The organism is Stieleria varia (genome assembly GCF_038443385.1).
Taxonomy (GTDB): Bacteria; Planctomycetota; Planctomycetia; order Pirellulales; family Pirellulaceae; genus Stieleria; species Stieleria varia.
The window spans coordinates 9630826-9688496 of sequence record NZ_CP151726.1; the positions used below are offsets into that span (position 1 = coordinate 9630826).

Sequence of the window (57671 nt, forward strand, 5' to 3'; positions counted from 1 at the left end):
ACCAGAAAAGGGGCCACCGCCCATCGACTCGGCATAGGAACCTGAGACGTCGACCATGTGGACCGTCCAGTCGCCGATCTTCATCTCTTTGACTTTTTGAGCCTCTGGATCACCACCGCTGAACTGGCCCTTCCAACGTTTGATGTTCGCTTCGACACCGCCGCTGGCGCCCATCATGGTCAGACGTGCCGGGCGGTCGACTTTCTTGCTCGTCGCTTGGAATTCGTGATCGATGATTCGGCTTTGGCGTTCGGCGCGTTTGAATTCCGCGGGAACGGTCAGACTGCCGATGCCAAAAACATCCACCGTTTCGGTCTTCGCCTCGGCTTCGACCGCCGCGTCCTCGGCGGCCACCGGTACGCATGCAATCAAGGCCAACGTGGCAACGGAAACACCGTGGATCAACAGACTGCGAACAGCAGTTCGGCGCGATATGGTACTGATCAGACGCATGGAAAGCTCCTGGATAGTGGCTGGGATGCTTGCAAGGAAACGGACACCGAAGGGCTGAGGAGAGTCGCGAATCGTCTCTCCGTGCCGATCGGGAACGTTCTACTGTAGTACCATTACTCTACTGGATCGATCAGTGGTTCCGAATAGGCCCACAACTGGTGGGAATTTCACCAGATTCGCATGGTCTGGCTGGTCGATCAGCGGCCAATGTCCTTTCCGCATCGCCGCGCCGCTCGTAAGCTGACAGTGGGAAAACGCGACACCATTTTGCGGGAACGCCAGCGATGGAGCTGAACGAAGGTCAACGAAAAGCAGCCGAATTCGCCGGCGGCCACGCCCTGGTGCTTGCCGGAGCGGGGACAGGCAAGACCAGTACGATCGTCGCCCGGGTCGCTCATCTGGTTCAATCCGGGGCCGATGCGCGGCGTTTGTTGCTGCTGACGTTCACCCGTCGCGCCGCCCGCGAAATGAAGTATCGCTTGAAAAGCCAAATCGGCGCGGCCGCCGATGCCATCGCTGCAGGCACCTTTCACAACTTCTGCCTCAGCTATCTGCGTCGCTGGCCCGATCTGTTTCAGTGTCCCGAGCTGACGATCATCGATCGCGACGACCAACTGCAATTGATGAAGCTGGCGAGAGCGACCACGATCGGCACGGATGCAGCATTCCCCAAGCCGGCCGACTTGGTCAACTACTCCTCCTACGCTCGCAACACCAATCGTGGCATCAAAACCTATCTGGTCGAGTTCACCGATCTGGATCCCGATACCGTCGCTCAAGTCCAAGCGGTCTTGAACAACTACACCGATCGCAAACGCGAATGCCGCTATCTGGACTACGACGACATCCTGCATTTCTTTGCTCGTCGACTGCACGGCGATGCGGTGGTCCGACAAAAACTGCAATCCCGCTACGATCACTTGCTGGTCGATGAAATGCAGGACACCAATCCGTTGCAGTGGTTGATCCTGGACGGCCTTCGTGATCCAGCCAAACTTTTCTGCGTCGGCGATGACGCACAAAGCATCTACGCGTTTCGCGGTGCGGACTTTCAGAATGTTCACTCCTTTGCCGAGCGTGTGCCGGATTCAACGACGCTGAAACTGAATGAAAACTACCGCTCCACTCAAGAGATTTTGGATCTGTCCAACTGGCTGTTGAATCAATCACCGTTGAAATACGACAAAGAGCTACGGTCGGCACGGGGACCTGGAATCAAGCCGGTCTTGCTGGAGGTTGATGATGATTTGGAGGAAGCCGATTGGGTTGCGACCGATCTGATGGATCGCCACAACGGCAATACACCTTGGCGTGACCACATGATCTTGACTCGCACCGCCTACGCGTCGCGCAGTGTCGAGGCCGCCTTGATCGAGAACGACATTCCGTATCGCTTCGTCGGTGGAACGACGCTGTTGGCATCGGCGCACGTCAAGGATTTGCTGAGCATGCTGCGTGTGATCGACAACGTCACCGACCAATTGGCCTGGATGCGGTTTCTGATGCTGTGGCCGCGGATCGGCGAAAAGACGGCTGCCAAAGCCATCGACGGTATTCTGCAACTGACCAACATCGCCGATGCGGTCAAGCTGCTGCGGAAACGCTTGGCCGATAAACAAGAAATGATTGCAGCGATCGAATCCGTGATCGAGACTTGGCAGAAACCTCGTGAGGCCATCGAAACGGCGTCCAAGGTACTCGGCAAGATTTTGGAAAAAAGATACGACGACTGGGACCGCAGACTGAAGGACTTTGCGCTGCTGCAACGTTTGGCAAGTAAGCACGAGTCGGTGCGGTCGTTCATCGAAACCTACACGCTGGACCCGATCACGGAATCCGAAGCCCAGCGACAGGATGCCGATGACTTGGTCACACTGATCACGGTCCACAGCGCCAAAGGAACCGAAGCGCCGGTTTGCTACTTGATCGGTGTCGCGCCGGGCAACTATCCCCACGCCCGCAGCATCGGAGACGACGCCCAGGAAGAGGAAGAGCGTCGCGTTTTGTATGTCGCGATGACGCGGGCAAAAGACGAGTTGATCATGACCGGCACCATGCGTTCGCACGGTGCTTTTGTGCCGCACCAAAACCGTCGATGGACGTCCAGTGGCTCCAGTCAGCCCTACTTCCTCAGCAATTTGCCCGATCATCTGGTCACAACCGATACGCAAATGCTGTCCGACGATTTCGACGACGAGATCATCAGCTTTCGCGACCGATAAGCTGCCGGAAGCGGCTTTGGCAATGGCCACCGTGCCTCTCTGGACCTTTGTTTTCCGGCAAAACACAAAAAAAACCGAGGGTTCACCCCATCAACCATTCTTGGGACGCTTTCTGTATTGGTACGGCAGAGACCTTTTGCTAATCTCCCGATCCAGGGCCAACGGAAGGCCTGAATGACCCGTCACTGATACACCTGATCTTCGGTTTCATACCCTGTCGTGTTTGCTGACAATCGGGTGCGGGAACTGTGTCGATTTGCTGGAAAGGAGTCCAGAAGTGGAACAAGCCAAACAAACCTCGGTCGGCGTGCATATCCGTTGGATGATTCGACGAGACATGCCAGCCGTGCTCGGGATTGAACAAAATTGCTTTGAATTTGCGTGGACGGAAAAGGACTTCATCCGCTGCTTGCGTCAACGCAACTGCATCGGCATGGTGGCCGAAAAGGACGATGAGATCGTGGGGTTCATGATCTATGAACTTCACAAGAATCGTCTGCATATCCTGAACTTCGCCGTTCACGAGAAATGCCGTCGTCAAGGTGTCGGCAACGCCATGTGCAGCAAGCTCTTTGGCAAGCTGTCCCATGAGCGACGCAATCGAATCATGTTGGAAGTCCGTGAGACGAACTTGGACGCCCAACTGTTCTTCAAGTCACTCGGATTTCGAGCGATCTCGGTCCTGCGAGACTTCTACGACGACACCGTCGAAGACGCCTACCTGATGCAGTTCCGCTATCAACCCAGCGCCGAAGAACTCACCGCCCCGCAAAACCGCATCTCGCGGCTCGCCGGCTGAGACACCCTCCGGCTTCATTTCGCCACGCGGCGTCTACCACCGCCGCGTCGGCTGACCGCCTGACGTGCCACTTAAACGTGTCATTTCAGGTCGAGTCGATGCTATAATGGTTCGAACCTGTCACAGGCGAATCAAACCATGAGCACTTCTCTAAGACTGACGGTTAGCGAATACGACGAAATGGTCGCCAAGGGCGCTTTCGATGGTCTGAGCCAAAAGATCGAATTGATCGAAGGAGAGATTCAGGCGATGAACCCCGCCGGTCCGAGGCACGATCACGTCATCGAGTTTTTGAATCACTGGTCCGTCAACAACACGGATTTCAATCAGATCCGCGTGCGGGTTCAAAGTGGCTTGAGTCTGCCAGATCAAGTCAGCCGCCCTGAGCCAGACGTCCTCTGGGTCAAAGCCGATCATCCGTCGGATCGTCATCCTATCGCGGCCGAGGTTCTGTTGCTAATCGAAGTAGCCGACAGCAGCATCAACTTCGATCGTCAGCGGAAAGCAGACCTGTATGCCAAGGCCGGCATCATTGAATACTGGGTCGTCAATGTGGGTGACGAGACGATGCACGTTTTTCGCGATCCCGCCGCGTCGGGCTACCAATCGATGACAACTCTCCGCTCCGGCGAAATGACATCGCCATTGGCCGCGCCGGATGCGAGATTAAAAATCGACAGTCTTTTTCAATAGCGAAACCTAGGATCTCCAATGAATCGCTCCGCACTAAGGTTCGCTTGGATCATCACTGTCTTATTGGCCGTCATGCTCGGCATTGCGTCCTACGGGATCACCGATGACGCCAAAACAGAATCCAGCCGACAAGTCCCCTTGGTTTATACGGTCGAGAACACCGGCGCAAACTTCCCCGCACCCGTGTTGCCCGCCCTTGACGATTTGCCGATCGTCGAGCCGCTCACGGATCCTTTCCTGTGGTCCGATGGCAGTGGTCGTGTCTCCTCGTTCGATCAATGGAGCCGTCGCAGAGCCGAAATCAAAGCGGAAATCGAACACTATGAAATCGGTGAAAAGCCTTCCCGACCAGAAAAGATCACAGCCAGCTACGAGGACGGAAAGCTGACCGTGAACGTGATGGTCGACAAAAACACGCTCACTCTGACCTCGCAAATCTCGCTGCCCGATGGCGAGGGCCCCTTTCCAGCTGTGATCGGAATCGGACGAGGATCAGGCAGCCTGCCAGCGGATATCTTTCAAAGCCGCAAGATCGCGATGATCGCCTATAACTTCAATCAAGTCATGTCGCACACTCAGCGACGTGGCAACGAACCGATCAACCAACTCTATCCGGAGTTGACCCAAATGGGAGCCTACAGTGCTTGGTCGTGGGGAATCAGTCGCTTGATCGATGGTCTGGAACTGGTGCAAGATGATCTGCCGATTGACTTGCAGCATCTCGCAGTGACCGGCTGCTCTTTCGCTGGCAAAATGGCTTTGTTCGCCGGAGCGTTTGATGAACGGATTGCGTTGACCATCGCGCAAGAACCCGGCGGCGGTGGCGCAGCGGCGTGGCGGGTTTCGGAAACACTTGGAAAGGTCGAAACACTCGGCGCGACAAGCCACGCTTGGTTCATGGAAGTCATGTTTCAGTTTTCAGGCAGCAAGGTCGCCAAGCTGCCGATGGATCATCATGAATTGATGACGATGGTGGCGCCTCGCGCTCTGTTGGTTCTTGGCAATCCGGATTTTGTTTGGCTGGCAGACGAGTCGGGCTACGTCTCTTGCCGCGCAGCGCATCAGGTTTGGAAAAAATTCGGCATCGGAGATCGATTCGGTTTTTCCATCGTCGCTGGCCATGGTCACTGCCAACTCCCCAACGAGCAACGTCCTGAGGTGGAAGCCTTTGTCGACAAGTTCTTGCTCGACAAGCAAACGGCCAATACCGACGTCACCATCAGCCCGTTTGAGGCGGTGGATTATCAACGCTGGATCCAATGGTGGGGCAAAAAGGAGCCCGTGTTTCCGCCGCGCGACATGACAGGATTCGAAACCATCAACATCGAAGCCGAAAATGCGACCGTCGGTTCGAATTGGGCGTTCGCGGTGGATGATCAGGCATCCAACGGTAAATATATTTCTGCCGAACCTGGCACCCAGAGCATTGAGTCGGCACCCTCCGATAGCGAAAGTTCGGTTTCGTTTGATTTCCAAGTGAACACGACTGGGAGCTATTCCATTTTCGCGCGATTGAACTGCCCCTCAGCGGACGACGATTCGTTGTGGCTCAAGGTCGACAACGGCGGCTTTACGATGCTCAACGGATTGGGAACACGTGGCTGGGACTGGGTCAAACTAGATGCACTCCCACTGGCGGAGGGCCAGCACACTCTCGCTATTGCCTTACGTGAAGACGGCGCCCAGCTCGACAAGATCATCATCACCAACGATCGCTACGCTCCTCGCGGAATGGGCCAACCGGCGACCACTGTTGGGGATACCAAATGAAGGGGCCGCCATCTCCTGGTCCGCCACAGGGGTTCAAATGTTCACATTTGGCGGTAGGATTTTATCGTGAATGCGACTAAAACAGGGTTCTGATGACCATCACGAGCTGCCCAGCGTGTCGGCAGCCACTTGGCTTGGATGAAAATGGATGAGGGAAACTCAATCGCCGTTTGGATCGACGCCGTGCGGCGCGGCGATGAGTCGGCCGCTGGAGAACTCTGGCGACGCTATTTTCATCAGTTGATGCATCTGGCAAGGTCCAGAATGCGGACACTTCCTCGCGCGACCTACGACGAAGAAGACGCTGCGATCAGCACGTTTCGCGTCCTCTGTCAAAAGCTGCAGGACGGCGACTATCCCGCAGTTCAGCGTCATGATGAGCTTTGGCGGCTGATGCTGACCATCTTGATTCGCAAAATCAATCGACGCGCCGAATACGAATCCGCCGACAAACGTGGTGCTCCCGCGACGGGCACCGATTTACCGGACCCCATTTCGGTGGAATGGATCCAGGCGGGCGTCTCCGATGAGTGCGAACACCTGCTGCGAAAGCTCGACGACCCCCACTTGGAACGGGTCGCTCTTTGGAAATTGGACGGATACACAGACGACGAGATCGCCAAGAAACTCAATCGAACTCGTCGGACCGTGCAACGCATGCTCCGTCTGATACGCGACATCTGGGAACACGAATTGGATGAGCATGACAGCTGACAGATTGACGATCGCGCAGCGCCGCAAACTACATCAGCTTTGTTGGGAATTCGAAGACGCATGGCGAGCCGGTTCGGCACGTCTGGAGGATTGGCTGGAAAAATCGTCGGTCGATCACGACGCCACACTCCAAGAATTGTTGGCCACCGAGATCGAGCTACGTCAGTCTTGCTTGACCCTCGCTGACACGCTGACCAAGTCGAGTGACCCAACGATTTCGACGTCAACAGATGACGTATCCATTGATGAGTATTTGACGCGTTTTCCCCAGCATGCTGCGGTTGTCAGGGCGGCCTTTGCCAGTGCCTCACAAACGAGCCAGAGTGATGCGTCGCCGTTTGCAAAGTTGGACGATGACGGTCGTTACGAGTTCATACACGAGATCGCCCGTGGAGGAGCGGGGGCCGTTTGGCGTGTCTTCGATCGCCACTTGCAGAGAGAGTCCGCGATCAAGGTTCTGCTGACTCAACAGAACTCGAACGAGATGCGACGACGGCTAGAGAACGAGGCCCGGCTCTGTGGCCGCTTGCAGCACCCGGGCATCGTTCCGGTTCATGAATTGGAATGGTTTGATAATGGGCAGCCATTCGTCAGCATGCGACTGATCGAAGGACACACGCTGGCCGAGCTACTCTCGGCAAAGACCATCGATCGGCAAGCTGCACTGCGATACTTTCAGTTGGTCTGTGAGGCCGTTGCTTACGCACACCAGAAAGGCATCATCCACCGCGATCTGAAGCCGAGCAATGTCATGGTCGGCGCGTTCGGCGAAGTCCAAGTCATGGACTGGGGATTGGCCAAAGAGATAGGCTCTGGTGAACAAGACGAAATCCGTTTTGCCAACGAGCATGCGGTCAAGCAGCTTGCTCGCAATACGATTGACCCAAATACAACGGCGACTGGCACCGTCCTTGGAACACCAGCCTACATGTCACCGGAACAAGCTCGCGGCCAGACCGAGAAACTTGATTATCGCTGCGACGTATTCTCGCTCGGTGCCATCCTTTGCAAAATCCTGACGGGATCATCGCCGTATGCACCAGACTCGGATGACACTCCGTTGCTACAGAGTGCGGGTACCGCGAAGCTGGACTCCGCTTACACTCGACTGCGTGCGGTGGACGCCGATCCGCGTCTCATTCAGATTGCATTGGAATGTTTGGCGTTGGAACCTGGCGATCGTCCTGCCAATGCCGGTCAGATCGTCGCTCGGCTCAGAACACTGGAGCAGGGCCGTGGATTTTCTAAACGCATTGTATTCGCAACGACCGCACTGTGCCTGCTGATCGGCCTGCCCCTACTGATCGCTGGTGCAGCTGCGATCGGCAAGCGTGATCCCGATCCGCTGATCCAGCCGACGACGCCCGTGCCCGCAGCCTCCACTGACTTGCGCTCGATGTGGCAAACCGCTGATAGCCTGTTGATCGATAACAAATTTGATGATGCATTACCCATTTATCAACAAATCCTCGTCGCTGAACCAGATTCTGCGCGGGCGAATTACTTTCTGTCGCACTGCATGTTTGAAACGGCGAGGTTCGTCGAAGCGGCTGACCTTCTTTCGCGGGCGGAACACTTGACTGAAGGCGATCCCCCCTTGGATGTCGTCCATCGCCATAAAGACAAGTACAAACAGCTTGCGGAGATTCAACGAAACTTTCCCGGCAGCATCGTCGTTCGTGAGGAGTGCCCTGCGGCGGAGTCCTTGGTACTAGCTGATTTCTGCAATCGGGTCGGACTGATTGAACCGGCGATCGCTCACTATCGGCACGCGTTTTCGCGACGAGGCGAACTACCTGAAGAAACACTCTATGAATCTCGATATCAATCCGTGATCTTCTTCGCCTGTCGGCATCTTTCGCGTCCCGAAGTCAGCGAGGAACAACGCCAACTCCTCTGCGAATTTTCGCTCGAAATGCTAGATCGCCATATGGATGATGCATTACGCTTGAAACGTGAGGGGATCTCTAAGCCGGTCGCGTGGAAATACCTGGTCGGCTTGCTCGTCGATGATTCCACCCTGGAGCCTCTGCGAAAGGCTTTGCAGGACCCCTCCATTGATGCGTCAATTCGTCAATCACTCGAAGCGATTTTTCATGAAGCGACGATCGCGTTCAAAGACGAAAACTGACTCAGTCCGTGTCGGCAAAGCCCCTATGTCACCCCTTCGATTTCACTGTGAGTCATGCTTGTTTCGAGTCATGCACGCTGCGTGCCGCCTTGCCTGAGCCGGAAATGACGAGGACTGATTCCCTGGCAATTCTTGAAGAAACTCGAAAAGCTTGAGATGGAGTCAAACCCACACGCTTGCCCAACCTCCGATATGGAGTCGGACGTCGTGAGCAACAGACGCATGGCGTGACGAAGTCGTACCTCGCGAATCATCTCTCCCGGCGAACAACCCAGGACCTCTCGGAAGTGTCGCTCAAAGGTCACGCGTGATGCCTTTTGGGTCGACAGCACGTCTGACACGGTGATGCCACGAATCGCGTTTTTCTCGATGTACCGCATTGCCATCGCAACAGCAGGGTCGGGATTTCGCGCAGCAGTTGTGTCTCTTGGCACAACGCCATCTGCGGGCAACAGGATGGCGGTCGTCGGTTCTGACTGCCCTCGCAAGATTCGATGCAACAGCCGCGCCGCTCGGAAACCCAACTCCTTTGTCGGTTCAACGACGGCCGAAATACGATGCGTCGGTAGTCCACAATCAAGCGAGTCTCGCGCCGAAACAAGCGAAACCTGATTAGGAATGTTGATTCCGAGTCGGTCGGCGATTCGCTTCACCAAGATCGCCACGCGCTCACACGAGGCGACGATTCCCAGCGACTCAGAGACGCCCATCCAATCAGCCAACGCATCAATCGAGCCCTGTGAGATGCCATAGACATGATCTGGGACGAGCTCAATCGGAACGACGTCAAACGGCATCCCCAAACCAACAGCCTTTCTCGCTAGTGTTCGTGAAAGGGCATCCTCAGGATGGCTTGTGACCAACGCGAGTCGTTTGATCGAGGAGGCGTGCAGTTGGCCCAGGGCCAGGTCTGCGACGCTCTCTGGATCTACCCCCAAGCTCGGGTACTGAGGGTGAAGTGATCCCAGATTGACGACCGGCCGAAAACAACCTGGTAGCGATGCGGCTGAAGCGAATCCCGCACATTCCAGACATGTCAAAATGCCGTCCACTGCGGTCTCGCGGAGGCCGTGCAGCCATTGCTCCGGCGCACCGGTCAGCACATGAACGTCCCAGTCGGGCGCCAATTGGGCGTAGTCAAAAATCCCCTCGATCGCCGAAAAACGACGGGTCGTCGAGTCGTTCAATGCAACTGCGATCACAGACATCTTGAATCGGGAATCGGCCTCATCGGAATGCATTTGACGCAAAAAGCCCGCGTTTTACGTCAAACGCGTCATCAGGCGTCGGTCTCTGCCATCTTTGGCAAAGACGGGTACATCAGATAAAAGGGATTTCGATTCGAAAGTGTGTCATGGCTCAGCGGATTTTTCCCAAAAAAACTTGCTCCTTCGCGTCGCCAAATCCGGCTTATCGATCGTCGGCGATGCCGTTCTTGTCTTCGTCGACGACGCCCGACATGGGATCGCTGGTGACGGCTTCCCATGCGATTTTGCGAAACGCTCGATCCAGATCTTCGCTCGGATAGCCGTTTTTGCGAGGCAATGGAATCTCATTCTCGATCAGTTCAGGCGAACGACCGTACAGCGTCGCATAAAACACATAGCCCTCCAGCGACTCTAACCCAGGCCCCAAGTGCCCGAGTCGGTCTCGCCACAGCGAGCGATCTTTGCCACCGATCGCCTTGTGCAATCCTTGGACACCGGGCAGCTCACCACGATGGTAATACTCGACCGCGATCACCATGGCGCGTGACGTCGGCAACACGAACACACAGTCTCCGTACTTGGCATTGAGTTCACGGATGATCGGCCCGTACGTTGCACGCTTCTCATCATGCATTCGAGCGATAACTTCATCGGTCAATTCGTCTTCGCTCTTGGGAACAGGATTCAATTGATCCAGTTGAGGCCACGCGTCCGAGAGATAGAACTTCATGTCCTGCTGGTGTTTGCGACAGAAGTCGATCCAGCATGCGTAGTATTCGGTTCGGTCGTTGTAGTAAGGTCCCCACATCATCGCATCCCATTTCGCGCACGCGATGGAACACAACAGCTTGGGAACCGGTTTTTTGTCAAACCCAAAGATCCCGTTTTCCTCTTCCCATTTGTAGCGCGAGCTGCCAGTGATTCCACCTCCAACGTGCAAAACAGGTGCCGGTTGCTGCAGTCCAGCGGCTCGCGTAATCAGTGGCAAGGTCGAGTAGCCCGGCATCATGAAACTGTGGCCGGTACCCACGATCCTCAGAGAACCATCCGTCGGCTCTTCATACGAAGTGATGACATCGCCTTTTCGCTTGCTGGATTTCTCATAGATTTCCACCATTTCGTCTGCCGAGCAGTAACACACAGCGTGCTGGGGAAATGCCTCTGACTGCCATCCTGGATCCACAAAGAAATTGGTTTTGACAGCACCCCGCAAACGGGAGCCCGCTCGGGTCGACTCCGCTTCCAACGTTGCCGACTGAGCAAATACAATTACGGACGTGAGCGACAGACAGATGCAGCAAAGACTCCTGCACAGGACGGAAAAGAGGGTCGGAAGTGACCGTTTGGCAAACTGCGGGGAACTCATCATTTCAATCCCTCAAGTTGGATTCTGAATCAGCGGCACTGATTGTAGCAACAGAACGCGTGCACCGTTGTCAACATCTAGGAGAGTGTGACCGGCAACCCGCGAGGCTTCTGCGGAGCATTGCGGAATCTGGGTAAACAAAAAGCGGCCAACCTGCCATGATTTGGGTTCTAACTTCCAGGTATCAAAGGCAGGAGGCCGCTGAAATGAGCGTCGAACATTCAAGCGATATTGACAACCCCACTTCGTCTTCTTTTCCGCAGTCGCCCGAGCAAATCGCCGAGAAACTGCAGCAGTGCGGCGACACCATCCGAGAACACGTCGTCAATGCTTCTAAATGCGGCCAGTCTTTCGATGAAACAGAGCGTGCCGTGTGGAATCTTGTCTTGAAAACCGGCTTTCTGGCGATGGAGCTCTTCACCAAACTCCAAGGCAAGGGGGACCTTGGTGATCAAGCGGTCAGCGAATCAGGCAAAACACTGCGACGCAGCGAGAAACCGACCGACACGGTGGTTCGGTCGATTTTCGGTGAACACGCCTTTCAACAGTACACCTACAGCCCGGGAAAGAACAAGAGAATCGAACTGCATCCGATCAGCGCCCGCATGCAACTGCCGGAGCACCGCTGGTCGTACCTGCTCCAAGAGTTCTCCCAAATGTTCTGCGTCGAATCCGCATTCAACCAGGCCGCTGATAATCTCGAACTCGTTTTCGGAGCGAAATTCTCGATCGACACGCTCGAACAGACCAGCCAGAGAATGGGGGTCCAGGCCGATGCCTTTCTGGACGACTTGCCCACGCCCAAAAAGAAGGATGAAGCCGAGCTTCTCGTCGCTTCGGCCGACTGCAAGGGCGTTCCCTTGATCAAAGACGATGCCGCCAAAGTTGCTGCTTTTGAGACAGCAAAGAAACGGCCCGGAAACCGTCGCATGGCAACGGTCACGAGTGCTTACACCGTCGATCCCTATGTTCGCACAGCCGAGCAAATTGTCGCTGCCTTGTTCCGTGATGACAAAGAACCCGGCACGCAATCACGCAAGAGCAAAAAGAAACGACCGCGGCCAAAGCACAAGCACACATCGGCTCACTTTCCCGCGACCTTCGTGGACGACGATACGGAGGTTCCCATCAGCGGTATCCACGAGGGGATCGCATGGCTCGCAGATCAAGTCAGTGTCCGCCGAAAGAAACTCCAAGTGATCATTCTGTTAATGGACGGTCAGCAGAGCCTCTGGGAAGTCGCGCAGTTACACTTAGGCGACGATCCATTAGTGGTGCCAATCTTGGACATCATTCACGTAGCGACTTACGTGTGGGAGGCTTCGTCATTGTTCGAGAAATCCAGCGAAAAGCGAGCAGCGTTTACGCGGGAGCGATTGCTGAAAATCCTGCGTGGTGAGGTCAACGGGGTGATCCGAGGGCTACGTCGAATGGGTTCGCTTGGGAAACTCAAGGGCGATAAACTCAAAGACCTTCGACGCATCTGTGGTTACTTCGAGAAACACAAGGATCGGATGCGTTACGACGAATATCTTGCTGCAGGCTACCCGATTGCCTCGGGTGTGATCGAAGGCGCGTGCGGGCACTTGGTAAAGGACCGCATGGAACGAAGCGGGATGCGTTGGACGCTGGAAGCTGCACGGAGCATGCTCAACGTGCGGGCGGTATTTCAGAGTGACTACTGGGATAAATTCTGCAAACAGCGAGTCACGGAGTTGAGCGAGAGCACCCATCCAAACCGTAACATGGTCTGCCACTACACTCCGCTTACCATGGCATGTTAACCGGCGGGTTGCCGGTCACACTCCATCTAGGATGGCTAGAACGGTTTATACGGAAGCCTCTGATCCCAAAGAACGTTCTGTCCTAGGTCCTGCAAGTCGATCGACTTCAGTGAATCACTCGCGGTCGGCAAGCACGGGCTCAAGGACTCCACCGTCCCAGACGATCTGACACTGCGGAATCTCTCGATGAAGCTGTTGCACGCGTTCCTCGGTCACGTTTGTTCGTGCCAAATCGAGCTGGATCAGTTGGCGATGCTCCTTGATAAGATCGAGTGTTTGATCACCGATCGACGTGTCGGCCAAGAGCAACACATTGAGTTCAGGCATGTCCTTAACAAATCCCATGTCCTCGTCGCTGAGCATGTTCCCTCGCAGATTGAGACGTGTGATCCCCGCACCGACGAGTTGGCTAAGTCCGTCGCCTGTGATTTTGTTTTTCGGAATGCCCAAAGAGAACCAATTGTGATGCTCCAGCAACATTCCAAGTTGAACGTCATCCAATCCGACCTCGTACAAAACAAGCGACTCCTCTGGATTGGTTGACTGCACGATCCGCAAGCCATCGGCATTCAAATTCGTTTGGTCAATCTCAAAGTTTTTGAATTTAATCCCTTCTAAGACAGCTATGCCTCCGGATGTAATCGCGGTTGAGGTCAGGCGAAGATTACAAAGGGGCCATTCACTCCGGCGTTGTCGTAAAAGTCCGGCGAGTGACGCGAGTTTTTCGTCTGTGAACTCATTTCCATTGAATGAGAGGAATACCAGCGGCCATGTCACAAGGTGTGAGCGTTTCGCCAATGCGTCTGGAGCCTTCAAAACGAAATAACCTCCTGAATGCATCTCCGATGCCGCCGCGACGTCCGGTGATACGATATCGCCTTCGGCATAGAACCCAACTTCGCCGCCGAGTTGCAGGATCTTCGTAAAGTATTCTTGGTCTGTGATCGGAATTTCTTGGGTCTTTGCGGGATCTTCCTTCGACGTTCCTTCCGCTTCAACTTCGCCGCCGTCCCACAGAATATGACATTGCGGCAAACTTTTATGCAAACGTTCGATGCCTTTTTGCGTGACGTCGGTTTCGTTCAGTACGAGGTAGGTCAGTTTCGGGCAGGAACCGAGGACTTCACAGATTGCATCGGTTATCGGATTCTTGTTCAGATACAATGCCTCAAGCGACTCCATTGTGGGCAGGAAACCCAGATCGGTATCGATCAGATTGTTGTCACCAAGATTGAGGACGGTGAATGAAGTCGCCCTCAAACACTGCAGTCCTTGACGAGTGAACTTGTTGCCCTGCACATGAAACCAAGGACATTTTGCATTTTTAACAAGAAGCGACAAATCTTGGTCATCGATGCTTGCTGAACTCACGACCAGTGCACTGGTTGGTTCAAACGACGAGATGATTTCGACACTTGTTTTGTCGAGCGCGGTTTCGTGGATCTCAAAACTCCACAACTTCAGTCCGCGCAGGGCAGCGATTCCCTTGTTCGTCACGCCAGTGGAGTAGAACCTGACCAAGCAGCGTTGATAGTCGATCGGTCGCTGAAGCAATATTTCGCTCAGTCGCGCCGCTTCGTTGTCAGAAAAGGATGGACCTCGAAACGTCAGAAAAATGCTCGGATGTTTCATGAGGACGGGAGCAGTACCAAGTTTCTCTGGCTGATCAATGACATAGTCCAAAGAGCCCAACTGCGTGGATGCAGAGAGAACCTGTGGCGTAAGAATGGGGTCATCATCAATGGCTTGCAACAGGATATGCGCACCGATCTCACGGAGCGCAGTAAAGTAGTCACGATCCCCGCGAATCTGTCCAACCGCTTCGTCATCATTCGCGGACGTAGTACTTGGATTCTTTGGCTCCCACCAAACCTCGACTTCCTTTCTCTCACCAGTGACAATTTCGAATCGCTTCATCTCTGCACGAAATCCCTCATCGTTTGTGACCACAAACTCGTAGTCGCCCGGGCGTAGAGGCTCCGTCTTTGGCTCCGCGTCCAATGTGATCGTGTAGTTGGCTCCCGTTTCAACATGACGGAGCTTGACGGTCTTTCCCTGGGATATTGTTTCAAAGTCTTCGTTGCTGACCTTCACCACCAGCGTTCCGTTCTTGGTCTCTACTTTAAAAATCCCGAGTGCACCCATTGCCCAAAGTGCGCCCAACAGGACCACCAACGAACTGATCAACACCAGCACGGGAGTGAGCAATCCAGAGGAGCTCTGCTTTGCTAACGCGGGTGACGTCATCGAGACTGGGCGAGGTATCTCCTTGGTCTCCGCATGCTGAAACTGTCGCTTCAGTTGCTCACGTTTCTCTTGGAGTCTCGTTGCGATACCAGCTAGTTCGTGGTCGACGTCTGAGGCAGACAAGTAACGATCGTCAGGATTCTTTTTAAGTAGTCGACCGATCACACCCGATAGCGCAGGATCGAGATCGGGACAGACTTCGTCAATCGGTCGGAACTTGGCTTCCGAAACCGCGATCAGCGTCGCGGTCAGATTGCCGCCTTCGAATGGCGGCTTGCCACTTGCAAGTTGATAGAGAACCGCCCCCAAAGAGAACAAATCGCAACGTTGGTCGACTGGCTCCCCTTTGGCCTGTTCTGGCGACATGAACTTCGGCGTTCCCACGACCATACCGCTTTGGGTCAGCCCCGCGTTTTCTTCGTGAGTTCTCGCCAAACCAAAGTCAAGGATTTTGATTCGGTTGGTCGAATCTTCGATCCAGATATTGTCAGGTTTAATGTCGCGATGAATCAAGCCTTGCTGATGAGCTGCCGAAAGTCCCGCTGCGATCTGGCTGCCGATCCTTGCGATCTCGGAATCGTCTGCTCGCTCGCTCTTTTGCAGCATTTGCTGCAGCGAGCAACCTCGCAAGTAGCGCATTGCAATGAATGGCAAACCGTTGTCTTCGCCCACTTGGTAAATGGAAACAATGTTGTCATGTTCGATGGCTGCGGTTGCTTTGGCTTCTCGCAAGAATCGTTCTTTGGCCACACGACTGGCGGCAATGGAGGGCTTCATCACCTTGACTGCAACCATTCGTTCAAGCCTCGTGTCTTCGGCACGAAAGACGATGCCCATGCCACCAGCACCTAGGATTTCCAAAATACGATAATTGCCCAGTCGACCCAGCTCGTCTGGCAACTCGGCTGGGCGTAGAAAGTCCAGGTCGCAGTCTGGCCACTGCTTGCCGTCTGACGTTTCAACTCGCTCGTGGTTTGCCGATGCAAGGGTCTCATCCGTTTCGACCGTGTCGATTTCGCATTGAGACTTCACTTCGCGTTCAGAACCAATATGCGTCTTTTGCACCTCAGCTCGTGCGTTCGCCAATCTGCTTCGATATTCTTCGTCGACCTCGAGCAAGGCGTTCTGCAATTCGACGCGGTGCGCAGGGTCAATTTGCGCGACAAACTCGCCGATCACTGGTTCGTCACCCTGCTGCCATACCGCTTCAAAGCGATCGCAGATTTCATCGATTTGTTGTCGGACGGACATAGAAACAGACTTTTGATGTCAGAACTCTTGATGTCAGAAATCGGAGTAACCAAATATCACATGACCAACCCGGAAGGTTTGGGTCCAGGTTGCTCGAACTTATTCGTCAGATTCTAGCCATCTTTCCTTGATAAGCCCGATTTTCCGTTTCACTGTGCTGCGAGCGAGTCTTAGTCGGTCAGCAATCTCGTTGATCGTGTAACCTTCAAGCTTGAGCACGGCGATTCTCTGTAGGGTTGGATCGTCCAATTGGTGGAGTCTTTCGGTTCCTTCGAGGAGCAGGCTTGCCAAGCCCGCGTCGCCGGCAACTCCTGAAAGCCCTGCGCCCGCCTTTCCCGCAATATTGTTGAAGACCGATTCACCTCGCACAGCGTCGTGTCCGCGTTTCTGGGCGTTTGCGCGACGACGCTGAGCTTGAGCTTTTCGAATGACGATGGTCAGCAACAGACTCCAAAGCTCGTTTCGATTGCTGAGCTCTTCAAATCCTCCGCCTTCGGCTCGACGAAAAAAACTATGCATGGCGCTGAGCGCCACGTCTTCCTCGTCCGAGGAACGGGTCGATACGCCACCGAGATTGCGTTTTGCGACCGCCTTGAGTCGCTCAAAGTAGTTCTCCCACAGCGCCGCACTGGCTTCATCATCACGTCCCGATTTGATCCTCTCGATCAGCATGCTGATTTCTTCGTCGGAATTCAAAAGTCCGCTCGCATTTGCAGGTCAAGTTTGGTTGTGTCGGTTGCCAAAAGTCCGACAGAAAAAATCTCGATCCGGTGGCCCCCGATTGTCGCAGATCTGCATGGACACGGTAGATGGCACATTTGCCATGCGTAACGCCGTTCTCCAGGAGACACTCCCTGCGATCCAGACTCTCGCTCGCACACCGACGCCAACTTCGAAAAAAGAGGCTCACGAGACTCAACGGATTTCGCCAAATCACCGGCATGGCAACGCAATCAACACCCTGAATGTCTCACGAGTCATACCCAAACGCCTCCTGTTTGGGCGATAGATGCCTGTGATGGAGGCATCTTAGGTGACCTGAGCTCGATCCCAGGAGGAGCGAACCGACTTAGTGGACCAGAATCAACCTTTGCAAGGCGGTTAGAGAGCGACCTGCCTCATTGGGGCAGAGTCGGCGAGAATCACGGTGCGTGGTACAAGCATTGCTTTCTGAAGAATGCTTTTCTCGATGCTGCTGTGGCATCGGTGACGAAAGCAACTCATCTAGTCGCTGATTCCGTTGTGATCTCCATGGCAATCCAAGCAATTCCGTTGCTCGACGAACCCCAAGGACCTCCGTCCTGGTTTCGAGTCGATGCAGGTCAACCGTGTGAGCTGACCCTCGAACTCACGGATAACGCCGATGGCAGACGAATCGACTGGGCAGGTCATATCCCCCGGTTTCGGGTATACAGTCAATACATTGATCGGCAAGTGGTGGTGGAAGTGACAGATCCCGAGCGTTGCCGATTTGAGCCCGACGGTATCTGGAAACTGGAGTTGACCGCCGAAGAGACCGCTGCGTTACCACGTGGAGGCATGGTCTACACCTTGGAACACCGCAACTCATCGGGTGACTGGCAGATGGGCATCCAAGCGGGCATCAGCTGCCGCGACGCTTAGGCACTTTGCCCGTGCGTCGATCAGTCCATGTCATTTCGACTGATAGAACTCTCGCTCTGAGCGCAGACGCATCGTTTTATTGAATTCAAAGGGGTCCGGTTTTTCAATTCCTGATTCAAGAATTTCGGCCCCTTGAATCGGCTGATAGTTCTTAGAAATCTGCTTCGCTTGCTGAACAGCGTCACTCCAAATCGATCCTTTACTTGCGCTGTCTGAAGCCATCGTGGGGGACATCGCAACGCTTGGCGTCGAGCTATCCGCCCCTGCGGAGTAGGTCTGCATTGGAACAAAGTGAGCGAACAGTTCGCCGGTTCTGCCACTGGTGACCATGGCGAGCAATTCTTTGAGCTCGGGACTACGCTCAACCTCTCGCTTGAGGTTTTCGTCCGCCGCCAATTTGCTCGCCGCGATCATCAAAACGAGCGGTATCTTGGTTCTCTCTCGAACTTCCTCATCGCCGGGCGGTGAATCGCTCTGCAAATCCTCTTCGAGTCGTTGAACCCATTTCCCGGAGGTCTCGACCAACCGCGAGAAACTCAGCTCTTGAGACCTAGAATCGCTTCCAAATTTCCGTCGTGACTGAAGCGCTTGCTGGTAGGAATCACTCATGAGTTCCAAAGAGGTCCGCCAATGATTGCGCTGCACCAAGAACTGTGCGATCACACGGGCTTTGCCTTGCGGTCCGAGGGCAAAAGCGGTCATGACTTGGTCATCCAGGTTGGTGGAATTGCAGGTCAAACGGTCTCCTTTACAAGTGGGATCATTGGGCGACTCCTGCAGGACGCGCAGACAGCCCGAGACAAATTCCATCTGTTCATCGGGCGAGATCGTTAATCCCAGTGGAGACATCGAGGCCAGATCAGTCTGCTGCAGAAACGTTCTTGCCAAGAAAGCGGAATGATCATCGCTGAGTAGTCGCTCCATCTCGCGAAGGTAGCCGTCGCTGGTGCGAAGCGCCGTGGTGTACGACGCCGATCCGAGCGCTCCGATCGGTTGCGTGATCGCTCGAAAGGGATCGCCCGATGGCGAGCGACGACTGGGCTTGGCACCCGAATCGATCTCCACAACGATAACACCTCGCTGACGCAGTTTTCCCATCAATCGCGTGGCGACATAGTTTGCCCCGGAATCGGCCTCTCTGGCGAGAGCTTCGATCAACGCGTGAAAGGTATCCAGTCCGGTGTTGTCAACGATACCGCCATCAAGGTAGTTCAGCACCTTGGTGCGTTTGGGATCCAGATTCGTCGGATCGGGGACCTGAATCGAGGTCGGACGGAAACCGAATGGAAAACTTGATGAAATTCGAACGGCTCGTCCAAGAGTGATATCAATCTCACGCTCGGGGTCGAGAGATGAGAGGCTGTACGGCGAGTATTCGACCGCGCGCACCGAGCGGCCTGAATCCTGATACTCAATCCGGTCCAACACTCCGGCCGCCGGTAACAGATTGTGTGGTAGCGGTGGGTAACCGATCACCATGCGACGCCCATGTTCGATGTCCGTCGCATTGACCAGCAACATCGGCTGGGCCTTGGGGTCCCAAGTGCTGCGCCAGGTTTTTCGAGACATGTCTGCCCAACCGAACTGTGCATTCCAAAATTGGTACAGCGATTGCCCTCGCGGTTCCAGCGGCACCAAAACGCCTCTCAAAATGGGCGCCATGTAGTCGATACACATCTCGTCAATGAATTTGGATCGAAAGACCGATTCGACCAAGGGGTCATCGGTGATCAGCGGATCGAGAACCGCTGCAACATCGGTGTGGTTGGACCCCTGATCGTCGTGATATCGTTGATCGATGGAGAGCAACTGCTGACGTGCTTCTCGGAGCGATTTCAACTCGCTGTCGTTTCCTGACACATTCCCAGCTTCTTTGATGAGTTCCTCAAAGACATCATCCGCACGTTTGACGAGTTCGTGAAAGTCGGTGTATTGAAGATCACCGGGGTTGGAATACTTGGGAAGCTCACCGCCGGCCAACTGCACATAGCGAGCGGAGGCGAGAGTGCCTCCAGAGACGCAACTGATTGCCAAGACGTGGTCTCCCCAAGTCCCTTTGGACCATCGGATAGTGTCTCCTGTGTCCGCAGTGTCATCGGCGACCAGCGGAATTCGCATGGGTTCCTCGTGCAACATACTGAGGACCATTGATGCAAAGAGCGCCGCTCGGGAACCACCACCGCTTGCCGCGACCAGCACGACAGGCCCGTCGTCCATGTTGTCCAAGCGTGTTTCCAGATCGGTGTACCAGGGGTCGATAACGGACACCTTCGCTTGTTTCGCTTCCTGAGCACCAACGTCGACGGACTCGTCTTGAACTGCCAACAGACTTGCTTTGGAAACCTTGTCCGCGGCACGCTGAGGCCCCGTTGCCCAAATCACTCCAACCACCAGGAACAGGGCTGTCAGCCGCCAAGGCCAATACGTTTTGTGGTCCAAGTAGTCGATCAATGCACAGACCAAGATCGCGATGCTGGCAATCTCAAAAATGGCCCAAACGCTATACAGTCTCAGTGAAGCGAGAGGAAAGCCTTTGACCGCCGCGACCCACAGAACTTCGCCGATGAGCAACGTCAGAGACAGATAAGCCAACACCCGACCACTGACCTGCCATGCATGGCGATGGCGTTGATTCGTGCTGTCCAGGGTCCCTGAACTGCGAGCTTTTTCATCGCTGACGGTCATCAACTCAGGCCCGAGTGACTTGCCAAAGAAGAGCCAAACGCCGATCCAAAACACAGAAACGGCGAGCATTCGGGCGAATCCTCCGGCGAGCGGCCAAGGCTGCCACTGGAACGTCCCGCTGGAAAGGAACACCAGCCAAGCGGCTCCCAAAATCATGAGGGTCGCGGGAATCACGTACCCCAGCACGCTGCTACCCAGCTTTGAAAGCCTCGCCGCCAGTCCATTGAGCCACCCCAGTGTGATCCAAGCAAACCAGCCAATGGTGAAAAACCAAAGCGGGTTCTGACGACTCATGATGGACGGCCAGATGAAGCCGCAGATCGAAATCGCGGCTCCGCCGGCAACGACGACTAACGTTGCCAGAAAACCCCACCACTGCGTCGTATCCTCGGGAAACTGAACAATCAAGTTCCTCACTTGCGAAACACGCCAGAGCAAAGCGAGAACACCGACGACCGCGACGAAAGTCAGGAAGTGACGACGCAACCGAGTCTTGAACAGATGCAAAATGCCATTCATGCCAGTGGCGGACTCGGCGACGGTCTCCATTTCTCGCGATCTTCGATCACCTAACGTCTCAGGATCGCCTGACGTCGCGGGATCATCTGGCGTCGCGGGATCATCTGGCGAAACGCTGTTATCGGATGAAGAATTCATCGCTCTAGGCCCCATTGCTCTTGATGATGGACGATGCGTGTGCACGGTCACCAACCGACGGTACATTCACACATCATAAGGGCTGTGGCTGATCGCGTTGCGGTCCTTCATCCAAGGACTAAGAAACTTCTGAATCCAAAGAGACATCTGTACAGGGTGATGTCGGTCTTTGGAGCTGACGCCAAGCGAGAACGCACGCGATGACCATGGCAACCAAAAGGCAAACTCCGTTGAGACTCGTTAACACCTTGACACAAAACTCTGGCAGTTCGAATCGCGTCAGGAACATCCGCGTCGACAAGTAGTTCATCAGCGGACAACCCATCAACAACAGCAGCGTCGCTCGCCAAGAAAGCGAAAGTCGTTTCCATGCCGGCAGGATCGCGGCGACAGCACCTGTCATCGGTGCCACCAACAGCAGGGAGTCGTACGATTGATGATACAGACTGGTCAGCAATGCGGTCATCAAAATCGTACCGGTCACGCCGGCGATTCCATCGTCTTGATCGGCAACAGTGCCACGACGCAGGACGTACATGGGGATCGCCAAGAAAACAAACATCGTCAGCAGGTGTGCCAACTCACCCGGATTGGCACCTCTCCATTTGGAAATGACGGCGAACGCATCCAAACGAGTCCACGAATGGACTGGTGACTCGTCATCCATTCCTCGGTGAACTTCCTGTGTCCCAGAGACCTGCGTCAGCAATTGCTTTGCCCCCGCCATCAAGTCGCCTTGACCTTCGTGATGAGCAAGCCATCCCATCAGCAACAACGCGGCACCGATGCTCATCGCGGCACCGATCAGCAAGGCCTTGATGTTGCCTCGGGCGAGCATGAGAAATCCAAGCGGCAGGATGAACGTGGGCTTGCCCGATACGATCAACAGCATCCAGCCGGACAATACGGGGCGATCTTTGGCCCAGATGACGGCCAAATACGTCGCCATGACCAAGAGCAACGTGAAGTACCCCGTAAAGATCGAAATGTGTCCGCCACGCGAAAAGATCATCATCGCCGCCACGCACAGCCAGACATCGAACCGCCGCCCAAAACCCGACGTGATGGTCGCCAGCCAAGCGATCCCCAGCAACAAGGCGATTTGAATCATCGTGTGAATCACCTCGGCGGCGTGGATGGGCAACATGGCAAGCGGCGCATGCAGTGCCAAGACCACGGGGGAAAAGAACGGGATCTGTCGAGCGACCGGGTACTTGTCCGCGTAGGGTTGCCCGTAGGGACTTTCTCCTCTCATCAATGCCATCGCGGGAAAGTAAACGCCATTGTGAAAGTCACACAAACCTTGTCGCTCGTGGTCAAACGGCCCCGGCGTTTGGTACTTTTTGTGAATCCGTGCCACCGTCGCGACCAGTCCCAAGATCAGCAAACAAGCGGCGATCGCTGCCAACCATCGGTTGCCAATTCGTAGTCTCTCCTTTCGACCAGCGTCCATCGATTCTGATGATGAGACGGAAGCGGGTTCCACGAGCGGTTGGGTCATGTCGGATCGTTCGCTTGATGACTGGCTTTGATGTAATGCGATGACTTGAGCAACCACCGTGATTCCAGTAGATGCCAGGAGAGCACCGAGGCGATGACCGACAGGGTCACACCCAATGCAAATGACGTCGCCGGCCGCAACGGCAATTCCAGCGCCGTGAGCGTTTGAAAAATGGGATAGTGATAGATGTAAATGCCGTAGGAAAAGTCACCGAAACGTCCGAAGTTTCCGAGATAGGCGAACCGAGTCGCAAAGCCAATCACCAACACCGCTAGTGCCATCGGGTAAACCATCGCGAACAACTCGGGCCAATACGCAAAGTACCCCGCCACGGCACCGATCGAAAAAATCACCGCCGCCTTGATATGTCGCGTGAAGAATCTTTCATAGTAGTGCATGGCGGCACCGGAAATGAAGAACGCCATTTGCCCGGGCAACTGTTCTGCGATTCGATGGTAGCCGCGTTGCTGAAAATGCTCACCCAGGTAGTTGAATCCGAGATTCCAGACGACGCCTCCGACATACAACACCGCGAATAGGGTGACGCGGTTTATCTTGCCTGCCAAGTACGCAATGATGGGAACGGAGATGTAGAACATCACTTCGATCTTGATCGTCCAAAGCGGCCCATTGACGTATTGGTCCACGTTCGATTCAAAAACGCCAGGCAATGTGTTCTGGAGAAACCCGACGAACGCCAGATTCGAGAACAGATACCGATACACGGCGGAATCGGCGAAGTAATCCGCCACACCATGAGTGCTTAAAAGGCTGAGTCCCAGCGTGCAGAGGACGACCACAAACACATACGCCGGCAAGATGCGCCGGGCACGCTTTTCCGCGAAGCTTGATAAGACCGGTTTGGACTCCCAGCTTCGAAAGATCAAGTAGCCGGAGATCACAAAGAAGCATTGGACCGCCGAAAGGCCGCCCATAAAGTAGGTGTCTTCCGTCCAGCGAAAGGGGTAGCCCACCAACCCCGCATGGCAGCGAACCACCAGGACCGCCAGCAGTAAACGGAGCAAATCGAAATTGTTGGTTCGCGTCGGTTTCATCGAACGGAGCAGGTCATGGGGCGATGAAAGTCGACATCGGAAGGCTTGGTTTTGGTCTCTGGAAAAAGCGGCGAGTTTCCAGGCGATCTTGATCGTCAGCAAAGCCCAGATCAAGTGATTTGGGATGAATTGAGCGTCTTCACGGTTCCGATCACACGCATTTTTCCCACAGTGCTAAATTGAGAGATTGTCCGGAGCACTGGCACCTACGGTGCGTGCCGAGGTTTCCTGTTCGAGACCCGCGGCAATTGTCGCCCTTATCAAATCCTCATTCTTCGATCATTGCGTCCTTTGGAGGAAGTCTATGTTCATTCATTGTTTTTTCGACAGACCGCCCGCGGTCCTCAGAAGCACACTCACGGCAGCGGTCTGCTGTCTCCTGCTGCTGTATTCGTCAGGTTGCTCCAAGGATGACCTGAAGGAGATCGGGCAAGGAATCGTAGACGAAGGAAAGAAACTGGCGACATCCGCCACCGAAGCCGTGGAGGCACAACTACCAGCCACCGGAAGTATCGAATTGACGACGACGCCCGCTTTGACGTGGGAGACTGCCAATATCGAATTGATCTCGATCGGTGACGGACGTCCGTCGATGCTACAGATCGCCAGCTATGACACGACCAAAGACCCCTCAGGACAGAGCATCCTGATCCACGCTCCCACAACCGCTACTTCGCTCAGCACCTTGGTCGATCAACCCTTGCCCTGCAGCGTCTTCCTGCGCGCGCAAGCATCGGGGCCAGTCGCCTGCACGACTCCGGGACAACCCATACTGGTCACTCTCGGTGCAATCAACGCGGACGACAACACGGTGTCCGTTCAGATCGACAGAGGTTCCTTGATGGGTTCGGATGGAAAAACCATCGCCATCGGAGGCGGGAAAGCAATCGCCGTTGTGAAGGGAGATCAGTGAGATGAAAAGCATCGGATTTCAGCGAACTTGGACTGTCACGGCATCCGTTTGGCTCTTTGCCATCGTGATGTCTTTCCTCACCATGAATTTGGTCCACGCGGACCCGAACCATATCGAGACCAAAGATCCCTTGAAGTCGCTCGGCGCGGTTCAGTATGCCGACGCCAAAATCACCGAACTGTACACCTTGTTTGATTCGGAAGAAAAGTTTGCCATGTCGCTCAAGGATCAAAACAATCCACAGCGACTGCCCTTTCCGAAATTATCCAGTTCCTATGGCGACCTGTGGAAACGTCAACGCGAAGCGCGGCACTTGCAATTGATGGGCGAACCGGCCGGCTATGACCTGAAACAAAAACTCTGGCTGCTGCAAAAAGAGATTGGCGAGTACTACTCGTTTGGCGCAGCGCTCAAACCCAAAATACTTGACAAGCTCCGCAAACAAACCCCCGCACGTACCAAGCAGTTGGAACAGGCAACCAAGTTGATCGAAAGCGGCGACTTGCGCAAGGCCGAAAGCATTCTGGAAGCCATGGGCAAAGAAATGTACTCGGACTGCTACTTTCTGACCAACACGGAAGCCCAGCCATTTCGCGATCCGATCCTGGTCTTGCTGCAAAAAGTTGACCAATCGCTTGAACCGCAACGCAAGAGTTACTACCAGCAACAAGCCCTGCAAGCTGCCGCGTCCAAACGAGATGCCGTGAAGAAGTTACCCACGGAGGCCGATCGATTGGCATCCGAGATTTCGGCTTCCGGATCGGCCAAACTGGGCGAAGACCAGACGGGCGACGCAGCTGCGGCAATCGAGCACCTAGCTGGCATCTGGGGCGATGCATCGGCAGAACTTGTGAATCACGCTGGCACCTACTTTGCCTTTGACGACAACAGTGCCTCCCAAGATATCTCGGAGTGGCCCATCTATGATGAGGTTGTGCAGCTAGAGAACGCCGCAGTCGCTGGGATCAACAAGATCATCGAGGCTTCTTCGCAGAGTATCACGCCGGACAAAGTGTCTCCGCTCTACAGCAAGATCCTAGAGGTGCTTTCGGAAATCGACCGCCGTTGCGTCGTCTCCGTCAGCGAGAAATGCAAAGCATCTCTCGATCAGTTGGTCGCAAAGAGCCCATCACTCGCCAACCAAATCGCTGCCTACGAACGAGCAGTATCTCAACCGATGCGATGGCGCCGACTGTTCGCCCAACAGCAGGAAATGATGCTCGCTCGCAAGTACGTGGATGCCGCTGCAAAACTGAACAACAAAGAGGTGATTACCAAGCACAACAAGCCGGAAATGTACGGTGGTGTGTCAACGGCGGAACGAATCATCGCACCTCCGACGTTCAGCCAGCCTGCGGAATGGATGGTTTACGAAGCCAGCCAAGTGATTGGCACGACCGTTTCGGAAAAAAATGTCGTGCGACTGGTCAAAGAACTACCCGTCGCTGTGGCTCCAATCAACGAGGGTCACTACAGCAATCTAAAACTGGATCTGAACACCGATGCCCAAGTCGCCGATCTCAAGTCTTGCTTGCTGCTGGATGACTCTCATGGACCGCTAACCATTGTCGCCGCTGACGCGATCTCAAGCGCGACCGCCCAAGACTACGCGGCGGTGGGTGGAGAAGTCGCAGCGGTTCACCTGGAAGGCTTTGTCACGCGTGTCGGCACTCTGCCCAACAAGGCGCATGTGTTGGTGCCGTTGGACAAACTACCGATCCCTCGAGCGAACTTGCCACCGGTCACGCAAACCTGTTGGCGGTTGGATATCAAGCCACACTGGGTGCGACACGATTATTTTGTCGTCTCCAGTGTCAGCCCCGAATGACCGGATGATCGAGCGTTGCCGTGCCTCAGCGTCGGACGCACCCGATGGAATTGAATGGCCGGTGGACGGGCACTCTTGCCCGTCCACCGACCCTGTGAGGCGGTGACCTGGCCCCGTTTGACCCGTAGCCGAAGGCGCAGGCGGGTGCCCCGTTTGGCCCTACGGTGCAATACGGTTGGTAGCGTCTCCTGCGCCTTCGGCTACGGGTCAACCAAAGCGATAGCCCAGACTAACGCTGGACTGCTCAAAGTTTGGTGTTGTGTCTTTTTGGGTTTGCGCAAGTTTATGTCCCAACTGCCGGCGCAGCTGGTAGCCCCAGTGAGCCTCAGGCGCTGGCCGTGGGCCTGAGGCTGCCGGCGCAGCTGGTAGCCCCAGTGAGCCTCAGACGCTAGCCGTGGGCCTGAGGCGGATTGTGGTGCCGGCCCACGGCTAGCGCCTGAGGCTCACTTTGATTGCGATGCATGGAACGAAAACATGGACTGAATAAACAATGTCAACCCCAAACTTTGATCAGTTCAGGCTAACGCCCCGGCGAGTTCGAATCATTCGATTCAGCGGTCGCCTCGCTTTGACCGAGAAAGTAGTCGTACCACATGCGGTCGCGAAAGATGTATCCGCCACCGATCTTTTGCAACAAAGTCAAATCGCTTGCCTGATCGAATAGGCGTGGCAGATGCCACGGAGCGGTCTTGGTCAGCAAGAGAATCGCCCGCAAACAGTAGTGCCGAACCACGTCGATCAGGCCGAACCAGAACATGGCGATCATTCCCGTCAATGCCCCGAGCCAGATGTAGGACGGCCAGTCGTCAGCCCAGTCGGAGTTTGGAAATAGGTTGGGCAACAGGATCAACATCGTCGCGATGGCGACACCACCCACGACAACACCCCCATAGACACTGTTGTTAATCGACAACATGATGCCTTCGTTCGGACGCGTTTTCTGCTCGGTCATGCTCATTTTCAGACCACCAAAAACGAATCCGTATACGAGGCCCAGCGGCAGATAGAAGGCCAAGTGAAAGAATACCGTGCGTTGGTCTTGGTCAACGCCATCCACCACAGACTCGTTGAAGATTCCCACCCAGTTTGAGATCGCGTACATGGTCCAAGCGGCGAAGCCGATGGCCAGCCCGATTCCCGCGCCGAACATCGCTCGTTTAGAGGACCACCTCAACTGTTCTGCGGCTCCGATGTACTGCAGCGTGTCTCGTCCACCCACCGCCAATGCGTACATGGCGGCAACCGTGACCCCGGTGGAGAGAGGATGGCTGAGCCACAGCAGCATCGAACCCTCTGAGTCTTGCTGCCCTACAAATGCGGACAGCATCATCCATAGCAACACCCAGATCGCATAAAAACTTGTGATCCGAAAGACGGCATGGACCGCACGGGAACCCAGCGAACGCGAAATGATCCGTTCAGGCGAACGGTCTCGATCCCGCTTGGTCCACCACCAGTCCCACAACGCGACCGACAACACCCAAATCGGCGTGATCACCAGCCAGTACGGTTGGGTTTCACTGGCGGGCGGAAAAGATGGATCCACGTGTTCTGAATGATGCCATACGCCCATCAGAACACCACCCAACAACGAACCCAGAACCAAACTGTGCAGTACAAAGTACAGGAATCCGTGGAATCGATTGTCAAGCGAGCCCGGCTGCAGATTCTCGATCAGGTACACGGACTGATGCTGATGGTGCAATTGGTTCGCCAGCCAGCGAAGGCCATTCATCACTTCCTCGCGACCGTACCGTGAGGGAGTCGCTCGATTGCGTGAAAACACTTGGTCGACATACGTTTCGATCAGCAGATGCCGAAGCGAGTGTGTGGATTCGGGCGAACTGGATGCGAGCTCCCTCCACCGAGAAAACACACCAGGATTGTTGCTGTACGCCATGCTCATCAAGCCCAGCATCAATGGCGACTGAGCTTCCGAGAGCAATTGCGGATCCGCGTCCAGTATTTGTTGCAGCTCGGCAAGGTCGTCTCCGAATTTCTCAAGAAAATCTCGTATTTGTGTTTCACTCAATGGCCGCAGCTTGATCGCACCGTCGAAGGTGAACCGATTCGTCAGACGGCTGTAATCATCAAAGCGACAGCACACCGCGAGGAAACAACGGCCGTCGATATCGGTCTGCTGGGCAACATATTGATTGATCGCCGCAACGCAGTCTTCTCGATTCTCCTCGGGCACTTCATCCAGTCCGTCCAGCATCACCATCAGGTGATCTGTGACGGTCCACCGCATCGCGAGGCGACTCGGGATCTTGTACTTGTTGGCGATCTCAATGGCGATCCAATCCGCGATCGACAGCTTGGACTGGGACCAACTCGACAGCATCAAGACAACAGGGACCGGTTCATTTCGATCAGCATCATGTCGTTGGATCAGATGCTGCACGAGGGCAAGCAACGTGATCGTCTTGCCCAAACCGGGCTCACCAAGAATCAAGAGTTTGCGATTGTTTTCATCAAACAGGGATGCAATCGTTTTGCCCGCTGGAACCAGCAATTCGGCATCTGAGGTTTCCGCGTGAGAATACTGGCCATAGTCATCGATCGCCCGATCGAGCGCTTTGGGGCACAGTTCTTTGGTCAGTTCGATCGGCGGCTTGATCGGAATGTCTTTGTCCAATTTCCCTTCGATCCAGTACCGACGCATCTTGAGTGTCAGACGTGACAGTAACTCCTGTTGCTCATCGTCCAGTGGTGTGACTCGAAAGGGGGATTCAAAAATTCGACCGTCACCCAACCGAGAAAACAGCACGGGAGTTGCCCACTCGGTGGCACCACTTTCGAACTGCAGTTGATCTACACGTTTCCTCGCTTCGGCGACGACGTATTCAAGCGGCCGACACTGTGGCAGCAAGCGATAGAACGTTTCCGAGAAAGCAATCGCTGCGGTGTCGGAAATCGGAAACTGCATCGCCAAAACGGCCGGCAAACCCGCCAGCACCAACGATGATGCGACGCCGGAAAACGCTCGCTCAGACATCTGGCTTTCGATAGAGCTCGCACCGCCCGCACCAACCTGAGCGGTCTGACAAGCATTGAGGAAAACGAGTCGCAGTGACGTATCACGCAGGATCCGTCCCAGTGCTTCGCCCGAAATTAAACAAGCACTGCCATCCTCGTTTTCCATCACCAACTTGCCGACGCCCGATTGCCGATCGAACGTTCCGTGCCCCATGAAATGCAATACATGATACGTTGCGCCCTGAAGTCTTCGTTGCAGTTGATCCGTGGTAGCTTTCGACAAAAAGTCGACTTGGACATCGTCCCGCTTCCCCCAGCTCGACTCGATCAGGGATCGTTCGCGATCCAAATCCAGCTTCGCCACTCCATCAGGATTGGACATCACCACCAGCACTCGGAACGGCGGCTTGAACGCGAAAGCCGTGTAATTGCGTGGCACCTCCAAGTACCGAACGATCGGTGTTCGATTCGAAAGCCCAAGGTATTCGCCCATTCGACGGTCACGCATCAACTCCCACGGCAGTCGATTCAATACCGAAACCCCTGGGTCCGCTTGATCGATATGCAAGCGAATCTGGAGGGAACTCAGCTCACCGCCGAGGGCATCGAGATTCCGCGACAAGAGCGCCAGCGACTCACCATGAAACAATGCGTCAAAGAGTTGCTCACCGATCGTCTGGGCATCGACCGCTTCGTCTGTGTCGTCAGCGTTCGGCCTCACCAACTCCAAGGCTCGTTGCCCTCGAACGGCTTGCGGCAACCGTGCCAGCATGGCGGACAACGCAGACTCATCGGGCCAAGGAAGAACGAGCGTCGACTGGCATCGCCCCACCGGCGAATCCACCTCGACTGCAAACCCCCGCTCCGCCGACGAAGCAATGCGAACTGAGAAAACGTTGGGATCGGCATCCATGAGACAATCGTGGTGGCAGGGAAGCGTAACAGCCCGACCGGCCGGGCTTGCCTTGGGCTGTTCAATTTGAGGAGTTATAGCATTTTCAGGTTGCGGACGTTCCTGTGTCCCCTCCCGGCGTTTTAGACTGCCGATCTGGTGAGCCGCGTGACGCTAGTACTGCGATTTTGAATTGATCTTGATTGGCAACGATACAAATACCAGCACGAAGCGCAAGCGAGTGAACAAAACGCCGTGAATCAATCGCTTGCGATTCGTGCTGGTATCAACGCTCAACTCGCGATCTTGGCACTAGCCCGGATTATTCATCAGCCGCAGCGTGATAGCGTCCCGCTTGGCATGGTTGTGTTGCCAAACGCTGGGTGGTGCTATAAGCCCTAGCCGCTGGCCGTCAGGCCACGGGTTTTACGCATTGGAATGGACGCTCGATCGGTGCAAGCCCCGGCCGCTCACGCGTCGCGGCTCACGGCGTCTGGTAGCGTCATCTGCTTGGACACGTTGAGGCGAGAGAACCGGACGCTATCGCGTGGCGGCTGATTTGCGCAGACACGTTCTCCCGCGGCGCACACGATCGACACGCTGCGAGATCAAAACAAATCAGTGTTGACTGTCTCACCGGCAACATCATCGTCGTCATCCATGGCGTCGGCAGAAACGATCGACGAGAGCGGCTGCGGAGTCACAGATTCGCTTGAGAGCTGCTCTGCGTTTAACTCAGCCAGTCGGACTTCACGCAGTCGATTGATGATAAACAAAGCGTCCAAGGCGCTGATAGAACCATTGCGATTGGTATCCATTCGTCTCATGGATTCCAGGTCCGTCTGTGACACTTGTTCGCCCTCGGCACCAGTGGCCACGATATCGTTGAGCGTGAGCACACCGTGTTGACCGATGAAATTGACCACCATCAATGCATCGCCCGCAGTCACACTCCCATTACCATCGACGTCCAATGGATCTGTCCCTTCAGACTCCACGATTGTGAGTTCCAAACTACCCAGTCGCACGCGATCGAGATCGATGGCATCGTCGATACCGTGCATAGTGGTTTCCGCGACCGGATTGTCTGCCGGGTCCAATTGCAATTGAACGTCACCGGCAGCCAATGCCCGAGCACCGATCCGCAACAGGGTCTGAACTTCGTTTCCTGGGGGCTGGACTTGATTGCCGATCGCGCCCAACTCGTCCACTTCGGAGTCCGTGATGACAAAGTTAGCGACCCGGCTAAACCCATCCCCGTATTCGACTTGACCGGTCAGTTGCAACAGGTCCGCCGGCACAGCCAGATCAAAGAACGCGGAGAACACACCACCGCCGTTGGGCCGCAGATCGTCTGCTCGAAACTCAAGCCAGAATTCGTCCCCGACGGCGACTTCCGTTACCGGTTGTCCATTGGCGTCCACGGCACGCAGCCCCAATTCGACGAGGAACTCACGAGTGCTGCCAAAGACTTGAATGATGCGGCCATCGATGCTGCCCGCGTAAAGAGCTGAATTGCCGGGCGTGTTGACCAGCATCAGCACGCCTGGTGACAAATCGATGGGATTGTTCGGATCATCCGGCGGAACATAGGGAAGAGGCTCGCCGACAAAACGCTCCAGACTCGTGACCTCGACTTCGTTAACACTGACGCCAAAATCAGAGGCAGCGCGTCGCAGAATGCTATCGATCAAATCCTGGAACAGCGACTCGTCGATCGTGTTGACGGTGACTTCCGCTACCGCTCGCGAACGAGTCAATCCATCGCTGATGACATACTCAAAACGAAGCGATTCCGAGTTGCGAAGCGCGGTAGCCGGGATTCTTACAAATCGTCCCGCTTCGATTTCGGCACCGCGGGGCGCTCCGATCAACTCCACGATCTGAGCGGGTGCAAATCCGCTGCCCAAGTCGTCGTTCGCCGTTACATCCAATTGAACCGAGGGCTGACCACTGAAGTCGATCGTCAACGCGTCGTCGACGGCTTGAATCGCTGGCAACAATTCACCCAATGGAATCGTCGTCGGCTCCGTCAAGTTGCCCCAGTCGTACTCCAGCAAACGATCTTGGTAACGGACCAGCAAGCGTTGAGGATTGGCATCAATCTCGGTGTACGTGTTCGGTAGGGCAACACTGCCCGAGACAACAAACTCACCCGCATCGTTCAATCGACCGACGATCAAGCGAATGCGGCTGGTGTTGACGGCTTCGGCGCCACTGATGAATCCAAAGCGTCCCGCGACGGGATCGATCGGAATCAGTGAACCTGGATAGGAATGAATCTCAGCGGGCAATACCGTGTCGGCAATGATCTCTGCCGATGACAGTTTCACTGTCAGGAATCCCGAACGTAATTCATGGAAGATGTCGTTCGTTGCGTTTGGACGCGTGGGGTCAGACGGTTGACTGGTGCGTCGAACCAATGCACCCACGACGAGTCGATCGGTCCCCCGCCGCAAGGTCTGGTGGGTCGCCTGCCAGCCTTCAGGCAAACTCAACGTTCGGACACGATTCTCACTGGCGATGTCAATGGATTGATCCGTCGAAACAATCGTCAACTCGCGTTGATCAAAATCATGCAACACGACGTAGCCTGGACCAATATCGATCACGGACATCACGCCTGTCGGTTCAGAGGCCTGGACGGAGAACGAATCAAAGACGGAAATCGAGTTCGCCGAGAGATCCAACAAGCTGACTTGAAGCTGCGCACCGATCCCCAAGTACTGCGTCTGTACCATCGTTGCCGTGGTCGCGTCCTCCGAAACGTACAGCGAAGACAACTCGCCCTCGGCTGACTCCCACTGAGCAACTTGCTCGATCGATTGATCGCTAATTCTCATTCGAGTCAACACGACCTTCGTCGGAACAAACTCGACGGGCGGTTCCGACGGAACAAACTCGTCGGGCGGTATCACATTGCCTGCGGCATCGATTCCCAATTCGTAATTCACGATGGGCGGCAGGATCTCTATCTCTGGGTGAACGGTCTCAGCGACGAAGATGTCATCGCCGCGGACTTGGATGTCTCCATAATGGGGAACTTCTACGCTGTCGACCAGTTGCAACCCGTTCTCAGTGATGTCGTAAACGTTCAACGAGCTGGGCGGCATCTCTGGCGGCGGCCAAATTGCCGGAATGAAACCACCACCTTCGCGTTGACGTATAACCACGCGATTGCCCGTCACGTCCAGAGCATTGTAGCTGCCGGGCAGGGTTTGCCGAATGGTCGTGATCTCATCGCCGAGATTGACCGTCGTGACAAGTGTCTCAGTCCCCCAAGGCGGCGCGATCATCGCATCAGTTGGATAAGCAATCGGCAAGTCGACGGGGCTGAAGAGCAAGACTTGATTGCCCACGACCCGCATGTCATGGATCCCACCGGCGACCGAAACGCTACCGATTTGCTCAAGCCCACCGTCGTTCGATCGTGAAAAGACATGCAGCGTGTTGTCGCTCGTATCGACGGCAATCAACCGACCGTCGACCTCTTGAATCAGATCGGCGTGGTAGTACGGCCGGATCAGCGCGATCGCAGATTGATCGATCGGCAGGCCGGCCGCGTTCCATGAAGTGACTTGTCCCGATTGAGCGGCAGCAACGGATGCGGACAAATCGCCAGCGATCACTTGATCACCAGCAGACAGAAGTTCGTTGGGGATTGCGAAGCACTCGGCGGCCAATAGTTGGCGTGTCTCCAACGACTCAAGCAGGTGTTTTCGTTTCTGAATCATCACAAGGGTCCGGCGACGAGAGTACAGCGTTGAGCGAAAAACGGCATCGCTTGCCTGCGGGGAACGATCATCATAAGCCCAACAGGCGGACAGATCGAGAGAATTGGCAGATCGATCGGTTTGGAAGATAACTCGGGGAATTGGTTCCACCCAAAACATCGATTTTTCGACACTTCTCTGGAGAATCGCTCTTTGTGCGAGCGGCATATAAATCTGTACACGCCGTCGTGGACGAGGTGACGAGTCCCTGTCTTCACAACATATTTGCACGAAACGGCTTGCGCGGATTGCTCAAAGTTGGGTGTTGTGCTTTTTGGGTTTGCGCAAGTTTATGCCCCTAGCCGGTGGCCCCAGTGAGCCTCAGGCGCTAGCCGTGGGCCTGAGGCGGATTGTGGTGCCGGCCCACGGCTAGCGCCTGAGGCTCACTTTGATTGTGATGCATGGACTGAAAAAACAATGTCAACGCCAAATTTTGAACAGGCTACTGCATCGTCCGGTCTTGATTTTGGGATTAGCCGTTTTGGCGTTAGCCACGGTTGTGGCACGAAAACCGTGGCTAACGCCAAAACGGCTCATCTACCGAACCCACGTTCTAAGACTGGACGATGCACTACCCTTCATGACACAAAAAAAGCCCGACCGGTGGGTCGGGCTTTTCGCTTATTGATGCGTTGCCGGGATCAATCCAGGTCAGGCTCAGGCGTCCTTCGCGGGAGCAGCAGCCGGAGCTTGTTGCTGTTGCGTCAGGCCGGGACGAACTCGCTTGTTGATGTCGGTTTCCAAGACACCGAAAACGGCTTCGTGACGGGCGATCGACATTTGCAACGCGGCCAACAATCGCTTGGCGGTGAAAAAGTTCACGATGATGCGTTGCTTGACTTCGATCGGATCCTTTGGCACGCCGATCGGTTGAGGATTCAAACCAAAGTCCACGATCAGTTCTTCGGGTGATCCGGTGACGCGGCAGAAATTGGCATACGTTGCCAGCGCGTCATGGTCGTTGACCTGAACTTGAACGGGCTCTTGAGTTTGGGTTTGTGCTTTGGCGGCCGGTGCTGCTGCTGCTGGCTTGTCAGTGTTCTCTGCCATGGATGATTGTCTCCAAAAGACGGTGTGGTTCGGTCAGGCCCGTTAGGAGTGGATTCTCAAAACGATCATGAGCCGGGGGAAACGAAGGAATCGCTAATGACGAAACGCTCGTCATCAGCACCGAGAAACGGTCTCTTGCAACCATCCGCTTGTCGCGACGCTGCGAAGCGTATCGTAACGGCGAACAGAAACATCGAAAACCGATCGTGGATCAATTAGGAAGAAGTGAAAAGTGGATTGAAACAAACGGGAGTTAAGCGACGGGGTTTGCGTAGTCTGGTGAGACTCAATGCACCATCATCGGTGCCAAACATTCCGATCAGAATTCAAAGTTAAAGGTTTGTGCGATAACTCTCCAAAGTCGTTGTCCGAGTGACTTGGGGTCGACATGTATTTTCGCGCTGCCTCGGTATCCAGGTCGAAAGGGCAAGTCCGATTCTTTGATCTCCAATGGCACCAATCCTTGATAGGTCACGCTCCGCGGTTTGACTTGGCCGGTCGTGGGATCGATTTCGGTTTGCAGGTCGCCGCCGGTTTGGCTGGCCATCGAAGTGGACGTTGCCTCCAACGGTTCCATGGAACGTTCCTTGATCGTCCCGCTGAAGGTTTCCAGGCGTCGCGAATCAAGTTTCATGTCGACGGATTGATTGGCACGAACCAGTTGTACATCACCTTGATCGATTGCCAGGACGGCTTTGAAGTTGTCACGTGAACCGATTTCGCAGATCAGGTCCTCTGAAGTCAACATCGCTCCGATATTGTGTTTGTCCAAGGGCGAGCCGTGCCAGGAGGGCAAGCGTCCGTCTCCGGCGTCTTGGTTGGGTCGACGAGGCGGCGGAATGATGAAACCGCTGATGGGCGCTTTGATGGTCAAACGGTCCAATTCGTCTTTGGTCTTGGCTTTCAGCTCAATGGTCGATTTCAGCAGGTCTTCTTGGGTTTGGATCTGGGCGGAAACCGAGCGATCGAATCGCATTTGTTTGCCGAGGTTTTCCAATCGCACGCGAGTGATTCGCTCTTGGCCTTCCAGTTCGGCGAGCTTGAATTCGAGTTCTGGGTTCTTCAGTTGAGCGATCGTGTCGCCGGCGCTGACTTCGGTACCCGGTTGAACGGTCCAAACGATTTGTCCCGGCGAGCCTGCGTAGACGCGACCGGTTTCATTGGGTTCGATTTGGAAAGCACAATCGATGTGGTGGGGCAGCGGGATGTAGCACACGGCCGCGACGGCGGCTGCGAACACGCCGAGCGAGACCAGCAGATTGAAACGTTTCACTTTTGCAAGCCTCCCAGGAGTTCGGCAGAATTTCCAAGTTTGAATGATGGGCTGAGCGACCAAGCCGGCGAAACCGATGACGGCGACCATCCGACCGATGGCTTCCAAGCCGTAGGGCTCCAGAACTTTGATCACGAACCAACAAATCGAGAACACGACGACCCAGCGATAAATGACGCTGGCGATCGTGAACAAGGCAAAGAACAATTTGCCGCGGGTCGGCAAGAACGGGTCGTCTTGCAGTTCCAAGCCCAAGCAAAGTTTCTGAAAGCCACGCTTAAGGACTTCGGTGCTCTTTTGACGGAGGTTGGGGATTTCCAACATGTCCATCAAAATGTAGTAACCGTCGAATCTCAGCAGCGGATTACCATTGACCAGGACGGTGCTGACCACGTTGAGAAACATCATGTTCAGACACAAGTCATTGACCACGGTTCCCGATTCGCTGAACCACCAGACAAAGGTGGCGATGGAAGCGAGGATCATCTCGACGTAGATCCCGCCCGCGCCGATCCACACCCGTTTCCACTTGTTGGGCAACATCCAGGAGTCGGACACGTTGCAGTACAGACAGGGCGTGAACACGAGCAGCATGAAGCCGATCTCGTGACACTCACCCCCGAATTTCTTACAACTCAAACCGTGCCCGAACTCGTGCATGACTTTGACGATCGCCATCGTCGCACCGAGGATCAACCATCGATCGGCGGCAAAGAACTGCTGGAACGACGGCAGACGCGCGTACACGGTCTCGTACTGGCTGCCCAACAGCATCGCCGCAGCGGCGCACAAGCAGCAGAAAAAGATCAATGCGGGGACGGTGAACACCCAACCCAACCAGGGCAGCATGCCGTTGAGAATCTTCTCGGGGTCAAATCCTTTGAACCGCAGGGCAAACACATTGGTGAATTTGCCAAGCAGTTCCTTGTTCGTTTTCTTGCGGCCGCGATGCCGCAACGCTTTGCCTTGACCGGGCGAGTTGCTGATCACCAGACCGCTGCGGTGCAGCATTCCGATGAACTGTTGCAGGTCGCCGAAGGTGATTTTCTGCGGTGCGAATCGCTGCTCGAAACCGTCTTTGATTTGCTGCAGACTGACGTGCCCGTCCAACATGTTCAGAATGAAGTACTCTTCGTCGTGAAAACGATAGTACTGCAATCCGACAGGCTCTTTGACGACCCAATATCCGGTCCCCTGATAACGGTGACGGCTGCCGGTCAGGTCTGGACGCCGGCGCACCGTCAGCGGTCGTGATGAACTGCTGACAAGGGATTCGGCGAGCGTGGTCATGACGGGACGGGGTGATCAGCGTGGAACGGGAGGATGAGAATCGAGAGCGAGGAATGGTCAGCGAGACTAAAAAGCAACGATCAAAAGATTTGACCGCCTGAGGAGCGTTTGGCCGGGATGATGATCATGCGAGCGGTCATGCCTGGCTTGATCACCCAGTCGTTGCCCACACGTTGATTCTCAATACTGGCCCAGATGCGGTATTGGTGATTCATGTCCAACTCGGTGCTGACGTACTCGATCACCGCATCGATCTCAAGTCTACGGTCTTCGCCATCACCGGTACCGGTGGTAATCAGGATCTTGACGGGAGTACCGATCTTGACCGAACCGGCGTAACGCAAAGCGTTTATGTCGCCTTCCACTCTCAACCGGTCCATTTGCACCAGTTCAGCGATGGGACTGCCGGGCTGGACCCACTCGCCCAACTGAGCGATGCGAGTTTCGACGAATGCGTCAAAGTCTGCTTTGATCTCTCGCATCGAAATGTCGCTTTTCGCCAGTTCCGTTTCGAATCGTTTGGCCATATAAACAGCCTTTGCCGTTCTCATCTGCAGTTCGGCCAACTCGATTCGCAAGTCGGCGCGTTGGGCTTCGAGGATTTTCTTTTCGACTTCGAACGACGGCGCGGCACCCTTCTTGCCCAAATCGACGTATGCCTTGGCTTCTTCTTTGGCGATCAGCGCGCTGCTGACCGCGTCCTTGTAGTTGACGTCATTGGCGGCGTTGAGTTCCGCTTCTTTTTCTTCGGCTTGTTTCAATTGCAATTGCAATTGCGACTGCTTGTCATCGACCACCGCCAGCACGTCGCCCTTCTTGACCGTCATGCCTTCTTCGACATTCAACTTAACGAGCTTGCCTTGCGATTCGGCCGGCAGTCTCGTCTTGTTGATGTACTGCACCATGCAGTGCTCGGCTTCGATGCCGACAGGAGTTTCGGTTTCCGGGGGTGCCGGCTGTTGGGCGTGGACGATCATAGCCGTGCAAGCGCATGCCAGGGTGGCCGCAGCGGAAAGCATGACGGCGATGTTGGGAAGTCGGAATCGCATCGTGATGTCTTGGGAATGAAGGAGAAACTGACGGCGGTGAAATTTGAGGACGCGTGAGCAAGAGGGTTGGTGTTAGAAGAAGAACTTGCAGCACCACTCGTAGATTTCGTGGAAGAACACAAAGCCGCTGGGACGTCGGCCACATTTGATCTTGGCGATCACTTTCGAACCCGGTCGCGGATCCATCTTCAGCAACTCTTCCTGCACCGGCTGGGCTTTCATCTCGATCACCGCCCCGTGCTCTTCGTGCGATTCGGCGCGTCGTGAGATCGTGTCCAAATCCAACGACGCGGTCATCGGGTCGTCGCTCGGATTGGTTGCCAAAATGTAGGTCACATCCAAAGCCTTCTTGTCTGGATTCTCATGGATGTATTGGTCCAAGTGACCCTCGCGTTTCTCGGGCAACTCCAGATCCAGGTAGTAGGGTTCGTCCAAGTTAGCTATTTCCAGCAGAACCTGCCCCGTCATGATCGGTCGACTTCGCAGCGTTTGCTCGACATCCCAAGACGTCACGATTCCGTCGATGGGCGACGTGATGGTCAGTTGCTTGTCACGCTCCATCTGCAGCGCCAGTTTTTGATTGATGACCTTCAACTGGGTCAGCAACTCGTTCTCTTCGCCCTGCAAATTCTGAAACGCTTGGCGCTCGCTGGGATCAAACGATCGGTTTCGCAACTGCGCCGAGACCCGACTCAGCTCCGTGTCGGTGGTCTGTCGCTGACCCAGCAAATCGGCGATCTGAATCTCCAAATCTCGATTGCGCAGTCGAACGAGCGTTTGGCCCTTGGTCACTTTGGTGTTGTGAGTCACCAAAACCTCGATGACTTCGCCATCAACAGCCGCGAAAACCTGACGACGCTCGGTCGGTCGCAGCGTGCCTTCGGCCTCGAGGTTGAAATCTTTGGGGATGAAGATCAAACCGAGGGCAACCAATGCGATCAACGCGGCGATGCCGATGGTCTTGGGCAGGGTGCGAGCCCGGAGCACCCAAGTCGCGCGGCCGAGAGCCCGCCAAACGGGCATCAAGAACAGGTTGGTGTGCGAACGTGAGTTGGCGATCGCGCGGGTACCGTGCTCGTAAACGAGGTCACAGCGGGCGCGAAAAATCTCTTTGGGGATGTCCGTTTCGATTTGCTCGATGATCAAAGCGCCGATGACTTCGCCACGGTGAGCGTTGTCGCGATCGATTTCGCCGGCTGCGCCGGTTTCTTCTTCGGTGCCCAGCTTTCTCTGTGGCTCACGCAACGGCAGCACGGCGATGTTTCGACCGTAGGATTGATCGACGTAGTCTTCCAGGGCTTCTTCGATCTGCGGAGGCAAGTCTTCCGTGGTACCGTCGTGCCAAAGTGGCTCGCCGGCTGCGACCACGCGAGTGGCCAAGTTGTTCAGCGCGGAAACGATGTTGGACCGATTTTCGATCGTGTCCTGGCCGCTGATCGCTTGCACCTTGCACTTGCCGCCTTTCTTGATCGCCACGCTGACGCGGTCGCAGCCGATCAGCCGGCGGCCTTCGTTGGCCACGATGTAGGCGGTTTCCTTGAGGTCCAATGACTCGTGGGAGGCGCGTGCGAACGAGTCTGCTTGCTGCCACAGAACTTGACGATCGCCATAGGCACGCAGCTTTTGACTTCGCAGCCATTCGGCCGCCAAACCGCACATCTGCTCCAGGAATCGCAAGTAACCGCGTTGGGTTTCCGGAGCCGTGTCGGGACGCTGAAAGACTTCGATCAATCCGTCTTTCTGGCCGTCGTGGGCGAGAGAGCCAAGCACGAGTAGATATCGAGTCGGGTTTCCTTCGGCATCGCCGTCGGTCGTTCCGCTGTAAGGAGGCACCAGCAAGGACTGGCCCGAATTGGCCACGCGTTGGATCAAACGCTTGTGACGGGTCGCGTCGTCGGAATCGCTCGACAGAATCGATGGCTCCGCGTTGATCTGATACTGCAGCTTCAACTGGCGATCGTCGTCCAGCAACCAAATCGCTCCGCCCGCCGCCGCCAATGCCGTGATCACCCGCGTCAACAACTCGGGATAAAACTCCTCGGCGGTCGCACCGCTTTTGGCGAGGGCCGCGATTTCATTGACCAAGCCACGGATCTGTGCCTTGGTTTCTTCGACGGTTTGTTGGTTGACCGACATGTTGGCGATTTGCTTGCGATAGGGAAGCGTTTGATCGGGTGAATTGGGCGACAGTACTGAAATCCCACACGCGTTTCCATGTTGACCTGCGACAAAGATGCCGATTCGGTCGCGCTGGGGGCGTGGTGTGTCGGTTCTGGCGGATGGTCGGCCCATTTGCGGCGGTGCTGCTATCAAAAGCACCCCGCGGTGAACCAATCCAGATCCCCTCGTCAAACCGCGGATTCGGCCGTTTTCTCGACGCTATTCCGCTTTTTGCCTCCGTGTCGGTGGACAGTTTATACAAATTGTATATACTCGTCCAGAGAGAAATTCACAGGAACTGCATGACCACACCCCCACCTGATGACCGAGCGACCTTTGACGGTCACGCGGGCGCCGACAACCAAGCCCAGGCGAATCATTCGCGGGTGAATCATTCGCAGGCGGTCACTGGTGAGATCGACGCCCGGGCCGCCTTGGGTGGGCTGCAGCAGGAACTCAATCGGCTGCAGCGATCGATTCGGATTGCCATTCAGCAACAATTGGCGTCGATGGCAGGTCAGTCGCTCGGTTCGATCGCCGCCAATCGGGAATTGGTCGAAACGATCCAAGCGATGCTGGAGAACCACGGTCTGCGGGTCCGTTGCAACGAGTGCGGTCACCCGGCGATTCTGCGAGTCTCGGTTCGCCCCGGTTGTGCATCCGGCGTGTTCGTCTTTGATCACACGATCGAAGGTCGCCGAACGTTTCATGGCGGCAAGACGGTGCTGCCGCTGATTCAATTGGTTTCTAAACCGCCGAGAAAGAAACGGGCCCCCAGCGGCAAGAACACCCGCGTCGCGTCGTAGTCACGGGCTGCTATCATTTCGGGCATGAACACTCCTTCACCTGAAAGCCAACCGGCTCCCACCGCTGAACAAGCCGCCCAAATGCTGACCGCTGCGATCGGCCAGATCCAGTACGCACGGGACTACACGCTGCAATTGCTCGACGAGACGCCCACGGAGACTTGGTTCGATATCCCGTCGGGATTGCCGAGCAACATCGCGTGGCAAGTCGGACACCTGACCGTCAGCCAGTACGGACTGCTGCTGTTCCGACTGCGAGGTCGTCAAGACGAAGACCTTGAGTTAATCCCGAGCCGATTTCGCAAGGCCTACTCACGCGGGTCGACGCCATCGAGTGACATCGACAAGCAGCTCAGTGCGAGCGAGCTTCGTGACCGCATGGACCGTGTCCACGCGATTGCGATGAAGACACTTGTGGAGATCAGCGTGGAGACGCTGCTTGAATCCGAAGAGATGCCTTACGCGGTTTATCCCAACAAGCTCGGCGCGATTCTGTTTTGTCCGCTTCACGAACAGATCCACGCCGGCCAAATCGGCTTGATCCGCCGCGCACTGGGCTTGGCACCGGTTCGCTGATCACTTGGGTCGATCGCGAAAAGTTCCGGTAGGCCATGCTTTGCATGACGCCATCCGTTCATCACAACCCAGTCGCACCGGGCCTCACGAAGAGTTTCTCCTGGGAACTAGGCCACCAGGGTTGAAGAGGAGCGATCCGAATTTCGTCATGCACAGCATGACCTACGACTGTACGGTGAGAAAGACGTGCCGCAATTCGTCCAACTGCTGAAACTGGTGGAGACAGACCACTTTTATGCCACGTCACTTTGGCAGCATGAGGACCAACACACGATTCCTGTGATGTTGAGTGATGAGTGTCATTTAATATCGGTAGTCGTCTGTCCCCAGTAGGCAAGGCGGGATTCTGGACGCCGGCACAAAAAGGACTGATGGGTGAAATTCCTATCCCATCAGTTACACTGGTTTGCATCGGTTGATTCGGTCATGATAACTTGGTGAAGGACGATTCTAATGCTGCCGAAAGCTGACGCGACTGACTCGTATCAATCAAGGACTAAAGATCCGGTTGGTAACGACGATTTTTGGCACGACTTGGTCGTCGGTATCAAGAACGGTTCGGTATTGCCGATAACCGGTTGGAATGTCACCACTGTAGGGCCAAATGATGAGCTGGTTGATAGCTGGCTGGCCAAACGATTGATTCAACGTCTGGCACTGGATTCAACCAAGTTCGCGGACGATCCGACCGTCAGTCAAGTTGTGGTTCAACACTTGTTAAACCGAGGTGACCGGGACGAAATTCATTCCCGCATTCATCAGATTCTGATTGAAGAAAAGCCGCAGCCGGGCGAAACGCTTCGACGATTGGTTTCTGTTGCAGGACTTCACCATTTTCTCTCCACCACATTCGACCCGTTGTTGCGACAGGCGATCGATTCAGTCCGCTATGGTGGTGAAACGCGAACACAAGTTTACTCCTACTCGCCAAACGCAAGACTAAAGGATCTTCCTCAGCCGCTCAGTCATCTGCATGGCTCGAGCGTGTTTCACTTGATGGGGCAAGCGACAGAACTCGGAGACTATGCTGTATGGGAAGACGACATCCTGGAGTTCATTTTGGGACTCAATCAGCACATGGACGTGATGCGGAATCTCTCCCGAGCGCTGAAAGATCCCAAGGTGCGATTCTTGATGCTTGGTTCGAATTTCTCGGACTGGCTGGCGAGATTCTTTGTTCGCACCGCGAGGCAAAGTGGGTTTACAAACGGATTCTCGCGACGCGATTACATCGCGGACTCCAACGAGCGTGCTGGATCGCTGGACGGTTTGGTGATGTTCTTTGGTACCGTCGATCAAAAGATCAAAGTCATCCCCTGTGAACCTCGTGACTTCATTTTTGAGCTGGCTCGTCGCTGGGAACAGAGATACCCGCCCGATACAAGACCTCAGGCAAAGTCATCGACGGACCTTCAGCGGATCGGCGATGGCGGTCGGCAGCAACCCGACGACGGTGTCTTCATTTCCTACGCTACCGAGGACAAAGAAGCGGCGTTTAACCTGAAGGATGGGTTGGAGGCATATGGGGTCAAGGTGTGGCTGGACAAGGAGAGGCTCGGCAACGGAATGGACTGGGAGAATACATTACGGGATGCGGTGATGCGGCGCTGCCCAAGATTCATCTCCGTCATCTCTCGCACAACCAACTCGACCGTCGAAGCGTACTTTCACAAAGAGCGTTCTTGGGCCGCCGAGCGTGTGAAATCTATATCGCATTTCGATCGAGGTTCCTATTACCACCCGGTGATCATTGACGACCTCGCACATGCTGAGATCGTACGCGAGCCGCCCGAATTTTTTACCGCTCAAAAAACGCATTTGCCCAATGGAATCGTTACAGAACAGTTCGCAAGTCGAATCCGAATCCGAATCCAGCCTGAGGATAAATCATGAGTCAAACCCGTTCCACAACGTTGAACGGCGCAGGCGGTCACATTGGACGTCGGACTGACTCCGATTCCTTGAGTGACGAATGCCCTTGGCCAGGGCTGATGTCGTTTCGAGAGCGTGATCGCTGTTTCTTTTTTGGACGCAATGCCGAAATCCAAGAATTGCTGCAGTGCGTCGGCCACAGCACGCTGACCGTACTGTACGGTCAGTCGGGACTGGGGAAAACATCGCTCCTGAGAGCGGGACTCACTCCTGATCTACGCCGGATGGGATTCGTACCCATTCATATCCGCCTCACTTATGAAGACTCCTCTGCGTGCCTGTCCGCTCAAGTAGTAGACGAGGTTTGTCAGGCGATGGGCATTAATATTGCACGACCGTCTGAAATGTCTCTTTGGGAACTGTTTCATGACCCCACTTACGGTTTAGCGGGACAGACAAACCGCGTCCAATCGACCGAGATCGAACACTCTGAGCAGGCTGCAGAATTGCCGATCCCGGTCTTGATTTTTGACCAGTTCGAAGAGGTTGGCGTCCACGGGACGAGACACGATGGGACGGAAGTCGCCGATTTCATCGAGTCGCTTGCAGGGTTGATCGAGAATCGGCCGACGGGTGTCACAGTAGAACGAGTCCGTCGTGATTCCCGCTTTGCAGAGCGGCTGGTTCGATCGCAGAGTCGAGTCAAAATCCTACTCACATTACGCGACGACTATCTGTACTGGCTCGAGAGATGGCGGCACGAGATTCCCTCTTTGATGAGAAATCGAATGGAACTGCTCCCGCTCTCAGGGATTCAAGCTCTCGACACGGTTCGTGAGCCGTCACGGCTTCGTTGTCTCAATGATGCCACTGCTGTACCGATCATGGACGACGAAACCGCGAGAGAGATCGTCCGTGTCGCTGCCGGGGCAGATGCCACAGCACCGCTGACAGAATTGTCCAATATTCCACCGCTACTGAATCTTCTCTGTCAGCAGATCAACGAGCGCCGGATCGCTGAGGGGGCGGAAACGGTCAAATGTAAAGATGTCCAGCAATCCGCACCGGATGTGCTGGTCGATTTCTATAGTCAGTGCATCGGCGGTTTCTCCGGAAAGGTTCGTGATTTCATCGAAGAAGAATTGATTTCCGAGAATGGATTGCACCGTGAGTCTGTATCCCTTGACACCGCGTGGGCGGACTTGCGAAACGGACAGGTCGCCGCTCCCGATGAAGTCATCAACCGACTCGTCGAAATGCGTCTGCTGTCATTGGACGAGCGTGGTGGGACTTCGAGAGTTGAACTGACTCACGACGTTTTGGTTCCAATCGTTCAGCAATCAAAAATTCGCCGCCATTCGGAAATCGAAATCGCTGCCAAGCAAGCGGAAGTGATCCGGCAGCGGCGAATGACTGTGCGCAACGCGGTTCTTGGATCGCTCGCCGCTATTCTCTTGACCGCCGCCGCGACCGGAGTGTTCGCTTGGAGTCAACGCAATCAGGCTGTCGCGTCAGAAAGAGTGGCTCGGGAAAATGAAGAGCGTGCCAAGACGAACGAGAAGGAAGCGAAGGTGGCCAAGGCAAAGGCCGAGGAAGCAGCCAGCATAGCTCAAGCGGCAATGAAGCGAATTGCGTCGCTGCAAGACGACAATAAGGCACTGTTGGCTGACGCTGCAAAGTCAACCTATGCTCGCGGCCGAAATATGCTATTCGCAGGTCTTCAGCAACAGGCGGCTTCACAAGCTTCGCTCCCAGGACGAACCACATGGAACGAAGTGCTCGGGTATTGGAACGAGGCTCTCCGATTCGATCCGAGCAGCGGACCTGTTGCCAAGAGTATCTTTTCCACGCTCACGAATCACCCGCGACAAGACTTACGACTACCGGTCGAGATTTTCGCGTGTGACTTCGTGACTCCACAGTCGGTTTTCGCAATGAATTCCGCGAGCAGTGCATTAGCGGTGAGCAACGGGACGAATGTCACCTGCTGCCATGCAGGCACAGAGACTGTTCTTGAGCACGATGAAAACGTGCGGACGATCTCGTTTGATGCAAGCGGGCAATTCCTGGTTGTCGTCACCGACGAAGAGAAAGTATTTGTTTGGAAATGGAGTGATGGATCAAGAGTCTGTCAATTGTCGGTAGACGCGCCGATTCAAACGGTGTTGTTCGTTGAAGAGCTTGGTCGCATCTTGATCTCGACAAGCGAGCCAAAGATTCAGATTTGGAGTTCCGAAGGCATGTTGGTGGAGACGGTCTCGTCTACGTTGCCACTGACATCGAATTCCTTGACGAGTGATTTATCTCAATTTCTCTCGATCGAAATCGTTGAGGAGGCGACAGAAAGCGACAATGAATCGCTAGATCCGAGATTTGTCATTCGAGTTCGGTCGTGTCGTACGGGCGAAACGATCTCGGAAGGTCAGATCGCTTGGGAACAACCGTTTGTGAATGTGAGTTTCCTCGGTGACTCGCGGAACGTGTTTTCTCTGGCGAACAGCGGTAGCTTCTCCCAGCAAATGCGGATTCAGTCACAAGATGATGCTGCGAGTGCTTACGCGAGTCTCAGTGACAGGGTCGAAACCATTCATTTGAGCAGAGATGGAAAATGGCTGGTGACCCTGCGGTTGCGAGATGGGCGAGAGTGTGCTTCGCCGAATGACCTGCAATGGATTGTCGAGCGATGGGACACGTCGACTTTGCGGAGAACCGGCCCAGAGATTAATCTTCACGGTGAAATCAATGACTCATTTTGCTCTACCGCACTGAAGCTTTTATTCGTAACAGACAGTCAGCAGAAGCTTAGTGCCTGGAACTTGGTCTCCGGAACGCGGACACCAATTCATGATCACAGCAATGTTGCATTCGCTGCGATCGATCAGAACGGGACATCGTTGGTTACTCTTGGAACAGATGGTATTGCGACGCGATGGCCGATCGATCGGTACCCAGTTTCTGTTCAATCAAGATCGATCGAGTCTTCCCTACGGCAACTGAAATTCGATCCGCTCAACGAACAACTGTGGCTGGTTAACGCCGCCTACCAAGTCAGTACTCTTGGTTTCGTCGATGGTGCAATGTCGCATGATCCTGCACATGAAAAAGGTCAGGTGTCATCATGGCCGGGCCTTTCGATAGCGGATCCGCTGCCATCCGCCGACGAAGCGAACGCGAGAGAAAGAAAATTAGTCGCCCTGCCCAAAGATCGACCGAATCTAACACTCACGAAATTATCCGGCTTAGACGACAAAATCGGCCTGTTCGACAATCCCTCAAACCCAGACGAGGTCGCAAAGAAGTTGTCTGAACCATTTGGAAAAAACGTCAACTGGTTCACCGACTTCGAAGAGGCGATGGCTACGGCGCGTTCAGAAGGAAAGCTCGTGCTCTGCTATTTCACGAGCACTTGGTGCGGGGCGTGCAAGGGGCTTCAATCCGATGTGCTTGCAACCCCCGAATTTCGTGAATTCGCTGGAGACCTGGTTCTCTATTTCCATGTCACCGACGCGAGCCAGTCCGACACTATTCCCGTCGAAATACAAAACGCGACAGTTTCACTCCCGGCATTGACGTTTCTCGACCCTTCGGGACATCTCTTGACGCAAGTCGATATGTCGGATCGCACCGTGGCAACGGTCCGACGTGAGTATGAGAGACTTATCATGGGTGATCGAGGTGACACGCAGTGGGAAATCTCGCATTTATCGCGCAAGTCGCTGATTGAGTTTTTGATTGCCGATCGCAAATCACGCGGTAACGCAAACGCGGTATTGGTTCCCGAAGATGAACGCAGCGTCTTGATCTCTCGTACGGACACCATCGAGCGTTTCGATGCAAAAACAGGTGAACTGCTGGAGAAGTTTGATTTGCCCACCGACACGATACCGCTTGCCGTAAGCCGGGAAGGGCGAGATCTGATTACCCTCACGGGTACGTCACAGGTTAGAGTCCGTTCGGAAACGAGCTGGGCAACTCGCGATGCATTCCATGATGGCGTTGTCAGTGCCGCAAAGTTTGATCCGTCTGGTCGCTTTCTCATCACGCTTGCAAAACGACCGCCTTATTGGACAAGACAATGTGGGGTACAGTCTGACCCTGAGCAAACACTTTGTCTGTGGCGGATCACACCAGAGGGTCTGGAACGACTATGGGGACCGATCCAGGACGTTTTGATTGCCAAATTTGACAAGGAGGGAGAGCGAATCGTGGTGGCAGATAAGTCTGGAGTGCAATGCCTACGAACGCTCGACGGTGCTCCGTGTTCTGAACGACTGGCGGTTCATTCACCAGTCGACGATGTCGAATTTGGTGCCGCTGACGGAACCCTATATATCGCTACGGAACGTGAGTTGTTGACGTGGAAGATGGCTGCTTTATCGGATTTCCAGTGGAGCGATGAATCAGGGTATGTTCCAGAGTTGCATCAGTGGATCGAGGCGGTGGCCGGGGTGTCATCCGGTACACATGGATCACTTCAGTTGATGGACGATTCCAGGCGACGCGAGGTACTCCGTCGATTCAGTGGAGGGAAAGGGTTACCTGAGCCTTGGTCGCGGTTACATAGACAGCTCATCGAAACGCAATGACCGCGTACAACCTCTCGGCTACTCCCTGGGCAAGACCCCTGTTTTGCATCCAGGCGTAGCGTCGCTTCAATTTGCTGACACGTCTTGTGGATGTCCTGTTGTTCGCTTCGCTCGACCGCCCGCTACCGTCGTTGACCGTTTCACGGTGTTGCGTTTTCAAGATCCTGGTGGGCTGTGGATCGCCGAAGACGCACCCATGGAATAGATCTCTTGGCAACTCGAAACAATATTTCGTCATGCACAGCATGACCTACGACTTAGCTCAGGCGAATTGCCACACCACTGGCGGTTTCGCTATCATTTCGCCATGGAAATCCTCAACGAATCGATTTACGACCACCCCAAATATTACGACTTGGTATTTGGTGCCGACTGTGCCGCGGAGACCAAGTTCATCTTAGGCTGCGCCGAGCGGCATTTGAGCCGCCCGGCCAGGCGGATGTTTGAGCCGGCCTGTGGGACCGGACGTTTGCTACATTCGCTTGCAAAACGTGGCTACACCGTGGGCGGTTTGGACCTCAATCCGGCGGCCGTGGATTTTTGCAATGCCAGGCTGGCCCGACATGGATTCGATGATCGCGCTTTTGTCGCGGACATGTCGGATTTCAAAGTCCGGGGCAAGTGGGATGTTGCGTTCAACACGATCAACAGTTTCCGGCACTTGGACAGCGAAGCGGCCGCGATGGGGCACATGGAATCGATGGCCCGCGCGATTCGAGTCGGCGGGCTTTATTTGTTGGGTGTTCACCTGACACCGACGAAGGCGCCGCCCAGTGAGTCAGAGTCTTGGTCGGCGCGGCGCGGGCATTTGGCCGTCTCGACTCACATGTGGACCAACAGTCGCAACCGCAAGACTCGCGTCGAACGTTTCGGGATTCGGTTCGACGTTCACAGCCCGTCGCGAAGTTTTCGTATCGAAGACGAGCTGGTGCTGCGAAGTTATACGGTCGACCAGATGGCGGAATTGATCGACCGCAGCAAGCTTTGGCGGATCGCGGAAACGTATGACTTCAGTTACGACCTCAAGCACCCCATCAAGGTTGACGCGACCAGTGAAGATGTCGTGTACGCGCTGATCCGCAAACCCGGCTGAGATCACCCAATGGAGAAACTCCGCTACAGTCGCCTTGAAATCACTAGTGCATCGTCCAGTCTTAGAACGTGGGTTCGGCAGATGAGCCGTTTTGGCGTTAGCCACGGTTTTCGTGACACAACCGTGGCTAACGCCAAAACGGCTAACCCCAAAATCAAGACCGGACGATGCACTAGTGGGCTTTTGATTGAGCGCGTTGCGCAATTCTTGTGAGCCGATGGCGCTAGCCACGGGCTTCGAAGGGGTGCGTCTTCACCATAAGGCCCGCGGCCAGCGCCGTCGGCTCAGTAAACCAACAGCCGGCAAGATTTGGGAACAATCACCAAGTGTCCGCTCGAGTCGGCCGCCAGTTTTTAGCCGACTTGTTTGTCCTCTCGTCCAAGTGTCGCGGCGGCGGCGGCGACGACGATCGCAAGGACACCGATTCCACCTCCGACCACCGCGCTCCAACCCCACTGAGCTTTTTCGCGTGCGTCACGTTTGTATCCGTAGGGGGCCGTGAGATCGATGGAGAGTTTTTCCATGTCTTCGAATTCGCGGACCATCATCGCCGGTTCGACTTCGGTGACGGCTTGTCGGACGCTGGCGATGTGATCCTCTGACGTTTGCGGTGTCTCGAGCATGCTCCAGCGAATCCCGGAATATCCGCCAATCACGAGCCCGATCACGGCGATCAGCCCCATCACGGAGAACAGGATCGTCGCACCCGTGCTCATTCCCCTCGCCTTTGCCGCGCGGGCCTGGCCGGTCGAGGCGTCTGGTGTCGGCTCGGCGGTGGGCAACTGCTTCAACTGACCGAGCTTCGGCACGGCAACCATCTCCCCACAAGAGGGGCACGGTAGTTGATCACCGGCCTGAGCATTGGAGACCGTGAGTTCCGTTTGGCAATTTGGGCAAGGCAGCAGATACATTGATGAAATTATGAAGACGATTTGAAGGTGTGGTCCCTAGACCGTGGATAGTCGGTGACTAGAATCGAAGACGAGCACTTGGCCCACCACCCGACAACGCCGCTCCCGCCCTTAGCACCACCCCATGTGGTTGTTCTGTGAGCCGGACATCTGTTGATGCACCGCGGTACCAACAGCGAACTGTTTCGTTCGTCCCCGCAGTTTGTATGGATTCAAACTGCAACCTGAGTGGTTCGAACTGTCAAGTGTTGCCAGGACGGCGGCCCGAGCCATTGGCTGTAGGCGCACCCATCGGGGGGAACGAAACGAACGTCTGGCACAAATACGTCAAGCGTCGAGCATTGGTTCGATTCATGTCACATGAATCGACTCGGGTGTCTCGGTTGACCTTGGCGATCCTGCGGACGAGTCTCGATTGGTTCATCGCATTTGGGGGCGATTTACTGTTTCGACGGATCGGGATGATCGCTGTAGCGGTGATTCTTTTTTGTTCTTGGGGAGTGTTTCGCTCAGATTTTGCACCGAGCGTATGCGCCAACCCCGCTAACACAGAGAGTCGCCTGCAAAGCAGAGGACCGAACCAACCAGAAAGTTTTTCCATTTTACAAGCACGGTCAGGGAAACCTAACGGGGGTGGTAGAGTTTTCGGAAACGTAGGGCGAGAGCAGTGTGCTGAGTCTCGGATCCGAATCTTGCCACGCACTGCATTCGACGTTGAACCTTTTCGATACCGAAACCTTTTCGACACTGAAATATTTTCAACGCTGAAAATTTGCGTTCACTCGACGCCCCATTTCAAGTTCCCCCTCATCCGCATTCATTGATCCGTTCCATCAGGAGCAGCTACTTTGTTTCATACCCTACTGGACGATTTTGAAGACGTCGCCGCACAGAGCGCCGAGGCGGTCACAGGCGGTTTTCGAAAGTTACCCATCGACGATGGCGAAGAAGGTGATGTTGATGTCACTCCCTCGCAGATCGCCGAAGGCGAAGTTCAGCTTGATAGCCCCGACGAGCTGATGGCCGTCGACGAGACGGAAACATGGTCGGACGATCCGGTCCGCATGTACCTGACGCAGATGGGTGAGATTCCCCTGCTGACCCGTCGCGAAGAAATCGAGCTGGCAAAACGCATCGAGGAAACACGTCGTCGTTTCCGCACCAAGCTGCTGGAAAACCACTACGTCTTGGTCGAAGCCTACAAGACCCTGAAAAAGGTCTTCCGTGGGCAACTGCCATTCGACCGCACCGTGCAAGTCTCGGTGACCGATCGTTTGGAGAAAGAACAGATCCTGGGCCGTCTACCGCACAACCTGCGTACCCTGCAAACGTTGTTGCGTCGCAACCGTCACGACTGGAAAGTCGCGTTGAGCAAGACGGCATCCAAGCGTCGTCGCGCAGAAGCATGGCGGTCCCTGGGTCGTCGTCGTCGTCGCGCCGTACGTCTGATCGAAGAACTCGGTTTGCGGACTCAACGCATCGAGACGCGTATCGAGCTGTTGGCCAAGTTCTCGGCCCGACTGGACGAGATCGACGCACAGATCGCTGAGCAAAAGCGCACCAAGCAAGGCCGTGACGTCCGTGAGTCCCTGTTGCACGAACGCCGTCAGATTCTGACCGCGTGCCAGGAAACACCCACCTCGCTGCGAAACCGCGTCGGCATGCTGCGGCACGTTTACGCCGATTACCAGCAAGCCAAGCGGGAACTCAGCGAAGGCAACTTGCGTTTGGTCGTTTCGATCGCCAAGAAGTATCGCAACCGTGGCCTGTCGTTCCTGGATTTGATCCAAGAAGGCAACGCCGGCCTGATGCGTGCGGTCGACAAGTTCGAGTACCGTCGTGGATTCAAGTTCTGTACGTACGCGACTTGGTGGATTCGCCAAGCCATCACCCGTGCGGTCGCTGATCAGAGTCGTACGATTCGGATTCCGGTTCATATGGTCGAGACCATGAGCCGTGTGCGAAACGTGGCCCGTCAACTGCTGCAAGAACTTGGTCGTGAGCCCACCATCGAAGAAACCGCCCGCCGCGCCGACGTCACCGTCGAAGAAGCACGCCGGGTACTGACGATGAGCCGTTTCCCGATCTCCTTGGATCGACCGGTCGGTAACAGCGAAGACAGCCAGTTCGGCGACCTGTTGCCCGACGGCGCGGCCGAGAGCCCTCAAATTGGCGCGACTCAAGAGATGCTGCGTGACCGCATCACCAACGTGCTGAAATCACTTTCCTACCGCGAACGCGAAATCATCAAACTGCGTTACGGCTTGGGCGATGGTTACAGCTACACGTTGGAAGAAGTCGGCCACATCTTTAAGGTCACCCGCGAGCGGATCCGTCAGATCGAAGCCAAAGCGGTTCGCAAGCTGCAACAGCCCAGCCGCAGCCAGGACCTAGTCGGTTTCCTCGATTAGTATCGATCGGCAACGACAAACAATTTCAACAGCGATGGTCGCTCACGACCATCGCTGTTTTTGTTTGACGCGATGACAAACGCCCTGCGTTGGACAAACCTGATCAGAATCTCTACCCTCACAAACGAAACAGTGTTTCACACCTGCCAGTGTGCTGCTCGTTTGGGGCACAAAGCATTCCCACATCTCATTTCTCTTCTTCACGTTTGATGATCCATGCCCACGATCGCCGAAGTTCTACAGCAGGGATGGCAGCTCCATCAGACCGGCAAGCTGCCCGAAGCCGAGCGGGTTTATCGACACGTGCTGGCGCAAGCACCCCGCAACCCCGAAGCCCTGGTGTATCTGGGCATCCTGCTGTTCGATTCCAGGCGGTTTGAGGAATCGGCTCAGTCCTATCGCGCGGCGTTGACGTTGCGAAGTGAATTCCCCATCGCTTGGAATAACTTGGGCAACTCGCTCCGCATGTTGGGCGAATTGGACGAAGCGGAAACGTGCTTTGCCAATGCCTTGCAGCAGGACCCCAAGTACCTCTCGGCGTACAAGAACCGAGGCACACTGTGGATCTGGAGCGGCCACATCGATCGCGGTCTGCGTTGGTACGAGGAAGGTCTCAAAATAGAACCCGATGAAGCCGAGTTGCACCGTAACCTCGGCGTCATTTATTTGCTGCAAGGAGACAACGACCGGGGATGGCCGGAGTACCGTTGGCGATGGCGAATGCCCGGAGTGCAGCGACCCATTCGCACGTCGGCGCCCTGGAGCGGCGAACCGATCAAAGGCAAAACGATCTTGCTGTTTCCCGAGCAAGGCCGAGGGGACGAAATGCACTTGGTCCGCATGGCCGACGTTCTGTATCGAGCCGGCGCGCGTGTCGCCCTGATGTGCGATCCCAAGATGATTCCGCTATTCACCTCGGTCCATGGCGTGGAATCCCTGCTGCCGCTGGGAACGCCCGCTCCACCGGTGGACTTCCACGCCTCGCTGTTTGATGCCGTCGACGGCTGGTACCAAATGACCGGCGAGTTGCCTTATGCGCCAGAAGCGTTTGTCGATCACGGAACCCATCGTGGCTATTTGAATGTTTCCGACGCCCTGGTCCATTATTGGCACCACTGGATGGAGCAGAACGGACTGGGTGCCGAAGGTCGTTTTCGCGTCGGGATCGCTTGGCAGGGCAATCCGAGCCATCACGCCGACGTCTACCGCAGCATGCCGCTGGAAACCCTAGCGCCGCTTGCGGAAATCCAGGGCATTCAGTTGGTGAACTTGCAATTCGGATTCGGCAGCGACCAACTGACAACGTGCTCCTTTGCCGATTCGATCGACTTGCTACCTGACGACATCGACACCAGCGGTGGCGCCTTCACGGACACCGCAGCGGTGCTCAAGAATCTCGATCTCGTCGTGACCACGGACACCTCCCTGGTGCACTTGGCCGGTGCCTTAGGGGTTGATACCACCCTGATGCTCGGCAAGGTCCCCGATTGGCGGTGGCTGCAAAGCGGTGAGACCACGCCTTGGTATCCGTCGCTGCGTTTGGTGCGACAGTCTCAAATGGGTGACTGGTCGGATGTCGTTGAGCAGGTCGTCGCGCGGATTCGATCAAAAAGCGGGTGAACCTTTTTGCCGTCAGAGGTTACCATCAGGGGTAATCGTCAGCGGCGCAGCAAGACGCCGAGCCGCGACGATACCTATATGACGATCAAATCTCACCTATCGAATCTCATACAGAGCCTTTCGCGGAGAACGCCCCTTTGAACCAAGCTGTATCGCCATCGGCCGACCCGGTCACCGACCATTTGCATTCCGCCAAGCTGAAGTCCGACCCTCGAATCGCTCAAGCGAGAGAGCTGATCCGTCAGGCGGTGGCCGATCACGGTGCGGCGCTGAGCGACGTGCGTCCTGCTGATCCGGCATTGGCTCAGTCTTACCAGTCATTGCTCGATCGCATCACAGCCGTTCGCGGTGGTCCGCCGATCTGGCCCTACCTGTCCTCCGGTCTTGGCAACGGCCCCTACGTCGAGTTGGCCGACGGCAGCGTCAAGCTAGACTTCATCTGTGGCATCGGAGTCCATGGAGCAGGACACAGCGATCCTCAAATCCTTGATGCGGCGATCGATGCAGCTTTGGAAGACACGGTCATGCAAGGCAACTTGCAACAGCATCCGCCGAGCATCGAGATGATGGAACGCCTGACTGCCTTGGCGTGCAGCGGTGGCGCCAAACTGGAGCACTGCCTGCTGTCCACCAGCGGGGCGATGGCCAACGAAAACGCGATGAAGATCGCACTTCACCATCGGGCACCTGCCGACCGAGTGATCGCGTTCGACAACGCCTTCGCCGGTCGAACCCTCGCGATGGCGTCGGTAACAGACCGCGCCGCCTACCGATCCGGGTTGCCACTGGCGCTCGCGGTGGACTACTTGCCCTTTCTGGATCCGGTAAACCCCCAACGCAGCCAGCAGTGGGCCGTCGACGAATTGCATCGGTTGCTGGCCAGGCACCCCGGACGCTACGCCGCGTTTTGGGCCGAACCGATCGCGGGCGAAGGCGGTTACTTTGGCGGCAGCACCGAGTTCTTTACAGCACTCTGCGAACCGCTTCGCCAAGCCGGTGTGCCGATCATCTTTGATGAGGTCCAAACGTTTTCGCGAACCTCGCAACCCTTTGCTTTCCAACACTATGGTTTGGATCGTTTCGCGGACATTGTGACTGTTGGCAAGATCACCCAGGTCTGCGCGACCCTCTACGGAGACGCGTTCAAACCCAAAGCGCCCATCCTCAGCCAAACGTTTACCGGTGCATCCTCGTCGATCGCCACGGGCATCGCGATGCTCGATCGGCTTCAAGCCCAAGGTTGCTTTGGCGCCGACGGCGGCAACATGTCACGACACCGGTACTTTGTCGACGCGTTGACGAACTTGGCGGGAAAATATCCCGGTCAAATCAAAGGACCCTATGGTGAAGGCATGATGATCGCTTTCACGCCCGGTGATGGTAGCCTTGACGATGCCAAACGTTTGATGGGCATCATGTACGACGAAGGCCTGCTGGGATTCCTCTGCGGAGGGAACCCCGCCAGGATCCGTTTCCTGCCTCCACCTGTCAACACAACGACCGCTCACATCGATGCCGCTGTATCGATCTTGGATCGGTCGTTAGCCAAGTTTGCCGGCTAGTGGTTTGTTGATTGTCCGTTGCTAAGCAGATATCGCTGGACTGCGCAAATTTTGGTGTTGTGTCTATGTGGGTTTGCGCAAGTTTATGTCCCTTCTGCCGGCGAAGCTGGTGGACCTCAGTGAGCCTCGGGCGCTAGCCGTGGGCCCGGGGCGGATTGAGGTACCGGCCCACGGCTAGCGCCTGAGGCTCACTTTGATTGCGACAGGTGGAACAAAAACATTGACAAAAATAGCAGTGTCAAATCCAATCTTTGAGCAGCCCAGCGCTGGCCCGGATATTTCATCAGCCAAGAGTGACTGACCTACGCAATGCCAGAGTGGCAAAAAAGGCCTTCGTCGGCAAGCAATTTCGATGTGACTTTTTGTGTCTGCCCCGACACAGTTCAATGGACAAGAAACTGCTATGCCGACGAAGGCATGAAGGTGCCCCAAACTCTTTGCCCCAATACGCTTGCCCCAAAACTTTGTTGCCCCAAAGCAGATATGCCCCAGCTCTCTGCTTGCCTCGATGTCCGGCAAGCGGAGCGGTGCATCTGTTCGCCGACGCACCTCATCGAGGCACGGGGAGCATCTCAAGAAATCCAGGACGCGCAGATGTCAATCTGACGTCTTTTTGACCATTTTCTGGATAACCCTACTGCGGGTTTTCCCTACTGAGTGGTGACTGGCTCAGCATGGCGAGTCGAACCAAATCGGTAACGCTACGAGCTCCAAGTTTGCGCATCATGCTTGCGCGGTGCTTCTCAACGGTCTTCTCCGTGATTTGCATCTTGCGAGCCACCGTCTTGTTCGGCTTGCCCGAGACCACTTCATCAAACACCTCTCTTTCGCGAGGAGATAGCATCGCTAATTGAGCGGACGCCACGGC

Annotated in this window: 34 protein-coding genes (2 of these 34 only partly in view); 18 read left to right on the top strand and 16 right to left on the bottom strand. The window is 55.3% G+C overall.

All coding sequences use genetic code 11. The features are described 5' to 3' along the window. Positions 1-453, bottom strand: the 5' portion of a protein-coding gene (locus Pla52nx_RS32545; RefSeq protein WP_146523041.1) for a hypothetical protein. Its footprint begins 156 nt before the window's first position; the window shows 453 of its 609 coding nt (coding positions 1-453); it begins with the start codon at positions 451-453; the stop codon falls past the left edge of the window. A gap of 284 nt (positions 454-737) precedes the next feature. Between Pla52nx_RS32545 and Pla52nx_RS32550 the strand changes: the two genes are divergently transcribed. The 6 genes from Pla52nx_RS32550 to Pla52nx_RS32575 all read left to right on the top strand — a co-directional run bounded on the left by Pla52nx_RS32550 (position 738) and on the right by Pla52nx_RS32575 (position 8782). Then, positions 738-2675 carry an ATP-dependent helicase gene (locus tag Pla52nx_RS32550; RefSeq protein WP_146523040.1) on the top strand — a complete coding sequence of 646 codons (1938 nt, stop codon included), beginning with the start codon at positions 738-740 and terminating at the stop codon, positions 2673-2675. A gap of 322 nt (positions 2676-2997) precedes the next feature. Beyond that, entirely contained in the window at positions 2998-3474 is a 477-nt protein-coding gene (gene rimI, locus Pla52nx_RS32555) for a ribosomal protein S18-alanine N-acetyltransferase (protein ID WP_146523129.1), read from the top strand. Between the two features lie 138 nt (positions 3475-3612). After that, complete coding sequence (locus Pla52nx_RS32560) at positions 3613-4167, top strand: Uma2 family endonuclease (protein ID WP_146523039.1); 555 nt, start codon at positions 3613-3615, stop codon at positions 4165-4167. 18 nt (positions 4168-4185) lie between these two features. Continuing rightward, entirely contained in the window at positions 4186-5937 is a 1752-nt protein-coding gene (locus tag Pla52nx_RS32565; RefSeq protein ID WP_197455045.1) for a hypothetical protein, read from the top strand. Positions 5938-6081: 144 nt separating this feature from the next. Next, the gene (locus Pla52nx_RS32570; RefSeq protein ID WP_197455044.1) at positions 6082-6651 is read left to right on the top strand and encodes an ECF-type sigma factor; all 570 of its coding nucleotides are present in this window, start codon (positions 6082-6084) and stop codon (positions 6649-6651) included. Continuing rightward, positions 6641-8782 (top strand): protein kinase domain-containing protein, encoded by a 2142-nt coding sequence (locus Pla52nx_RS32575; protein WP_197455043.1) that lies wholly within the window; start codon positions 6641-6643, stop codon positions 8780-8782. Before Pla52nx_RS32570 ends, Pla52nx_RS32575 begins: the two co-directional genes overlap by 11 nt. Positions 8783-8850: 68 nt before the next feature. On the opposite strand, the gene Pla52nx_RS32580 is transcribed toward Pla52nx_RS32575, so the two are convergent. After that, entirely contained in the window at positions 8851-9990 is a 1140-nt protein-coding gene (locus Pla52nx_RS32580) for a helix-turn-helix domain-containing protein (RefSeq protein ID WP_197455042.1), read from the bottom strand. A 202-nt stretch (positions 9991-10192) separates the two neighbouring features. Then, positions 10193-11131 (bottom strand): hypothetical protein, encoded by a 939-nt coding sequence (locus tag Pla52nx_RS32585; protein ID WP_342190307.1) that lies wholly within the window; start codon positions 11129-11131, stop codon positions 10193-10195. A 431-nt stretch (positions 11132-11562) separates the two neighbouring features. On the opposite strand from Pla52nx_RS32585, the gene Pla52nx_RS32590 reads away from it, so the two are divergent. Next, positions 11563-13140 (top strand): ISKra4 family transposase, encoded by a 1578-nt coding sequence (locus Pla52nx_RS32590; protein WP_197455184.1) that lies wholly within the window; start codon positions 11563-11565, stop codon positions 13138-13140. Between the two features lie 114 nt (positions 13141-13254). Here the strand turns inward: Pla52nx_RS32590 and Pla52nx_RS32595 are convergent, their stop codons facing one another. Together Pla52nx_RS32595 and Pla52nx_RS32600 are read right to left on the bottom strand one after the other, a co-directional pair. Beyond that, the gene (locus Pla52nx_RS32595; protein WP_146523034.1) at positions 13255-16638 is read right to left on the bottom strand and encodes a serine/threonine-protein kinase; all 3384 of its coding nucleotides are present in this window, start codon (positions 16636-16638) and stop codon (positions 13255-13257) included. 99 nt (positions 16639-16737) lie between these two features. After that, positions 16738-17334, bottom strand: a complete 597-nt coding sequence (locus tag Pla52nx_RS32600; RefSeq protein ID WP_146523033.1) for an ECF-type sigma factor — start codon at positions 17332-17334, stop codon at positions 16738-16740. Between the two features lie 555 nt (positions 17335-17889). Between Pla52nx_RS32600 and Pla52nx_RS32605 the strand changes: the two genes are divergently transcribed. After that, positions 17890-18261: a hypothetical protein gene (locus Pla52nx_RS32605; RefSeq protein ID WP_146523032.1), complete on the top strand. Its 372-nt coding sequence runs from the start codon at positions 17890-17892 to the stop codon at positions 18259-18261. Positions 18262-18291: 30 nt separating this feature from the next. Here Pla52nx_RS32605 and Pla52nx_RS32610 read toward each other — a convergent pair whose 3' ends face one another. From Pla52nx_RS32610 to Pla52nx_RS32620, 3 genes are all read right to left on the bottom strand, one after another. Continuing rightward, complete coding sequence (locus Pla52nx_RS32610) at positions 18292-21603, bottom strand: hypothetical protein (protein WP_197455041.1); 3312 nt, start codon at positions 21601-21603, stop codon at positions 18292-18294. A 118-nt stretch (positions 21604-21721) separates the two neighbouring features. After that, positions 21722-23104 (bottom strand): glycosyltransferase 87 family protein, encoded by a 1383-nt coding sequence (locus Pla52nx_RS32615; protein WP_231742687.1) that lies wholly within the window; start codon positions 23102-23104, stop codon positions 21722-21724. Beyond that, positions 23101-24159, bottom strand: a complete 1059-nt coding sequence (locus Pla52nx_RS32620; protein ID WP_146523030.1) for an acyltransferase family protein — start codon at positions 24157-24159, stop codon at positions 23101-23103. The genes Pla52nx_RS32615 and Pla52nx_RS32620 overlap by 4 nt, the downstream gene beginning before the upstream one ends. A 304-nt stretch (positions 24160-24463) precedes the next feature. On the opposite strand from Pla52nx_RS32620, the gene Pla52nx_RS32625 reads away from it, so the two are divergent. Next, positions 24464-25072 (top strand): hypothetical protein, encoded by a 609-nt coding sequence (locus tag Pla52nx_RS32625; protein WP_146523029.1) that lies wholly within the window; start codon positions 24464-24466, stop codon positions 25070-25072. A 1-nt stretch (position 25073) separates the two neighbouring features. Then, complete coding sequence (locus Pla52nx_RS32630; RefSeq protein WP_146523028.1) at positions 25074-26900, top strand: hypothetical protein; 1827 nt, start codon at positions 25074-25076, stop codon at positions 26898-26900. Between the two features lie 520 nt (positions 26901-27420). Here the strand turns inward: Pla52nx_RS32630 and Pla52nx_RS32635 are convergent. The 6 genes from Pla52nx_RS32635 to Pla52nx_RS32660 all read right to left on the bottom strand — a co-directional run bounded on the left by Pla52nx_RS32635 (position 27421) and on the right by Pla52nx_RS32660 (position 41498). Further along, complete coding sequence (locus Pla52nx_RS32635; RefSeq protein WP_146523027.1) at positions 27421-30792, bottom strand: CHAT domain-containing protein; 3372 nt, start codon at positions 30790-30792, stop codon at positions 27421-27423. Positions 30793-31379: 587 nt separating this feature from the next. Then, entirely contained in the window at positions 31380-34505 is a 3126-nt protein-coding gene (locus tag Pla52nx_RS32640; protein WP_197455039.1) for a dockerin type I domain-containing protein, read from the bottom strand. Between the two features lie 696 nt (positions 34506-35201). Further along, a complete protein-coding gene (locus Pla52nx_RS32645; RefSeq protein WP_146523025.1) occupies positions 35202-35594 on the bottom strand; it encodes a DUF3467 domain-containing protein in 393 nt (130 codons plus the stop codon). A 319-nt stretch (positions 35595-35913) separates the two neighbouring features. After that, a complete protein-coding gene (locus tag Pla52nx_RS32650) occupies positions 35914-38157 on the bottom strand; it encodes a hemolysin D (protein ID WP_231742686.1) in 2244 nt (747 codons plus the stop codon). Positions 38158-38237: 80 nt separating this feature from the next. Further along, positions 38238-39206 carry an efflux RND transporter periplasmic adaptor subunit gene (locus Pla52nx_RS32655; RefSeq protein ID WP_231742683.1) on the bottom strand — a complete coding sequence of 323 codons (969 nt, stop codon included), beginning with the start codon at positions 39204-39206 and terminating at the stop codon, positions 38238-38240. Between the two features lie 72 nt (positions 39207-39278). Continuing rightward, a complete protein-coding gene (locus Pla52nx_RS32660) occupies positions 39279-41498 on the bottom strand; it encodes a biotin/lipoyl-binding protein (protein ID WP_231742680.1) in 2220 nt (739 codons plus the stop codon). A 170-nt stretch (positions 41499-41668) separates the two neighbouring features. Between Pla52nx_RS32660 and Pla52nx_RS32665 the strand changes: the two genes are divergently transcribed. From Pla52nx_RS32665 to Pla52nx_RS32685, 5 genes are all read left to right on the top strand, one after another. Beyond that, positions 41669-42172, top strand: coding sequence for a hypothetical protein (locus Pla52nx_RS32665; protein WP_231742678.1), 504 nt, complete (start codon positions 41669-41671; stop codon positions 42170-42172). Between the two features lie 24 nt (positions 42173-42196). Further along, positions 42197-42748, top strand: coding sequence for a DinB family protein (locus Pla52nx_RS32670; protein WP_146523024.1), 552 nt, complete (start codon positions 42197-42199; stop codon positions 42746-42748). 453 nt (positions 42749-43201) lie between these two features. Then, complete coding sequence (locus tag Pla52nx_RS32675) at positions 43202-44641, top strand: toll/interleukin-1 receptor domain-containing protein (RefSeq protein ID WP_146523023.1); 1440 nt, start codon at positions 43202-43204, stop codon at positions 44639-44641. Further along, positions 44638-49206 carry a thioredoxin family protein gene (locus Pla52nx_RS32680; RefSeq protein WP_146523022.1) on the top strand — a complete coding sequence of 1523 codons (4569 nt, stop codon included), beginning with the start codon at positions 44638-44640 and terminating at the stop codon, positions 49204-49206. The genes Pla52nx_RS32675 and Pla52nx_RS32680 overlap by 4 nt, the downstream gene beginning before the upstream one ends. Positions 49207-49513: 307 nt before the next feature. Continuing rightward, entirely contained in the window at positions 49514-50299 is a 786-nt protein-coding gene (locus tag Pla52nx_RS32685; protein ID WP_146523021.1) for an SAM-dependent methyltransferase, read from the top strand. Between the two features lie 353 nt (positions 50300-50652). Here the strand turns inward: Pla52nx_RS32685 and Pla52nx_RS32690 are convergent, their stop codons facing one another. Beyond that, on the bottom strand, positions 50653-51108 hold the full coding sequence (locus Pla52nx_RS32690; protein WP_146523020.1) for a hypothetical protein: 456 nt from the start codon (positions 51106-51108) through the stop codon (positions 50653-50655). A gap of 950 nt (positions 51109-52058) precedes the next feature. Between Pla52nx_RS32690 and Pla52nx_RS32695 the strand changes: the two genes are divergently transcribed. The 3 genes from Pla52nx_RS32695 to Pla52nx_RS32705 all read left to right on the top strand — a co-directional run bounded on the left by Pla52nx_RS32695 (position 52059) and on the right by Pla52nx_RS32705 (position 56803). Continuing rightward, complete coding sequence (locus tag Pla52nx_RS32695; RefSeq protein WP_146523019.1) at positions 52059-53621, top strand: sigma-70 family RNA polymerase sigma factor; 1563 nt, start codon at positions 52059-52061, stop codon at positions 53619-53621. Positions 53622-53837: 216 nt separating this feature from the next. After that, entirely contained in the window at positions 53838-55241 is a 1404-nt protein-coding gene (locus tag Pla52nx_RS32700) for a tetratricopeptide repeat protein (protein ID WP_146523018.1), read from the top strand. Positions 55242-55378: 137 nt separating this feature from the next. Next, positions 55379-56803 carry an aminotransferase class III-fold pyridoxal phosphate-dependent enzyme gene (locus tag Pla52nx_RS32705; RefSeq protein WP_231742669.1) on the top strand — a complete coding sequence of 475 codons (1425 nt, stop codon included), beginning with the start codon at positions 55379-55381 and terminating at the stop codon, positions 56801-56803. 634 nt (positions 56804-57437) lie between these two features. On the opposite strand, the gene Pla52nx_RS32710 is transcribed toward Pla52nx_RS32705, so the two are convergent. Beyond that, positions 57438-57671, bottom strand: partial view of a response regulator gene (locus Pla52nx_RS32710; protein ID WP_197455038.1) — the final stretch only. The gene runs 774 nt beyond the window's last position; the window shows 234 of its 1008 coding nt (coding positions 775-1008); the start codon falls outside the window, past its right edge; it ends in the stop codon at positions 57438-57440.

Coding starts and splice junctions, on each gene's coding strand:
- Pla52nx_RS32660 (WP_231742680.1), bottom strand. CDS start 41,498: ATGGGCCGACCATCCGCCAGAACCGACACACCACGCCCCCAGCGCGAC.
- Pla52nx_RS32625 (WP_146523029.1), top strand. CDS start 24,464: ATGTTCATTCATTGTTTTTTCGACAGACCGCCCGCGGTCCTCAGAAGC.
- Pla52nx_RS32595 (WP_146523034.1), bottom strand. CDS start 16,638: ATGTCCGTCCGACAACAAATCGATGAAATCTGCGATCGCTTTGAAGCG.
- Pla52nx_RS32610 (WP_197455041.1), bottom strand. CDS start 21,603: ATGAATTCTTCATCCGATAACAGCGTTTCGCCAGATGATCCCGCGACG.
- Pla52nx_RS32590 (WP_197455184.1), top strand. CDS start 11,563: ATGAGCGTCGAACATTCAAGCGATATTGACAACCCCACTTCGTCTTCT.
- rimI (WP_146523129.1), top strand. CDS start 2,998: ATGATTCGACGAGACATGCCAGCCGTGCTCGGGATTGAACAAAATTGC.
- Pla52nx_RS32640 (WP_197455039.1), bottom strand. CDS start 34,505: ATGATTCAGAAACGAAAACACCTGCTTGAGTCGTTGGAGACACGCCAA.
- Pla52nx_RS32565 (WP_197455045.1), top strand. CDS start 4,186: ATGAATCGCTCCGCACTAAGGTTCGCTTGGATCATCACTGTCTTATTG.
- Pla52nx_RS32665 (WP_231742678.1), top strand. CDS start 41,669: ATGACCACACCCCCACCTGATGACCGAGCGACCTTTGACGGTCACGCG.
- Pla52nx_RS32575 (WP_197455043.1), top strand. CDS start 6,641: ATGACAGCTGACAGATTGACGATCGCGCAGCGCCGCAAACTACATCAG.
- Pla52nx_RS32570 (WP_197455044.1), top strand. CDS start 6,082: ATGGATGAGGGAAACTCAATCGCCGTTTGGATCGACGCCGTGCGGCGC.
- Pla52nx_RS32560 (WP_146523039.1), top strand. CDS start 3,613: ATGAGCACTTCTCTAAGACTGACGGTTAGCGAATACGACGAAATGGTC.
- Pla52nx_RS32605 (WP_146523032.1), top strand. CDS start 17,890: ATGGCAATCCAAGCAATTCCGTTGCTCGACGAACCCCAAGGACCTCCG.
- Pla52nx_RS32580 (WP_197455042.1), bottom strand. CDS start 9,990: ATGTCTGTGATCGCAGTTGCATTGAACGACTCGACGACCCGTCGTTTT.
- Pla52nx_RS32670 (WP_146523024.1), top strand. CDS start 42,197: ATGAACACTCCTTCACCTGAAAGCCAACCGGCTCCCACCGCTGAACAA.
- Pla52nx_RS32630 (WP_146523028.1), top strand. CDS start 25,074: ATGAAAAGCATCGGATTTCAGCGAACTTGGACTGTCACGGCATCCGTT.
- Pla52nx_RS32655 (WP_231742683.1), bottom strand. CDS start 39,206: ATGCGATTCCGACTTCCCAACATCGCCGTCATGCTTTCCGCTGCGGCC.
- Pla52nx_RS32635 (WP_146523027.1), bottom strand. CDS start 30,792: ATGGATGCCGATCCCAACGTTTTCTCAGTTCGCATTGCTTCGTCGGCG.
- Pla52nx_RS32645 (WP_146523025.1), bottom strand. CDS start 35,594: ATGGCAGAGAACACTGACAAGCCAGCAGCAGCAGCACCGGCCGCCAAA.
- Pla52nx_RS32685 (WP_146523021.1), top strand. CDS start 49,514: ATGGAAATCCTCAACGAATCGATTTACGACCACCCCAAATATTACGAC.
- Pla52nx_RS32650 (WP_231742686.1), bottom strand. CDS start 38,157: ATGACCACGCTCGCCGAATCCCTTGTCAGCAGTTCATCACGACCGCTG.
- Pla52nx_RS32675 (WP_146523023.1), top strand. CDS start 43,202: ATGCTGCCGAAAGCTGACGCGACTGACTCGTATCAATCAAGGACTAAA.
- Pla52nx_RS32615 (WP_231742687.1), bottom strand. CDS start 23,104: ATGACCCAACCGCTCGTGGAACCCGCTTCCGTCTCATCATCAGAATCG.
- Pla52nx_RS32620 (WP_146523030.1), bottom strand. CDS start 24,159: ATGAAACCGACGCGAACCAACAATTTCGATTTGCTCCGTTTACTGCTG.
- Pla52nx_RS32680 (WP_146523022.1), top strand. CDS start 44,638: ATGAGTCAAACCCGTTCCACAACGTTGAACGGCGCAGGCGGTCACATT.
- Pla52nx_RS32550 (WP_146523040.1), top strand. CDS start 738: ATGGAGCTGAACGAAGGTCAACGAAAAGCAGCCGAATTCGCCGGCGGC.
- Pla52nx_RS32700 (WP_146523018.1), top strand. CDS start 53,838: ATGCCCACGATCGCCGAAGTTCTACAGCAGGGATGGCAGCTCCATCAG.